This window comes from Curtobacterium sp. RM9, assembly GCF_054956955.1.
Window position 1 is genome coordinate 2,948,704 of the sequence record NZ_CM143271.1, and the last position, 55,191, is coordinate 3,003,894.

The 55,191-nt window shown below is 72.0% G+C and carries 53 protein-coding genes and 2 tRNA genes; 25 read left to right on the forward strand and 30 right to left on the reverse strand.

Annotation, left to right across the window (positions count from 1 at the left end):
- Positions 1–28 precede the first annotated feature (28 nt).
- A complete protein-coding gene (locus ACY3FI_RS13940; RefSeq protein ID WP_462548156.1) occupies positions 29–1,243 on the forward strand; it encodes a mannosyltransferase family protein in 1,215 nt (404 codons plus the stop codon).
- 34 nt (positions 1,244–1,277) lie between these two features.
- Here the strand turns inward: ACY3FI_RS13940 and ACY3FI_RS13945 are convergent, their stop codons facing one another.
- Positions 1,278–2,324 carry an amidase domain-containing protein gene (locus ACY3FI_RS13945; protein WP_462548157.1) on the reverse strand — a complete coding sequence of 349 codons (1,047 nt, stop codon included), beginning with the start codon at positions 2,322–2,324 and terminating at the stop codon, positions 1,278–1,280.
- Positions 2,325–2,409: 85 nt separating this feature from the next.
- Between ACY3FI_RS13945 and ACY3FI_RS13950 the strand changes: the two genes are divergently transcribed.
- Positions 2,410–2,793, forward strand: coding sequence for a hypothetical protein (locus ACY3FI_RS13950; RefSeq protein WP_462548158.1), 384 nt, complete (start codon positions 2,410–2,412; stop codon positions 2,791–2,793).
- 87 nt (positions 2,794–2,880) lie between these two features.
- Here ACY3FI_RS13950 and ACY3FI_RS13955 read toward each other — a convergent pair.
- The 4 genes from ACY3FI_RS13955 to galU form a co-directional block, all read right to left on the reverse strand.
- Positions 2,881–2,956, reverse strand: a tRNA-Ala gene (locus ACY3FI_RS13955).
- Between the two features lie 73 nt (positions 2,957–3,029).
- Complete coding sequence (locus ACY3FI_RS13960; RefSeq protein ID WP_462548159.1) at positions 3,030–4,148, reverse strand: hypothetical protein; 1,119 nt, start codon at positions 4,146–4,148, stop codon at positions 3,030–3,032.
- Between the two features lie 132 nt (positions 4,149–4,280).
- Complete coding sequence (locus ACY3FI_RS13965; RefSeq protein WP_462548160.1) at positions 4,281–4,940, reverse strand: GNAT family N-acetyltransferase; 660 nt, start codon at positions 4,938–4,940, stop codon at positions 4,281–4,283.
- A 90-nt stretch (positions 4,941–5,030) separates the two neighbouring features.
- Positions 5,031–5,921 carry a UTP--glucose-1-phosphate uridylyltransferase GalU gene (gene galU / locus ACY3FI_RS13970; protein ID WP_462548161.1) on the reverse strand — a complete coding sequence of 297 codons (891 nt, stop codon included), beginning with the start codon at positions 5,919–5,921 and terminating at the stop codon, positions 5,031–5,033.
- A gap of 129 nt (positions 5,922–6,050) precedes the next feature.
- On the opposite strand from galU, the gene ACY3FI_RS13975 reads away from it, so the two are divergent.
- The 3 genes from ACY3FI_RS13975 to mscL are packed head-to-tail and all read left to right on the forward strand — an operon-like array spanning position 6,051 to position 7,463.
- Positions 6,051–6,635 (forward strand): 5-formyltetrahydrofolate cyclo-ligase, encoded by a 585-nt coding sequence (locus ACY3FI_RS13975; protein WP_462548162.1) that lies wholly within the window; start codon positions 6,051–6,053, stop codon positions 6,633–6,635.
- A 1-nt stretch (position 6,636) separates the two neighbouring features.
- Positions 6,637–6,906: an FmdB family zinc ribbon protein gene (locus ACY3FI_RS13980; RefSeq protein ID WP_462548163.1), complete on the forward strand. Its 270-nt coding sequence runs from the start codon at positions 6,637–6,639 to the stop codon at positions 6,904–6,906.
- A gap of 56 nt (positions 6,907–6,962) precedes the next feature.
- A complete protein-coding gene (gene mscL, locus ACY3FI_RS13985) occupies positions 6,963–7,463 on the forward strand; it encodes a large conductance mechanosensitive channel protein MscL (RefSeq protein ID WP_462548164.1) in 501 nt (166 codons plus the stop codon).
- 105 nt (positions 7,464–7,568) lie between these two features.
- Here mscL and ACY3FI_RS13990 read toward each other — a convergent pair whose 3' ends face one another.
- Together ACY3FI_RS13990 and ACY3FI_RS13995 are read right to left on the reverse strand one after the other, a co-directional pair.
- On the reverse strand, positions 7,569–8,156 hold the full coding sequence (locus ACY3FI_RS13990) for a CDP-alcohol phosphatidyltransferase family protein (protein ID WP_462548165.1): 588 nt from the start codon (positions 8,154–8,156) through the stop codon (positions 7,569–7,571).
- A gap of 408 nt (positions 8,157–8,564) precedes the next feature.
- On the reverse strand, positions 8,565–12,398 hold the full coding sequence (locus ACY3FI_RS13995; RefSeq protein ID WP_462548166.1) for an AAA family ATPase: 3,834 nt from the start codon (positions 12,396–12,398) through the stop codon (positions 8,565–8,567).
- A 131-nt stretch (positions 12,399–12,529) separates the two neighbouring features.
- Between ACY3FI_RS13995 and ACY3FI_RS14000 the strand changes: the two genes are divergently transcribed.
- From ACY3FI_RS14000 to ACY3FI_RS14015, 4 genes are all read left to right on the forward strand, one after another.
- On the forward strand, positions 12,530–13,417 hold the full coding sequence (locus ACY3FI_RS14000) for an HpcH/HpaI aldolase/citrate lyase family protein (protein ID WP_462548167.1): 888 nt from the start codon (positions 12,530–12,532) through the stop codon (positions 13,415–13,417).
- 9 nt (positions 13,418–13,426) lie between these two features.
- Entirely contained in the window at positions 13,427–13,897 is a 471-nt protein-coding gene (locus tag ACY3FI_RS14005) for a DUF6264 family protein (protein ID WP_462548168.1), read from the forward strand.
- Positions 13,898–14,012: 115 nt separating this feature from the next.
- On the forward strand, positions 14,013–15,332 hold the full coding sequence (locus ACY3FI_RS14010) for an FAD-dependent oxidoreductase (protein WP_462548169.1): 1,320 nt from the start codon (positions 14,013–14,015) through the stop codon (positions 15,330–15,332).
- A 32-nt stretch (positions 15,333–15,364) separates the two neighbouring features.
- Complete coding sequence (locus tag ACY3FI_RS14015; RefSeq protein ID WP_462548170.1) at positions 15,365–16,234, forward strand: aldo/keto reductase; 870 nt, start codon at positions 15,365–15,367, stop codon at positions 16,232–16,234.
- Between the two features lie 72 nt (positions 16,235–16,306).
- On the opposite strand, the gene ACY3FI_RS14020 is transcribed toward ACY3FI_RS14015, so the two are convergent.
- Positions 16,307–16,810, reverse strand: coding sequence for a hypothetical protein (locus tag ACY3FI_RS14020; RefSeq protein WP_462548171.1), 504 nt, complete (start codon positions 16,808–16,810; stop codon positions 16,307–16,309).
- An 84-nt stretch (positions 16,811–16,894) separates the two neighbouring features.
- On the opposite strand from ACY3FI_RS14020, the gene ACY3FI_RS14025 reads away from it, so the two are divergent.
- Positions 16,895–17,860: an NAD(P)H-quinone oxidoreductase gene (locus ACY3FI_RS14025; protein WP_462548172.1), complete on the forward strand. Its 966-nt coding sequence runs from the start codon at positions 16,895–16,897 to the stop codon at positions 17,858–17,860.
- A 19-nt stretch (positions 17,861–17,879) separates the two neighbouring features.
- Here the strand turns inward: ACY3FI_RS14025 and ACY3FI_RS14030 are convergent, their stop codons facing one another.
- From ACY3FI_RS14030 to ACY3FI_RS14055, 6 genes are all read right to left on the reverse strand, one after another.
- Positions 17,880–18,641 carry an amino acid ABC transporter ATP-binding protein gene (locus ACY3FI_RS14030; protein WP_462550370.1) on the reverse strand — a complete coding sequence of 254 codons (762 nt, stop codon included), beginning with the start codon at positions 18,639–18,641 and terminating at the stop codon, positions 17,880–17,882.
- Between the two features lie 38 nt (positions 18,642–18,679).
- The gene (locus ACY3FI_RS14035) at positions 18,680–19,558 is read right to left on the reverse strand and encodes an amino acid ABC transporter permease (protein WP_462548173.1); all 879 of its coding nucleotides are present in this window, start codon (positions 19,556–19,558) and stop codon (positions 18,680–18,682) included.
- Positions 19,559–19,568: 10 nt separating this feature from the next.
- A complete protein-coding gene (locus tag ACY3FI_RS14040; RefSeq protein WP_462548174.1) occupies positions 19,569–20,399 on the reverse strand; it encodes an ABC transporter substrate-binding protein in 831 nt (276 codons plus the stop codon).
- Between the two features lie 82 nt (positions 20,400–20,481).
- On the reverse strand, positions 20,482–21,000 hold the full coding sequence (locus ACY3FI_RS14045; RefSeq protein ID WP_462548175.1) for a cupin domain-containing protein: 519 nt from the start codon (positions 20,998–21,000) through the stop codon (positions 20,482–20,484).
- Positions 20,997–22,472, reverse strand: coding sequence for an amidohydrolase family protein (locus tag ACY3FI_RS14050; RefSeq protein ID WP_462548176.1), 1,476 nt, complete (start codon positions 22,470–22,472; stop codon positions 20,997–20,999). Before ACY3FI_RS14050 ends, ACY3FI_RS14045 begins: the two co-directional genes overlap by 4 nt.
- Complete coding sequence (locus ACY3FI_RS14055) at positions 22,469–24,154, reverse strand: adenosylhomocysteinase (protein WP_462548177.1); 1,686 nt, start codon at positions 24,152–24,154, stop codon at positions 22,469–22,471. Before ACY3FI_RS14055 ends, ACY3FI_RS14050 begins: the two co-directional genes overlap by 4 nt.
- Before the next feature lie 282 nt (positions 24,155–24,436).
- On the opposite strand from ACY3FI_RS14055, the gene ACY3FI_RS14060 reads away from it, so the two are divergent.
- Both ACY3FI_RS14060 and ACY3FI_RS14065 read left to right on the forward strand, forming a co-directional pair.
- Complete coding sequence (locus ACY3FI_RS14060) at positions 24,437–24,793, forward strand: hypothetical protein (protein WP_462548178.1); 357 nt, start codon at positions 24,437–24,439, stop codon at positions 24,791–24,793.
- A 138-nt stretch (positions 24,794–24,931) separates the two neighbouring features.
- Positions 24,932–25,159 carry a hypothetical protein gene (locus ACY3FI_RS14065; RefSeq protein WP_462548179.1) on the forward strand — a complete coding sequence of 76 codons (228 nt, stop codon included), beginning with the start codon at positions 24,932–24,934 and terminating at the stop codon, positions 25,157–25,159.
- A gap of 19 nt (positions 25,160–25,178) precedes the next feature.
- Here ACY3FI_RS14065 and ACY3FI_RS14070 read toward each other — a convergent pair whose 3' ends face one another.
- Positions 25,179–26,186, reverse strand: coding sequence for a PrsW family intramembrane metalloprotease (locus ACY3FI_RS14070; protein ID WP_462548180.1), 1,008 nt, complete (start codon positions 26,184–26,186; stop codon positions 25,179–25,181).
- Between the two features lie 74 nt (positions 26,187–26,260).
- Here ACY3FI_RS14070 and ACY3FI_RS14075 point away from each other — a divergent pair, with 74 nt between their 5' ends.
- Both ACY3FI_RS14075 and ACY3FI_RS14080 read left to right on the forward strand, forming a co-directional pair.
- A complete protein-coding gene (locus ACY3FI_RS14075) occupies positions 26,261–26,524 on the forward strand; it encodes a glutaredoxin family protein (RefSeq protein ID WP_462548181.1) in 264 nt (87 codons plus the stop codon).
- A gap of 104 nt (positions 26,525–26,628) precedes the next feature.
- Positions 26,629–26,907: a GlsB/YeaQ/YmgE family stress response membrane protein gene (locus tag ACY3FI_RS14080; RefSeq protein ID WP_462548182.1), complete on the forward strand. Its 279-nt coding sequence runs from the start codon at positions 26,629–26,631 to the stop codon at positions 26,905–26,907.
- A gap of 84 nt (positions 26,908–26,991) precedes the next feature.
- Here ACY3FI_RS14080 and ACY3FI_RS14085 read toward each other — a convergent pair whose 3' ends face one another.
- A complete protein-coding gene (locus ACY3FI_RS14085; RefSeq protein ID WP_462548183.1) occupies positions 26,992–27,564 on the reverse strand; it encodes a TetR/AcrR family transcriptional regulator in 573 nt (190 codons plus the stop codon).
- Positions 27,565–27,568: 4 nt separating this feature from the next.
- Positions 27,569–29,629, reverse strand: coding sequence for an MDR family MFS transporter (locus ACY3FI_RS14090; RefSeq protein WP_462548184.1), 2,061 nt, complete (start codon positions 29,627–29,629; stop codon positions 27,569–27,571).
- Positions 29,630–29,837: 208 nt separating this feature from the next.
- On the opposite strand from ACY3FI_RS14090, the gene ACY3FI_RS14095 reads away from it, so the two are divergent.
- Positions 29,838–30,209, forward strand: coding sequence for a hypothetical protein (locus ACY3FI_RS14095; RefSeq protein ID WP_462548185.1), 372 nt, complete (start codon positions 29,838–29,840; stop codon positions 30,207–30,209).
- A gap of 71 nt (positions 30,210–30,280) precedes the next feature.
- Here the strand turns inward: ACY3FI_RS14095 and nadE are convergent, their stop codons facing one another.
- Complete coding sequence (gene nadE, locus ACY3FI_RS14100; protein WP_462548186.1) at positions 30,281–31,108, reverse strand: NAD(+) synthase; 828 nt, start codon at positions 31,106–31,108, stop codon at positions 30,281–30,283.
- 91 nt (positions 31,109–31,199) lie between these two features.
- On the opposite strand from nadE, the gene ACY3FI_RS14105 reads away from it, so the two are divergent.
- The 3 genes from ACY3FI_RS14105 to ACY3FI_RS14115 all read left to right on the forward strand — a co-directional run bounded on the left by ACY3FI_RS14105 (position 31,200) and on the right by ACY3FI_RS14115 (position 34,894).
- Positions 31,200–31,643, forward strand: a complete 444-nt coding sequence (locus ACY3FI_RS14105) for a MarR family winged helix-turn-helix transcriptional regulator (protein WP_462548187.1) — start codon at positions 31,200–31,202, stop codon at positions 31,641–31,643.
- Positions 31,644–31,910: 267 nt separating this feature from the next.
- A complete protein-coding gene (locus ACY3FI_RS14110; RefSeq protein WP_462548189.1) occupies positions 31,911–33,338 on the forward strand; it encodes an MATE family efflux transporter in 1,428 nt (475 codons plus the stop codon).
- Between the two features lie 413 nt (positions 33,339–33,751).
- Positions 33,752–34,894 (forward strand): AI-2E family transporter, encoded by a 1,143-nt coding sequence (locus tag ACY3FI_RS14115; RefSeq protein WP_462548190.1) that lies wholly within the window; start codon positions 33,752–33,754, stop codon positions 34,892–34,894.
- A 152-nt stretch (positions 34,895–35,046) separates the two neighbouring features.
- Here the strand turns inward: ACY3FI_RS14115 and argG are convergent, their stop codons facing one another.
- The 4 genes from argG to ACY3FI_RS14135 form a co-directional block, all read right to left on the reverse strand.
- On the reverse strand, positions 35,047–36,486 hold the full coding sequence (gene argG, locus ACY3FI_RS14120; RefSeq protein WP_462548191.1) for an argininosuccinate synthase: 1,440 nt from the start codon (positions 36,484–36,486) through the stop codon (positions 35,047–35,049).
- Between the two features lie 277 nt (positions 36,487–36,763).
- Positions 36,764–36,835 (reverse strand) — tRNA-Arg (locus ACY3FI_RS14125).
- 13 nt (positions 36,836–36,848) lie between these two features.
- Positions 36,849–37,952: an epoxide hydrolase family protein gene (locus ACY3FI_RS14130; protein ID WP_462548192.1), complete on the reverse strand. Its 1,104-nt coding sequence runs from the start codon at positions 37,950–37,952 to the stop codon at positions 36,849–36,851.
- 166 nt (positions 37,953–38,118) lie between these two features.
- On the reverse strand, positions 38,119–38,664 hold the full coding sequence (locus tag ACY3FI_RS14135) for a L,D-transpeptidase family protein (RefSeq protein ID WP_462548194.1): 546 nt from the start codon (positions 38,662–38,664) through the stop codon (positions 38,119–38,121).
- A gap of 16 nt (positions 38,665–38,680) precedes the next feature.
- Between ACY3FI_RS14135 and ACY3FI_RS14140 the strand changes: the two genes are divergently transcribed.
- Positions 38,681–38,953, forward strand: a complete 273-nt coding sequence (locus tag ACY3FI_RS14140) for a hypothetical protein (RefSeq protein ID WP_462548196.1) — start codon at positions 38,681–38,683, stop codon at positions 38,951–38,953.
- Here the strand turns inward: ACY3FI_RS14140 and ACY3FI_RS14145 are convergent.
- The 4 genes from ACY3FI_RS14145 to ACY3FI_RS14160 form a co-directional block, all read right to left on the reverse strand.
- A complete protein-coding gene (locus ACY3FI_RS14145; protein ID WP_462548198.1) occupies positions 38,943–40,178 on the reverse strand; it encodes a hypothetical protein in 1,236 nt (411 codons plus the stop codon). The genes ACY3FI_RS14140 and ACY3FI_RS14145 overlap by 11 nt on opposite strands.
- Before the next feature lie 204 nt (positions 40,179–40,382).
- On the reverse strand, positions 40,383–40,877 hold the full coding sequence (locus tag ACY3FI_RS14150) for an HNH endonuclease (RefSeq protein ID WP_462548200.1): 495 nt from the start codon (positions 40,875–40,877) through the stop codon (positions 40,383–40,385).
- A gap of 378 nt (positions 40,878–41,255) precedes the next feature.
- Complete coding sequence (locus tag ACY3FI_RS14155) at positions 41,256–42,221, reverse strand: C40 family peptidase (protein ID WP_462548202.1); 966 nt, start codon at positions 42,219–42,221, stop codon at positions 41,256–41,258.
- 245 nt (positions 42,222–42,466) lie between these two features.
- Positions 42,467–43,162 (reverse strand): iron-dependent transcriptional repressor DtxR, encoded by a 696-nt coding sequence (locus ACY3FI_RS14160; RefSeq protein ID WP_462548204.1) that lies wholly within the window; start codon positions 43,160–43,162, stop codon positions 42,467–42,469.
- Positions 43,163–43,264: 102 nt separating this feature from the next.
- Here ACY3FI_RS14160 and serC point away from each other — a divergent pair, with 102 nt between their 5' ends.
- A complete protein-coding gene (serC, locus tag ACY3FI_RS14165) occupies positions 43,265–44,380 on the forward strand; it encodes a phosphoserine transaminase (protein WP_462548206.1) in 1,116 nt (371 codons plus the stop codon).
- A 97-nt stretch (positions 44,381–44,477) separates the two neighbouring features.
- Here the strand turns inward: serC and ACY3FI_RS14170 are convergent, their stop codons facing one another.
- Together ACY3FI_RS14170 and ACY3FI_RS14175 are read right to left on the reverse strand one after the other, a co-directional pair.
- Positions 44,478–45,212, reverse strand: a complete 735-nt coding sequence (locus tag ACY3FI_RS14170) for a DUF3027 domain-containing protein (protein ID WP_462548208.1) — start codon at positions 45,210–45,212, stop codon at positions 44,478–44,480.
- Complete coding sequence (locus ACY3FI_RS14175) at positions 45,212–45,589, reverse strand: cold-shock protein (protein WP_462548210.1); 378 nt, start codon at positions 45,587–45,589, stop codon at positions 45,212–45,214. The genes ACY3FI_RS14170 and ACY3FI_RS14175 overlap by 1 nt, the downstream gene beginning before the upstream one ends.
- 76 nt (positions 45,590–45,665) lie before the next feature.
- Between ACY3FI_RS14175 and ACY3FI_RS14180 the strand changes: the two genes are divergently transcribed.
- The 5 genes from ACY3FI_RS14180 (at position 45,666) to ACY3FI_RS14200 (ending at position 52,051) form a co-directional block, all read left to right on the forward strand.
- A complete protein-coding gene (locus ACY3FI_RS14180) occupies positions 45,666–45,965 on the forward strand; it encodes a hypothetical protein (protein WP_462548212.1) in 300 nt (99 codons plus the stop codon).
- A 28-nt stretch (positions 45,966–45,993) separates the two neighbouring features.
- Positions 45,994–47,754 carry a helicase-associated domain-containing protein gene (locus ACY3FI_RS14185; RefSeq protein ID WP_462548214.1) on the forward strand — a complete coding sequence of 587 codons (1,761 nt, stop codon included), beginning with the start codon at positions 45,994–45,996 and terminating at the stop codon, positions 47,752–47,754.
- A 57-nt stretch (positions 47,755–47,811) separates the two neighbouring features.
- Positions 47,812–49,509: a DNA repair helicase XPB gene (locus ACY3FI_RS14190; RefSeq protein ID WP_462548215.1), complete on the forward strand. Its 1,698-nt coding sequence runs from the start codon at positions 47,812–47,814 to the stop codon at positions 49,507–49,509.
- 51 nt (positions 49,510–49,560) lie between these two features.
- Entirely contained in the window at positions 49,561–50,256 is a 696-nt protein-coding gene (locus ACY3FI_RS14195; RefSeq protein ID WP_017888045.1) for a response regulator transcription factor, read from the forward strand.
- Between the two features lie 88 nt (positions 50,257–50,344).
- Complete coding sequence (locus tag ACY3FI_RS14200; RefSeq protein ID WP_462548219.1) at positions 50,345–52,051, forward strand: sensor histidine kinase; 1,707 nt, start codon at positions 50,345–50,347, stop codon at positions 52,049–52,051.
- A gap of 115 nt (positions 52,052–52,166) precedes the next feature.
- Here the strand turns inward: ACY3FI_RS14200 and ACY3FI_RS14205 are convergent, their stop codons facing one another.
- Both ACY3FI_RS14205 and groL read right to left on the reverse strand, forming a co-directional pair.
- Entirely contained in the window at positions 52,167–53,003 is an 837-nt protein-coding gene (locus ACY3FI_RS14205; protein ID WP_462548221.1) for a putative endonuclease domain-containing protein, read from the reverse strand.
- Positions 53,004–53,336: 333 nt separating this feature from the next.
- Positions 53,337–54,959: a chaperonin GroEL gene (groL, locus tag ACY3FI_RS14210; protein ID WP_462548223.1), complete on the reverse strand. Its 1,623-nt coding sequence runs from the start codon at positions 54,957–54,959 to the stop codon at positions 53,337–53,339.
- Positions 54,960–55,191 lie beyond the last annotated feature (232 nt).

Here is a 55,191-nt window from a genome sequence, read left to right on the forward strand (position 1 = left end):
GAGGCGGTGGTCTGGAAGGATCGACCGGGTGACGGACGTGGCGGAGACGACCCGGGCCTCCAGGCCGACCCGCCTGCGCGCGCTGCTCGACGGGCGACGGAGCAGGTGGACGGTGCCGCTGCTCGTCTGGGCCGCATCGCGCCTGGTGAGCACCCTCGTGCTCGCGACGGTCTACGTGGTGGCGACCGCGAACGGCTGGGACTTCGCGTCGTCCCGACGGGACCCGTCGTTCTTCACCTTCTCCGGGTCGTGGGACGCATCGTTCTACCGGACCATCGCCGAGCACGGGTACCCGGCGGAGCTGCCGACCGACAACGCCGGGCACGTCCTGCCGAACCCGTGGGCGTTCCTGCCGGTCTTCCCGGGGATCGTGCGCGCCGTGACGGGTGTGACCGGCGGGTCCTTCTGGGTCGTCGCGACGCTCGTCGCCACGGTCGCGGGCGCGGGCGCGTGCGTCGTGCTGTACCGGCTCGTGCTCGCGGTCGGGTGCTCGCACCGGGCGCGGTGGGCCACGGTGCTGTTCGCCTTCGCGCCCACCGGCTTCCTGTTGCAGGTCGCCTACGCGGAGTCGACGTTCCTGCTGCTCGTGTTCGGCGGGCTGCTCGCACTCGTGCGCCGGCGGTACTGGCTCGTCGGGGTGCTCGGCGTCGTCGCGGCGTTCACCAAGCCGGGCGTCCTCGCCCTGGCCGTCGCGCTCGCCGTGCACCTCGTCGCGCGCTGGGCGCGGGAGCGTCGGGCGCTGCCGGTGCGCGACGCGGTGGCGATCGTGGTCGCCGGGCTGGCGGTCGCGGCGGCCGGGCTCGCGTGGCCGGTCGTGGCGTCGGCGGTGACCGGGCGTCCGGGCGCGTACCTCGACACCGAGCTGTCGTGGTGGGTCGGCTTCGTCGGGCGGCAGCACTTCGTCCCGCTGACGCCGTGGTTCACGATGGCGTCGACGTGGCTCGGGCCGGCCGGCATCGTGCTCGTGGTGGCGGTGCTCGCGGGCGCGCTGTGGTTCTTCACCCGCCGCGGTGTGCGGGCACTCGGCGTGGACGTCGTGGCGTTCACGGGCGCGTACGTGCTGTACCTCGTGGCGGTGTTCCTGCCGCAGCAGAGCCTGCCGCGGCTGCTCATGCCGGTGGCGCCCCTGCTCGGGTCGGACGTGTTCGTGCGGACACGACGGCGGGCGGTGGCGTGGGCGGTCGTCGGGGTGTGCCTGCAGCCGGTCGCGGTCGTCCTGCTGTGGTTCCTGGGCTACCCCTGACCGACGCCGGACCGGTGTCCGGCGGGCGGCGCGGCTACGCGTCGAACGTGTGGAACCAGGCCGTGCCGCCGGGGTGCTGCACGGTGATCATCTCGTCGAGGTCGCGGTACGGCCCGTCCTGGTTGTGGCTCGCCGACTTGATGCGGATCGTGCCGTCCTGCTCGGTGAACACCTCGGACACGATCGTCGTGTGGTCCGGTGAGCCGTTGTCGTTCCAGTCGTAGAACACGACGTCACCGACCTTGACCTCCGCCCGCTCGTCGAGGGAGCGACGGGTGAGCCCGAACTCGGCGGCGTTCGCGGACAGCCACGGGTCCATCGTCGGGCAGTAGGTCCACGTGGCGCTGTGCTCCGCGCCACCGGCCCGGTTGTACCAGTCCGACCGCTGCTGCCACCCGCGGGCGATCAGCGTCTGGCTGACGTAGTTCGCGCAGTCGCCGCCGATCGGGTTCATGGTGCCGTACTCGGCGGTGTTGTAGTCCTTCCAGTGCGCCATCGCGTACTCGAGCTGCCGGTCGACGGCGGTGAGCGCCGCGTACGCCAGGGTCGTCGTGGCGACCGCGGCCGAGACGTCCGGCACCGATGGGGCGGTCGGCGTCGGCGTCGCGGCCGAGGAGTCCTGCGTGGTGCCGGACTGCCCGTCGTTCGCGGCGCTGCCGTTGCCGTCCGACGTCTGGTTCGCCGAGGGCGACGGAGCGATCGCGGTGGTGAACAACGCGACGTCGGCGGACCCGGCGGTGTACATGGCCTGGTGCGGCGCGGTGAACGTCACCTTCGTCGCACTCGCCTGCACGTCACGCGCGGCGACACCCCCGACGGTGACGCCCTCGACCGCGGCGAGCCCGGTGCCCGCGACGGTGACGGTGACGCCACCCGCGAGCGGGACCTGGGCGGGCGTGAGCGACGCCGCGACGGGCTTCGCGCTCGGCGACGATCCGCCGGCGCTGCCGCCGGCCTTCCCGCCGGTGCCCCCGTCCCCGGAGCCGGCACCGTCGCCCGAGGAGCACGCGGCGACGGCGAGCCCGATCCCGGCGACGCCGGCGAGGGAGAGCAGGGACCGGCGCGTCAACGAAGCAGTCATGGTGCTTCCAGGGTAGGCGACGACCGGGCAGGATCGCTGGAGGCGGCAGGACGCCGCACCGCCCACCGAGAGGACCAGGACCGACATGCCCGAGAGCCACGACTTCTTCGTCGCCGCCGACCCCGAGACCGTCCGCACCCGCGTCCGCGAAGCGCTCGTCCACGAGGGCTACGCCGTGCAGGACGGACCGCAGGGCGCGCTCCTCGCCACCCGCGGCAGCCTCGGCATGACCCTGCTGATCGGCGGTCTCGCGAACGACCGGACCTTCCACACCCGGCTGGACGTGCAGGTCATGGTCACGCCCGACGGTCGGACGGTCGCCCGACTGGTCCGCGCCGCCGGGAAGTCGGCGCTGAAGGGCGGTGCGATCGGCATCGCGCGCGGCAACCGGGCGTTCGAGCAGGCCGCGAACGCGATCCACACGGCGCTCGCGCAGACCGGCGCCCTGACGGACAGCATCCCGGGCTGACGGGCACACGGCCCGGCATGCCCCGGAACGAGCGAAGGCCACCCGGTCGGGGTGGCCTTCGCTGTGCTCTTCGGAGAGCGTGCTGCTTGGTGGAGCTAAGGGGATTCGAACCCCTGACCTTCTCATTGCGAACGAGACGCGCTACCAACTGCGCCATAGCCCCAAGTGCTCGACAACATTAGCACCAGGACGGCCGCGAACCGAAATCCGCCGCCCGCGTCCGGGCGTGCCGCGGGTCAGACCGCGCGACGGCGGCGGAGGATCGCGTCGAGGTCCGCCTGCTGGTAGGCGTCGTCGTCGAGGACCCCCATGCCGGCCCACTTGCTCGGCGGTGCGGGCGGCGCAGGCGGCGATCCCGGCGCGGCGGGCGCGGTCCGCGACGCCGTGGTGGCCCCGGCCGCAGCCGCTCCACCCGGCGCGCGCAGCCCCAGCCGCTCGGCGAGCCGACCCTGGTCGTGCGACGACAGCGCCGCAGCGGCTTCCTCGACGTCAGGGCGCAGCTGCGCGACGCGGGCGATCGACGGGTCGGACTCCCCCGCGCGGATGGCGGCCGCCTCGGCCTCAGCGGCGGCCTTGGCCTCGGCCACGCGCTCCTTCAGCCGGGCAGCGAGCTCGGCGGAGGACTCCGGCGCGGGCGTCGGTGCCGCCGGACGCTCGACGTACAGCGGCTTCGGCACGCGCGCGGGCGTCCAGGAGCGGTCCCGCACCGGTTCGGCAGGCTGCTCCGTGGACAGCGGGGGCGCCGGGTCCGTCCAGGTGGTCGTCGGTCGGGAGGCGCGGCTCGCGCCCGCCACGGCCCCTGCGGCCCGGGCCTTCCGCGCCTTCGCCACCTGGTGCAGCTGCGCGAGGACCGCTGCGGACCCACCCGCGGCGACCAACCCCGCGACGGCGACGAGCCAGGCACCGGGAGCGGCGACGAGGACGACCACGGCGAGCACGAGCCCCGCGGTCCCGAGCAGGGTAGCGCCGAGCCGCGACCGGCGCATGCGCATCGCGGTGAGCGCGGGCACCGACGACGCGCGTTCGAGCACGGGGGCCTGCTCGGCGAGCCGACGGGTGATCTCCCGCTGACGGGCGGCCTCGTGCGCGCGGACGATCGCGGTCCGCTTCGCCTCTTCCGAGCGGGCGACGCGCTGCGCCTCGGCGAGGGACTTCGCGTTCATCTCGACGCGGACCTCCTCCGGCAGCTCGGCGGTCTGCGCGAGGATCCGGAGGGTCTGCTGCAGGCGGATCGCGTTCTTCTCGGTGGCGAGGTACTGCCGCCGGGCAGCCCATGACGGCATGAGGTAGACCACCCAGAGCACGGCCGCGATGAGCAGGACGATGCCGCCGCCCCAGGAGCCGATACCTGCCATGGGGACACGGTAGGGGCGGGACCATCCCCGCCCGGTGATTGCCGGACGCGTGTTGCGCGTGTCGTGGGCAGATCCACCGGGGGTGCGCCGCGCCTCCAGACCGGGTCGGACGACCCGACGGCGGGCCGGACCCTAGAGGCGGGGCGTGGTGTGCAGGGGCATCGCCGCTTCGTCGCGGGCGGCGAGCGGCACGCTGCCTGCCCCGGGTGGGACGCGGCCCTGGACCCAACGGTCGAGGACGCCCTCGCGGACCTCCTCGGCGACGAGGGCGAAGCAGAAGTGGTCGCGCCAGTCGCCGTTGATGTGGATGTAGCGGCGGCGGAGGCCCTCGAAGCGGAAACCGAGCTTCTCGACGACCCGCAGGCTCGGCGCGTTCTCCGGCCGGATGCAGATCTCGATGCGGTGGATGCCGACGACGCGGAAGCAGTGGTCGACGGCCAGCGCGACCGAGATCGGCGTCACGTCGTGCCCGGCGGCGTCCTCGACGACCCAGTAGCCGATCGAGGCACTCGCGAGCGAGCCGTAGGTGATGCCGGAGACGTTGAGCTGGCCGACGAAGCGGCCGTCCAGCTCCATCGCGAACGGCAGACCGAGGCCGGCGCGGGCGTTCGCCTGCAGGGCGCGGATGCTGCCGCGGACGTCCGTCGAGACGTGCCCGGAGGGGTTCGTGGCCTCCCACGTCCGCAGCCAGCCGCGGTTCGAGGCGAGGGCGACGTCGAGGTCACGGGTGTCCCGGAGCCGGAGCGGGCGGATGGTGACCCGCCCGTGGGACAGGGTCGGGATCGTCGTCATCGCTGTGGTTCCTCCGGTACCCGGTGGTCGGCCGGGTGGATGCACGAACGGGCCCGAGGGACTCCCCCGGACCCGTTCGCACGGGGTCGGCTATTCGCCCGCGTTGAACTCCTTGAGCCACGACTTGAGGTCGGGGCCGAGGTCCTCGCGGTCCGAGGCGAGCTGCACGATCGCCTTGATGTAGTCCAGCTTGTCACCGGTGTCGTACCGGCGTCCACGGAACACGACGCCGTACACGCCTCCGGTCCATTCCTCGGCGCCCGCCATCTTCATGAGCGCGTCGGTGAGCTGGATCTCGCCGCCCTTGCCGGGCTCCTGCTTCTCGAGGACGTCGAAGACCTCGGGGCGGATGACGTAGCGGCCGATGATGGCGAGGTTCGAGGGGGCTTCGCCCTGCGGGGGCTTCTCGACGAGGCCGGTGATCTTCACGACGTCGTCGGTGTCGGTCTCCTCGACCGTGGCGATGCCGTACATGTGCGTCTGCGACTCCGGGACCTCGAGGAGCGCGACGATCGTCGCGTTCTTCTGGCCCTGGACCTCGATCATGCGCTTGAGCAGCGGGTCGCGGGCATCGATGATGTCGTCGCCGAGGAGCACGGCGAACGGCTCGCGGCCGACGTGCATCTTCGCGCGGAGCACCGCGTGGCCGAGGCCGAGCGGGTCGCCCTGGCGCACGTAGTGCATGTCGGCGAGGTCCGTCGACTGGTTGACCTTCTGCAGCTTCTCGTGGTCGCCCTTCTTCTTCAGGGTCTCCTCGAGCTCAGCGACGTGGTCGAAGTGGTTCTCGAGGGCGTTCTTGTTGCGCCCGGTGATCATCAGCACGTCGGTGAGCCCGGCACCGACGGCCTCTTCCACCACGTACTGGATGGCCGGCTTGTCGACGACGGGGAGCATCTCCTTCGGCATCGCCTTGGTGGCGGGGAGGAAGCGCGTGCCCAGGCCGGCAGCCGGGATCACCGCCTTGGAAATCTGGAAGCCCATGCGGACGAAGGTATCGGATGACCCCTGGACAGGGCATGTCGTCACTGCTGGGGACACGGCTTCCCGCGCCCCGCGGCGGGAAGCCGCAAGCGGGAGCGCTGGCGGGGCGTGCTGGCTAGACTCCTCGCCATGATCGCCGATCTCGGGAACGAGAAGCGCGCCCTGCGAGCCGAACTCCGGCAGCGGCGGCGCACCCGGACCACGACCGAGCGGGACACCGACACGGCGGCGCTCACCGCCACGCTGCAGCGCTTCGTCGAGGAGCGCCAGCTCCGGTCGCTCGCCCTGTACCTCTCGTCCCCCGACGAGCCGGACGTGCGGCCGTTCCTCGACTGGGCGATCGCGCACGACATTCGCGTCCTGCTGCCGATCACCCGTGAGGACGGGTTGCTCGACTGGGCCGTCGGCGACGGGGTCTCCGAGCAGGAGGGCCTGACCGGGATGCCCGAGGTCGTGGGCGAAGTGCTCTCCCCCCTCGCGCTGAGCGACGTCGACGCCATCCTCGCGCCGGCCGCTGCGGTCGGGCACGACGGGTGCCGCATGGGCTGGGGCCGCGGCTACTACGACAAGACCCTCGGGTCGATGGCGAAGCGGCCGCCCGTCTATGCTGTGATCTTCGACGCGGAGTACCTCGACGAGGTCCCGCGCGAGACCCACGACGAACCCGTCGACGGCATCATCACGCCGTCGCGCATCATCACCTTCCGGAGCTAGGGTGCCCACCTACTCGTACCGCTGCACCGAGTGCGGCAACGCCTTCGACGTCAAGCAGTCCTTCTCGGACGCCACGCTCACCGAGTGCCCGGTGTGCGGGGGCGTCCTGCGCAAGGTCTTCTCGCCCGTCGGCGTGACGTTCAACGGCGGTGGCTTCTACCGGACGGACTCCCGGACGGGTTCCGACTCGTCGAGCACGCCGAAGAGCGACGCCACGAAGCCCGCTCCGGCGAAGACCGAGTCGAAGCCGGCCGCGCCCAGCGCTTCCTGACGGGCGCTCGCCCCCGTCGGTACGGTGGGGTCTCCTCGACACGGAAGGGGGCCCGCGTGAAGGGCTTCAGGGAGTTCCTGCTCCGCGGCAACGTCATCGACCTGGCCGTCGCGGTCGTCATCGGTGCCGCGTTCACCGCCATCGTGACCACGATCGTGAACGCGCTCATCAACCCCGCCATCGGTGCGGTGTTCAACGCGTCGAGTCTCGACAAGGCGCTGGTCGTCTCGATCCCGACGATCTCCGGCGGGTCGGCGAAGCTGCTCTTCGGCGCGATCATCGGCGCCGTGCTCAACTTCGTCATCGTCGCGGCGGTCGTGTACTTCGCCCTCGTCGTACCGGTGAACCACCTCAAGAAGGTCGCGTTCGAGCGCGTGAAGAACGACGAGCAGCAGACGCCGCAGGACGTCCCGCCGACGGACGTCGAGGTGCTGCTCGAGATCCGCGACCTGCTCCGGGCGCAGAACGGCGTGCCCACGAACCCGGGCGGCGGCGCACACGTGGCGCCGTCGAACGCTCCCGAGGGCCCGGGGATCGCCGGCACGACGAAGCTCTAGGGCCTCCCGCACCAGGAACCAGGTTCCGGACACGACATCGCGCATCAGCACGGTGCTGTGTCAGGAACCTGGTTCCGTGCGGCCTGGGGTTCCGTGCGGGCGGCGTCAGCGCGCGGCAGCGCCCACGGCGCGGTGCTTCGCCGCCAGTGCGCGGGCGTACTGCACGCCGGCGACCAGGTGGCCGACCGTGCCGGCCCAGACGAACACGAGCGCGAGCACGCGGATCCAGTCGTGCTGCGAGGCCCACGATGTCGACGAGAAGAGCAGCAGCGGCAGCCCGACGAAGAGCAGGGCGGAGCGGACCTTGCCGGTCCAGGTCACGTCGAGGTCGGGGTCGCCGCGGAACCAGAGCCCGGAGAGCACGACGAGCACCAGGTCGACCAGGACGATGATCGCGACGCTCGGCCACGGCAGCAGTCCGACGAGCACGAGGGACAGCACGATCGCGATGATCGCGAGCCGGTCCGCGACGGGGTCGAGGGCCTTACCGAGCTTGGAGCCCTGGTCGAACCGTCGGGCGATGAAGCCGTCCGCCCAGTCGCTCACCCCGAGCACGACGAGGGTGACGAGCGCCCACCCCGGGTGCCCGGACACCACGAAGCCGATGAACACGGGGATGAGCAGGAAGCGCACCAGCGTGATCAGGTTCGGCCACGTCTGCCAGTCGGGTCGCTGCCGCGTGGTGTCAGTCATCGGACTCAGGCTACCCGTCACCAGTGGGGAGGCACGTCGCGCAGGAGCTGGGCGTCGTTCTCGCCGTCGCGGTGGCGGGCCGGTTCCGGTGCGGGGGCCGGGTCGGAGCCCGGTGCCGGCTGGGTGGTGACGCGCCTGCGGCGGCGCACGGTGCCTCCCGGACGGTCCTGGGACGCGTCAGCGTCGACGGGCTGCGGGACGGGAGGCGCGGAACCGGTCGCCTCGTCGGCTCGCGTCCACGACCCCACCAGCTGGTCCGTCTCCGGCGTCACCGGCCCGGCGGCGCGGGACGCGCGCCGCCTCACCGGCGTGCGGGGCCCGGAGCGGGCACGCGGGGGTGGGTCTCCGACCCACTCATCGGCGTGCGGGGCCCCGGAGCGGGCACGCGGGGATGCATCTCCGACCCGCTCATCGGCGTGCGGGGATCGGGGGGATCGAGATCTCCTGCGTGGCACCGCGGTCGACGCCGAGCACCGCCGCGACCGTGTTCGCCACCCGGTCCGGGTCGGAGAACAGCTGGAACGCGTGCACGCGCACGTAGTGCCAGCCGAGTCGGCGGAGCACCTCGGGCCGGAGCCGCAGCGACTCACGCAGCGAACCCTTCACGAGCGACGCGTCGGTCTCGATGGTGACGCAGACGCCGCCGTGCGCGGCGACGAGCCCGAGCTTGCCGCGGTGCCCGAGGGCCACCGGGATGCCGCGCATCTCGAGGCGTCGCGCGAGGTCGACGAGCAGCGGGTCGGAGTCGTCCGGCACGTACTCGGCGGTGGTGCGGGCCCGGACCTCCGCGAGGATCTCGGCGAGGGCGACGGTGCCGTGGCCCATGCGCTCGGCCTCGATGTCGGACGGCTGGAAGCAGGTGACGATCACCATCGAGCGGCGTGCCCGGGTCATCGCGACCGCGAGCAGGCGCTCCCCGCCGGGCTTGCCGAGCGGACCGAAGTCGCGCAGGACCCGGCCGTGCGGGGTGCGGCCGTACCCGATCGAGAAGACGACGCGGTCGCGGCTCTGGGCCACGGACTGCTCGAGCGTGGCGACGATGAACGGCTCGGCGCGGTCGCCGATGACGAACTCGGTGAGGTCCTTGTGTCCCTGCGCCGCGGTGAGCACGGCCTGCTCGACCCGCACGGCGTGCTTGGCCGACGCGGTGATGACCATGAGCGACTCGGTGGGTCGGGTGCGGGCGTGGTCGAGCACGAGGCGGACGACCCGGTCGACCTCGGCGTCGACGCTCTCGACGGCGCCGGACTCGGGGTCCGGCACGGCCTTGCCGTCACTGACGTAGTCGAGCGCGATCGACCCGTGCCCGAGGAACGACCCGGCCCACGGCAGCGACTCGATGCGGCCGCCGTAGAAGCGCCGGTTGACGAGCTCGGCGAGGTCCTCGCCGCCGGCTCGATACGACCGGGTGAGCGACAGGGTCGGCAGCAGCGTGGACAGCTTGGCGAGCGCGGAGTCGGCGTGGAAGGCGTCCAGCGTCGCCTCGTCGACCTGCAGCGCACGGTGCGCGGGGTCGACGGCGATGCGGAACGGCGACGGCGTCTGCGTCACCGGGTCGCCGAACACGACGGTCTGGCGGGCACGGCGGACGGCACCGACGGTCTCGGCGATCGTGACGGCGCCGGCGTCGACGAGGATCACGGTGTCGAACGGCATCGTGTCGGCGATCTGCGACACCTCGTACGGGCTCGCGAGCCAGACCGGCGCGATCGAGCGCGACAGGTGCGGCGCGGAGTCCTGCAGGAGGCGCGAGGTGATCGCGCCCTCCTTCAGCTGCGTCTTGAGCGCGGTGGCCTCTTCCGGCCAGTCGACGAGGCCGACCTTCCAGTTCTCGGCGAGCTGCCACGCGAGGCCCTGCGACACCCCGGCCGCGTGCGCGTCGTCGACGAGTCGGAAGTCGGCCTCGACCCGGTCGAGCATGTCGGTGTTCGCGCCGAGCAGTGCCCGGTCGGACTCGAGCATCGTCTCGAGCGCGGACTGCCACCACGCGAGCTCGAGCTCGGCGGGCACGTTCGTGTCCGGCACGTGGCGGTTGGCGAGGTCGGTGATGAGCGGCTCGAGCTGCAGGTCGCGGAGCGTCTGCATGAGCTCGGTGCGCTCCTGCAGGTTGTGCAGGACGTCGGACTCGGCCGCGAGGGACGCGACGAACGACACGAGCTCGTCGATCGGCATGTTCGCGAGCTGGCGGTCGCGGTCGGTGCGCCCGAGCGGCTCGTCGAGGCGTGCGAGGTCCTCGGCCACGTTCGAGAACAGCACCTGGACGTCGGCGATGCCGGTGGGCACCTCGGGGTTCACGCCGGCGGCGACGTAGCGCTGCCAGAGCACCCGCTGCTGCTGCACGCGGGTCAGCGCCTCGTGCAGGTCGGACACGTGCACGCCGGGGCGGACGTACTCGCGGGCGAGCTTCTTCAGCCGGCGACGGTTCGTGGCGGACATCGGCGCACCCTCGCCGCGCGGGGCGGTGGCGGCCACGAGCTCGGACACCGACCGGTCGAACACGACCGGCAGGAAGCGGTCGAGGGTGTCCCGGATCTCGGTGAGCAGCCGGAGGTAGATGCCGAGCTCGTTGATCGTCGTGAACTGCCGCATGTGCGTCGTGCTCACGAGGTCGTGCGCCCGGCGGAGCAGCGTCGGCAGCCCGTCGGTGTCGAGGTCCTTCGCGGTCCGGTGCGCCCGCTGCGCCCCGTCGCTGGAGCCGAACTTCGCGCCGTACCACGGCGAGTCGTCGGGGCCGTAGCGGAACTCGCCCAGGTTCGCGGCGCTGACCATCGTCTCGGCGACGCGCGAACGGCCCTCGACCATGCTCGTCACCGAGGTCCCCGACAGGCGCGCGGTGGTCGACGGCGGCACGGGCAGCAGCGAGAGGCGGGACAGCTCGACGAGGCAGTCGAGCACCGACACGCGGAAGTCCGGGTCGACGCGGGTCAGCGAACCGCGGTAGTCGGTGAGGACCTTGCGGAGCCGGACGAGAGCGTCGTCCACCTCACGGAGGTTCGGCCGCGAGGCCTTCTCGTTCCGGGCGATGGCGCGCACGACGTCGCGGCGGAGGGTCCCGGGCGTGACGGCGACACCGGGCAGCTGCACCTCGGCGAAGCGGGCGGCGATCCCACGCAGCGTCGCACGGCGCGGGCTCACCACGAGCACACGCTTGTTCGCCGCGACGAGGCCGCCGAGCGCGTTCACGATGGTCTGCGTGCCGCCGGTGCCGGGGAGGGTCTTGACGACGATCGAGTTGCCGGCCGTGATCTGCGCGATCACGTTCTCCTGCTCGTCGTCGGCGTCGAGCAGGAGCGTGTCGGTCTCGGGGCTGCGCTCGTCCGACGGGGTCTGCTCGACCGGGTGGTACGACTGCTCGACCTGCCACTTGGCGCTCGGGTTGCCGGCGAGGGCGTCGAGCACCGGGTGCGCGAGGTCCTCGGTGTCCAGGGCCATGCCCGTGGCCACCTCGGCGAAGGTGGAGACGACCAGACGTGCGTGCACCGAGAAGCCCGGGATGTGCGCGGTGAGACCGCGGAGCCGGTCGATCACCGGGTTCGGCGTGAACGAGCCGTCCTGCTGCGCGAGCGCGACGAAGGACTGCGCGTCGAGGATGACGCCGAACTGCTCGTGCAGCGCGTCGGCGAGCCCCGGGTTGAGCACGGGCTCGCCGAGGAGCTTGACCTCGAAGTCACGCCCGTGTCGGCGGATCGCGAGCGGTCGGAGGAGCACCGGGCCGCGGAACTGCTCGTCGCCGTGCTGCCAGTCCGCCATGCCGATGCCGAGCTTCACGGCGTCGATGCCGCGGACGGTCGCGAGCTCGGTGCCCTTCGCCTCGACGTGTCCGGCGGCGATCCGGGCCGCGCGGAGCGCGACCTCGTCGCGGATGAGGCTGGAGAGCAGCGTGGTCTTGCCGGTGATGAACTGCGCGAGTCCGCCCGGGTGGGTCGTGGAGAGTTCGATCCGCGCGCGCGGGTGGTCGCTGAAGTGGGTGAGCGGGCTCGTGCCGCCGACGCCGGTCAGCTGCTTCCGCCAGGCGTCCCACACCGGCTCGGCTGCGTTGCCGGCCTGGAGGCGCGGATCGCCCAGGCTGATCGCCTGCGGACTCGTGAGCTGCAGCTCCGGTCGCAGGGTGCGGTCGGGTTCGTCGGTCACGACGGCCTCTTCCTGCTTCCCCCGCTGATCGTCCTCGGGCGCGCGCTCCCCGGGCGCGTCGGCAGCGTCGACCGGGACGTCGCCGTCCACGTCGTCCGGTCCACCGGTCACCCTGTCCGCTCGCCACACATCGGACACTGTAGGCGGAAGCGCGCCACCTCTCTGACAATGAACCGAGGTTTCGCGGGATTCCGGAGCGCCCCGGTCGCGTCCCCGTCGGGCCGATGTGGTACCAACGGGGCATGGCCATCGACGACCGCACCACCCCGTCCACCACTGCGCCCTCGCCGGACCGGCCGGACCGGCGTCGATCGGTCCCCGCCGAGATCTCCCGCTCGTGGCTCCTCGTCCCCGGCACCGCGGCCGACCGTTTCGAGCGGGCGCAGCGGTCGCGGGCCGACCAGATCATCCTCGACGTCGAGGACGCCGTCGACCCGGCTGCCAAGCCCGGCGCGCGCAGCACCGTCGCGTCGTGGCTCGCCGGCGGCGGCGAGGCCTGGGTCCGCATCAACGACGTGACGACCGACTTCTGGGCCGACGACGTCGAGGAGCTCCGCGGCCTGCCCGGGCTGCGTGGCGTGATGCTCGCGAAGACGGAGTCACCCGCGCAGGTCACCGACACGTGGCACCGTCTCGGCGGCCAGACCCCGGTGATCGCCCTCGTCGAGTCAGCCCTCGGCATCGAGGAGGCGACCGCGATCGCGAAGGCGCAGGGTGCGTTCCGGCTGGCGTTCGGGTCCGGCGACTACCGCCGCGACACGGGCACGTCGGCGGACACGCTCGCGATGGCGTACCCGCGCTCCCGGCTCGTCGTCGCCTCGCGCGTCGGTGACCTGCCCGGCCCGATCGACGGCCCGACGGTCGGTTCGTCGCACCCCATCCTCCGCGAGCAGTCGCAGGTCGCGGTGTCGCTCGGACTGACCGGCAAGCTCTGCCTCGACACCGAGCAGCTGCCCGTCATCAACGAGGTGATCTCCCCCACCCCCACCGACGTCGCGTGGGCCCAGGACTTCCTCGACGACTTCGAGGCCCGCGGGCGCGTCATCCGCGACGGCTCGGACCTGCCGCGACTCGGGCGTGCGCAGAAGATCCAGCGCCTCGCCCGGGCGTTCGGCGTCGAACCGCGGTAGGACTGCCCCATGACCTGGTCGAACGTCCCCGGCGGTCCGCCGCACTCCGCGCCCTCCGACCCCCGGGCGCAGGAACGCGCCGAGTGGGAGCGGGGCGGCTCGACGCTCTTCCCCGCCGGCAAGCTCGCCGACCGCATCTCGACGGTGCTGCTGCTCGCCTTCGGACTCGGCCTCACCGTGTTGGCCGCGGTGGCCGCGGTCATCGCCGTGGCGTCGGCCACCGCGAACTGCGACGCCCGCTCGGGCTGCACGCCCGGCGGCTTCATCGGCGGTGGTGCGATCGCCGGGTTCGGCGCCTTCGTGGTGTGGGCGGTGACGGTCGTCCTGGCCGTCGCGGCCTGGCTCCGCCGCCGGACGTCGTGGTGGATCGCCGCGGTCGGCTTCGTGCTCGTCGTCGGGTGCGTCGTCTGGGGCAGCGCCGTCTTCGCCGGTGCCGCCGACGGCGGCGCGGTGTCGTCGAGCGTGAGCGGCACGGCCTGACCGTTCCCGGTCGCGCCTGACCGGTGACGGTCGGTGGACGCGACCGTGCGCGGACGGGAGGCGCGGGGCGGTCCCGCACCGCGCCTCCCGTCCGGATCGGCGTAGCGTCCCGGGCATGGTGACGGTCTCGCGGACGACGGTCGCGGTGGTCGGCGGCGGCCCCGCCGGTGTCGTGCTCGGGCTGCTGCTCGCACGCGCCGGGGTCGCGGTGCGCGTCGTCGAGCGGCACGAGGACTTCAACCGCGACTTCCGCGGCGACACCGTGCACGCCTCCACCATCCGGCTGCTCGACGAACTCGGTCTCGGCGACCGGTTCCGGGCGCTCCCGCAGTCGCGGCTCGACGACCTGTCGCTGCCGATGCCAGACGGCTCGCACCTGCGGCTCGGCGACTTCTCGCGGCTGCGACCGCCGTACGACCACGTCGCGATGGTGCCGCAGTGGGACCTCCTCGACCTGCTCGTGACCGCGGCGCGCGCGGAGCCGTCGTTCGACATCACGATGGGGTGGTCCGTGTCCGCACCGATCGTGGAGGACGGCTTCGTCACCGGGGTGCACCTCCGGCCGACCCGCGGCGACGGAGACCACGAGGAGCTGCGCGCAGACGTCGTGATCGCCTGCGACGGGCGGAACTCCGTGCTGCGCGCCGCGGCGGGGCTCCGTCCGCGGCGGTTCCGGGTGCCCTTCGACACGTGGTGGTTCCGGCTGCCCCGGCGTCCGGGCGACGCGGAGACCGCCCTCGTCCCCGCGTTCGCCGGGACGGACGTCCTGCTCGCCTTCCCGCGGCCGGGGTACCACCAGGTGGCGTACTTCGCGCCGAAGGGGGCGGACGCCGCGCTCCGGGCCGAGGGGGTGGAGGCGTTCCGGGCGAGGATCGCGCGGCTGCGGCCGGACTTCGCGGACCGGGTCGACGCGATCGCCTCGATGGACGACGTGCACGTGCTCGACGTCCGGATGAACCGACTGCGGCGGTGGTGGCGCCCCGGCCTGCTCTGCATCGGGGACGCGGCGCACGCGATGTCGCCGGCGGGCGGGGTCGGCATCAACCTCGCGGTGCAGGACGCCGTGGCGGCGGCGACCCTCCTCGCGCCCGCGCTGCGGCGAGGGCTGCGCGGACGGGGACTCGACCGCGTGCTCGCGGCGGTCCAGCGTCGTCGGGCGTGGCCTGCGGTGCTCGTGCAGGGCGCCCAAGGGGTGCTGCACCGGGTGGTGTTCGAACGGGCGTTCTCGGGGGCGCTCGCCTCGGGGCCGCCGCTGCTCCCGGTGCTGCTCGCACGGTGGGTGCCGCCGGTGCGGGGTTGGTACGCGCGAGCGGTGGCGTTCGGGCCGCGGCCGGAGCACGCGCCGGGGTGGGCTCGGCGGCCGTCGGCGGGGGCGGGGCGCCGTCGCTCGTCGTCGGCGGCGAGCGCCGGGACCGGCGGTGGACACCCCCTGTGACCGGCGCGCACCGCCCGGCGCATGCTGGGCGCATGAAGCAACGAGTCATCGGAGACGTGTCGGTCAGCGCCATCGGACTGGGCGGGATGCCCATGTCCATCGAGGGCCGACCCGACGAGCGACAGTCCATCGCCACCATCCACGCGGCCCTCGAGGCCGGCGTCACCCTCATCGACACCGCGGACGCCTACCACCTGGCCGCGAAGGACGAGGTCGGTCACAACGAGGAGCTCATCGCGAAGGCGGTGCGCGCGTTCCACGGCGACACCACCGACGTCCTCATCGCCACGAAGGGCGGTCACCTCCGGCCCGAGGCCGGGGCGTGGGCGCAGAACGGCCGGCCGGAGTACCTCAAGGAGGCCGCGAAGGCGTCGGCGAAGCGCCTGGGCGTCGAGGCGATCGGGCTGTACCAGTTCCACCGGCCGGACCCGGCGGTGCCCTACGCCGAGTCGATCGGGGCGCTCGTCGAGCTCCTCGACGAGGGCGTCATCCGGATGGCCGGCATCTCGAACGCCGACCCCGACCAGATCCGCGAGGCGAACGAGGTGCTCGACGGTCGTCTGGCCTCGGTGCAGAACCAGTACTCGCCGTCGTTCCGGTCGAGCGAGCCCGAGCTGCGACTGTGCGACGAGCTGGGCATCGCCTTCCTGCCGTGGAGCCCGCTCGGCGGCATCGCCAAGGCCGCCGAACTGGGTTCGACGGCGGAGGAGTTCGCCGTCGTCGCCCGCGAGCACGACGTCACCCCGCAGGTCGTCGCACTCGCGTGGGAGCTGCAGCAGAGCGACGTCGTGATCCCCATCCCGGGTGCATCGCGCGCGCAGTCGATCCTCGACTCGGTCACCGCGGCGAGCGTGAAGCTCCGCCCCGAGGACGTGGCCCGGCTCGACGCAGCCCAGGCCTAGGCCGGCGACGACGACGCCCGCCTCGACTCCGCACGGGAGTCGGGGCGGGCGTCGTGCTGTCCGCCTGGCCGGTCAGGGCTTGCAGGCCGCCTGGAACTCCTGCCCCGTGGTCTGGAGCTTCTGCAGGGCCTCGGTGAAGCCGCTGTCGGACATCGCCGACGGGTCCTTCGAGTCGGCGAGGGTCTTCGTCTTCGCGGTGAAGTCCGCGAACGCCTGCGCGAACGCGTCGGTCGTCGGCTTGACCTCGGTGTTCGTCACCTTCGCGGCACTGTCCGCCATGGTGCCGCTCAGCTCGTCCAGCTTGGCGACGGCTGCCTTCGGGTCCGACTGCAGCTCGGTGACCTGCGACTGCAGCCCCTGCGTGGCGTTCGAGACCTCCTTGGCGAAGGTCTGGCACGCCTCGGTCTTCGACTGCGCAGCCGCTGCCTTCGTCGGCGTCGAGGACGCCTTCGGCGCGCTGGACGCACCCGAGCCGGAGCCGCTGTCCGAGCCGGCGTTCGAGCCACCGCCCGAACAGCCGGCGAGGAGTGCGACGGCGATGGCGGCCGTGGCGAGCGCGATGGTCTTCCTGGGCATGTGGATCCCCCCGATGAGCGCGTCCCCCGGGCGGGGACACGTGCGGCCCCAACGTACCCGCGCGGCGGGCGTAGCGTCGTCGGCATGCGTGCCATCACCCAGGACTCCCCCGACCTGTCCGTCGTCGAGCTGCCCGACCCGGTGCCCGGTGCCGGCGAGGTGCTGATCGCGGTCGCCGCCTCCGGCGTCAACAACGCGGACCTGCAGCAGGTCGCGGGCAACTACCCGCCGCCACCCGGCGCCTCGGACGTGCTCGGGCTCGAGGTCTCCGGCACGGTGCGGGCGCTCGGTGACGGCGTGACCGACCTCGCCGCGGGCGACCGGGTCTGCGCGCTGCTCTCCGGCGGCGGGTACGCCTCGCTCGTCGTCGCGCCGGCGGCCCAGGTGCTGCCCGTGCCCGACGGCGTCGACCTCGTCCAGGCGGCCGGGCTCCCCGAGGCCGCGTGCACGGTGTACTCGAACGTCGGCATGCTCGCCGGGCTCCGACCCGGGCAGACGCTCCTGGTGCACGGCGGCACCGGCGGCATGGGCTCGCACGCGGTCCTCTGGGCCAAGGCACTCGGGGCGACGGTGATCGCGACGTCCGGCGGCGACCGGAAGGTCCGCGCCTCCCGCGAGCTCGGAGCCGACCTCGTGATCGACCACCGCAGCGAGGACTTCGTCGCCCGCACGCTCGAGTTCACCGACGGCCGTGGGGTCGACGTGGTGCTCGACGTCGTCGGCCCGGACTACCTGGGCCGCAACCTCGAGGTCCTCGCACCGAACGGGCACATCGCCGTGATCGCCTCCGGCAGCGGCCGCGAGGGCACGCTCGACTACGGCGTGATGATGCGGAAGCGCGCGACCATCAGCGCGACGACGCTCCGTGCCCGTCCCCTCGACGAGAAGGCCGCGATCGTCGCCGCCGTCCGTGACGACGTGTGGCCGTTCGTCGCCGACGGCCGGGTCCGGCCCGTCGTGGACAGCGTGCTCCCGCTCGACCACGCCACCGAGGCGCACCGGCGCGTCCGTGACGGCGAGGTCGTCGGCAAGGTCCTGCTCACGCCGTAGGCGTGGACGCGTCCCGGGATCAGCCCCGGACGCGGGCGAGGAACTCCACGAGGGCAGGGTGCTCCGGCGCGTCGAGGACCGCCGCGGGAGCGCCCTGCTCGACGACCTCGCCCCGGTGCAGGAACACGATCCGGTCCGCGACGTGCCGCGCGAAGTGCATCTCGTGCGTCGTCATCAGGATCGTCGACCCCTGCTCCTTGAGCTCCGTGACGAGGTCGAGGACCTCACCCACCAGCATCGGGTCGAGCGCACTCGTCACCTCGTCGAGCAGGAGCAGCTCGGGGTCCGAGGCGATCGCCCGCACGATGGCCACACGCTGCTGCTGCCCGCCGGACAGCCGGTCCGGGTAGGCGTCCGCGAAGTCCCCGAGGCCGATCCGGTCGAGCAGACGACGCGCGGTCGCCTCCGCCTCGACCCGACCCACGCCGTGCACCTGACGCGACGCGAGCGTCACGTTGTCGAGCACGCGCATGTGCGGGAACAGGTTGAACTGCTGGAAGACGACGCCGATGCGCGCCCGCACCGCGTCGACCGCCGTGCGCGGGTCGGCGATGTCGGTCCCCTGCAGCAGGATCGCTCCGTCGTCGATGCCCTCGAGCAGGTTGACCGTCTTGAGGAGCGTCGACTTGCCGGAGCCGGACGCCCCGATGACGCAGATCACCTCGTGGCGGTGCACGGTCAGGTCGATCCCGCGCAGGACCTCGTGCTCGCCGAACGCCTTGCGGATGCCGCGCAGCTCGAGGACGGGAGCCGACGTCGGCGACGTGCCCCGTGCCTCCAGACCGGAGGCGCGGCTCGCGCCCGCCTGGGATGCCTCGCTCACACGGTCCCTCCGATCTGCTCGCGCTGCTGCTGTCGACGCGCGATCGCGTCCGTCACGCGGATCAGCGGGAGGCTGATCAGGACGAACAGCAGCCCCGCGACGAAGTACGGCGTGAAGTTGTAGGTCTCCGCCTGGGCGATCTGCGCACTCCGCACGGCATCGACCGCACCGAGGATCGACACGAGGCCGACGTCCTTCTGCATCGACACGAAGTCGTTCATCAGCGCGGGCGTCACCTTCCGGATCGCCTGCGGCAGCACCACGAGGCGCAGCGTCTTGGTGTGCGACAGGCCGAGGGACCGGGCGGCGAGCCGCTGCGAGGGGTGCACGGCCTCCATGCCGGCGCGGAGCACCTCGGCGACGTACGACGAGTACGTGAGGACGATCGCGATGGTGCCCCAGACCTCCGGGGGCTGCCGCGGGAAGACGCCGAGCCCGGGCAGGCCGAAGCCGACCAGGTACAGCACGATGATGAGCGGCAGACCGCGGAACAGGTCCGTGTAGCCGGTCGCGAGCATCCGCAGCGGGAAGAACACCGGACTGCGCAGCCCCCGGACGACCGCGAGCAGCGTGCCGAGCACCGCGACGCCGATGCTCGCGAAGAACAGGATCCGGATGTTCAGCCAGAGGCCGAGCAGCACCGACGGGAAGGTGTCGATCGCCGTCTGCGGGTCGAAGAACGACTGCTGGACGGCCGCCCACCCGGGGGTGTTCACGACGCCGAACCAGACGACGGCGACGACGACGAGCGTCGACACCACCGAGACCACGGCGGACCGCCGGCCGCGCTGTCGCCGGTACAGCCGTCGCTCGAGCTCGACCTGGCTCGGTCCGGGGGCCGCGACCGGGGTGCCGGCGCCTGCGGGGAGGGTCATGCGGCGACGGCTACTTCAGGACGGGGGTGTTCGTCTCCGAGGAGAGCCACTTGGTCTGCAGGTCCGCGAGCGTGCCGTCGCTCTGCAGCGTGGCGAGGGCCTTGTCGACCTTGCTCGTCAGCGCCGAACCCTTCGGCAGCACGAACCCGAACTGGTCGCCCTTCCCGTCGGCCGGGAACTGCGCCGACACCGTGCCGTCCTTCACCTGAGCGGCGGCCATGGAGAAGGCCGTCGGCAGGTCGGTCACGATGGCGTCGATCTGGCCGGACTGGAGCGCGAGCACGGCGTCGTCGTTCGAGTTGAACACCTGGGGCGTGACACCGAGGACGTCCTTGACGCTGGCGATGCTCGTCGAGCCTGCAGCGACCCCGATGGTGTCCTGCTCGAGCGCGGCGACCGTGGTGGCGTCGGCGGCCTTCGAGTCCTTCGTCGTCACGACCGCCTGCGTGGTCGTGTAGTACGCCGTGGACATGTCGACGGCCTTCTTGCGCTTGGCGTCGATCGAGAACTGCTGGACGTTGAGGTCCCAGTCCTTCGGGCCGGGGGCGATCGCGCTGTCGAAGGTGCTGCGCTTCCACACCACGTCACCCTTGCTGTAGCCCAGCTCCTTCGCGACGGCGTAGGCCACGGCGGACTCGAACCCCTTGCCGGACTGCGGCTCGTCGTCCTCGACCCACGGGGAGTACGCGGGCTGCCCGGTCGCGATCGTGAGCTTGCCGTCGGTGACGGTGCCGTCGCCGTCGCCGCCGCTGCTGCTGCCCCCGGCGGAGCAGGCGGCGAGCGCGAGGGCAGCGACCGCTGCGGTGGCGGCGGCGAGGGTGCGGCGGAGGGGTCGGGTCACGATCGGGCCTTCGTCAGGAGGGTCGGGGGCAGTCGCAGTGTACTTCGCACTGGGATACCAGCGCGAAGTGGATGAAGCCTCGCTACGCGGCGGGATACGCGGTGCCGTCGGCCATGGTGAAGTCCTCGAACGAGAAGCCGGGCGACACGAGGCAGCTCAGCAGGACCTCCCCCTCGCCGGGCAGGGTGCGCTGCCACACGCCGCCGCGCACGAACGCCTGCGCGTCGTTGACCCGGTCGCGTCCGGCGTCCGGGCCGAGGGTGATCGTCGCACCGGGCTCGGGCTGGTCGCCGTCGCCGCCGAGCTGCAGGTCCACGCTGTCGGGACCGTGCCACATCCAGATCTCGTCGCTCGTGACCCGGTGCCATGCGGAGGCCTCGCCCGGGGGCAACAGGAAGTGGATGAGCGTCGCCGCCGGTCGCTCCCCGGCCGCCGTGTCGACCGTGGCGGGCGAGGTCCAGGTGCGGACGTACCAACCGCCCTCGGGGTGCGGCTCCATGCCGAGGGCGACGGCGCGCTTCGGTACGTCGAGCCACTCGATGAGCGTGCCGTCGACGGTGCGTCGTGCGGCCATGCCGGGGCGGGGTGCGGTGTCGGTCACGGGTCCTCCTGGGGACGGTGGTGGTCGGTGGTGTCCGCGCGCACGGCGCGGGGATCGTCCGTGGTGTCGGCGCGCACGGCGCGGGGATCGTCCGTGGTGTCCGCGCGCACGGCGCGGGGGTGGTCAGCGGCAGCAGCGGCAGCAGCAGCAGCAGCGGCGGTGTGCCGGACCACGCCGCGGATCACCGTCGCCGCAGCCCGCCCGGCGCCGTCCTCGACGAGCTCGGCGAGCGCGTCCGGCACGGTGCGGGCGTCCACGTCGAACACCGCGAGGTCCGCCCGGGCCCCCACGGCGAGGTGCCCGGTCCGGTCGGGGCCGACCGCCAGGCCCATCGCGTGCGCGCCGCCGAGCGTCGCCGCGGCGAGCAGCCGTTCGTGCAGGTCGCGGTGCCCGTACCCCTGCGCGCGGGCGATCCGGTGCAGCGCGGTGACGTCGGCCATCGGGTCGAGGGACGGCGACGACGACAGCGAGTCCGTCCCGATCGCGATCAGGCTGCCCTCGCGCAGGTAGTCGGCGACGGGCGGCGGGTCGAGCCCGATCACGGCGTTCGACCGCGGGCAGAGCGCGACGGCGGTCCCGCGCGCTCGGAGCAGGGCGCGGTCGGCGGCGGTCATGTAGACCCCGTGCGCGATGTGACAGTCCGGTCCGAGCACGCCGAGGCGGTCGACGAACGCGGTGGCGCTGGCCCCGAACCCGAGCGCGCGCATCGCCCGGAAGGACGGCACGTTCGCCAGGTGCCAGTCGGCGGTGTGCCCGACGCCGTCGACACCCTCGAGTCCGGGGACCGGGCCGAGTGCGATGCGCTCCCCCTCGAACGCGGCCTCGCCGAGGTGCAGGTGCAGTCGGAGTCCGCGCTGCCGGACGATGTCGGGCAGTTCGAGCAGCGGGGCGACGTCGAGGGAGTACGGCGCGTGGGGTGACAGGCCCGCGCCCGGGGTGGTCGGGATGCGCGCGAGCTCGTCGAGCACCTGCGCGCGGCCGTGCTCCTGCCACGCCTGGTTCTCCCAGTCCATGACCTCCCAGTAGGCGATGCCGCCGAGGCCGTTCGCCTCGAGCACGTCCGCCGCCTCGATGTCCGTCACGATGTCGGCGATGCTCGTCACCCCGGCGACGATCGAGGCGCGGGCACCGGCGTCGGCCTCGGCTCGCCAGTCGTGCGGGAGCGCGTAGTCGGCGTTGAACGCGGTCGCCCAGTCCTCGAAGCCGCCGTACTGTCGCTGCCCGACACCGGCCATGCCGGTGTACTGGAGGTGCGCGTGCGCGTTCACGAGACCCGGCAGCAGGGCACCCTTCCAGCGCCGCTCGGTGAACGGGCGGCCGTCGAGCTGGTCGACGACCCAGGACCGGTCGCCGACGTGCAGGATCCGGCCGTCACGCACCGCGACCGCCCCGTCGGCGATCGGCGGTGCGGTCATCGGCACGACGATGCGGGCCGAGTGCACGACGGCGCGTCCGGTCTCCGCCACGCTCACGAGGGGTCTCCGAAGCGGTGCGTCCGGACGTCCGGCTCGCGGTCCATCGGGTGCTCGCCGAGCCGTCCGGGAGGCACGGGGCGCGATCCGGAGGCGGCGAGCGCCGTGCGGGCGGTCGCCTCGTCCACCGCGGGGTCGATCGGCACGACCGCCCGCTCCAGCTCGTCGCCGCGCTCGACGAGCATCCGGACGGCACCGAGCTGCGCCGCGAAGGACAGGTCCATGATCTCCACCGGGTTGCCCTCGGCAGCGGTGATGTTGATGCAGCCGCCGCGGTCGAGCACGACGACGTGGTGCCCGTCCGGCCACGTGAACCGTTCGACCGCCCGGGCCTCTGGTCGCGGTTCCGCGCCGTCCGCGAACGCCGCGGTGACGGCGACCTCCTGGTCGACACCGCCGGCCACGGCGACGACCGCCCCGGCGGCGCAGGCGCGCAGCGCAGCGAGGTCGATCGTGTCGGCGACGCCGGTGGCGCTCATGACCAGGTCGGCATCGCGGACGGCGTCGTGCAACGGAGCGACCGCGTACCCGGCGAACAGCGCCTGCAGGGCGCGCACCGGGTCGGCCTCGGCGACGGTCACGTGGAAGCCGAGCGCGCGGAGCACCTGGGCGACCCCTTCGCCGACGGGCCCGAACCCGGCGACGACCGCCGCGCCTGGCGACCGGACCCGGTGGGCGCCGGACGCGAGCCGGTCGACCAGGTCGAGCGTCGCGAACACCGTCGACTGCCCGGTGCCGTACCGGTTGTCGAAGAGCGTCTTCACGCGGGCGTCGTTGACGGCCACCACGGGGATGCCGAGCGCCCCGCGCGCCGCCATCGTGCGCAGGGGCCGGAGACCGCTCGTGGTCTCCTCCGCCGCGCCGAGCATCGTCGGGAGCAGGTCGGGTCGCTCCTGGTGCGCGAGCCGGATCAGGTGCGCCCCGTCGTCGAGGAGCACGTGCGGGCGGGAGTCGAGCATCGCGAGCGCGAGGTCCTTCTGTTCCGCGACCGTGGCGGTGCTGCTCGCGTGCACCGGGAGTCCGGCCCGGCGCAGCACGTCGGCCACGGCGTCGTCGGTCTCGTCGGCGTGCGCGTACACGACGACCTCGGCGCCAGCGTCCCGGAGCAGCAGGCTGAGCACCGCGGTCTTCGGTTCCAGGAACATCGCGACCCCGATCCGCGTCCCCCGGAGGAGCCCGCTCTCCCGCAGTTCGGCCGCGACCGCGCGGGAGACCGGCATCGCACGCCGGGCCCAGCGCAGGCGCGCCTCGGCGGCCGGGTCGTCCTCGGGGTCGCGCCCCGTCGAGACGAAGAACACGTCGTCGGACAGCGTCGGCGCCGTGAGCACCCCGGGCCGGGCGACCGTCAGCGGGCCGAAGGCGTCCTCGTCCACAGCGGGGCCGTGCCGTCCGGCGTCCACCACGACCAGGATGGCACCACGGGGACGGTCGGCCTCACGCTCGACGACCGGGGTCGACGCGTCCGGATCGCCCGTGCACCAGAGCTGGTCGACGGGTTCGTGCGCGGCGGCCTCGCGCGCGCCGAGTCCGGTGAGCAGCGCGCGGAGGGCGTCCGCGTCGCGGGGGTCGGCACCGACGATGCGGAAGCGGCGTGCGGCGACCAGCAGGTTCGTGGTGGCGGCGAAGCGTCGGACGGCGGCCGAGGCCCACGCGGCCCGGTCGGGGTCGGGACGCGGCGGCATGGGGACATCGTAGGGCGCGGGCAACACGCTGATCCGACAGGGGTTGTCAATATTCAACATCTCATGTTTGACAAGGTGCTCTGAGGTCGCGACGATTCCGGCAGGAGGAACGATGCGCGAAGACAACCGGAAGAGATGGACCCTCGTGGCGCTGCTCATGCTCACAGCCGCCACGGCAGCGCTCACAGCGTCTGCCGCTCTCCCAGCTGCGCTGGGCTGGATGGTCATGGGGGGACTCGCCCTCGCCGCCGGAGTCACGACTCTCGTCATCAAGGACAAGCGATGAAGATCACGATCGGCCGGGAACGCCTTCCGGGCATGTTGACCATGGCAGTCGCCCTGGTCATGTCGACATCCCTGCTCAGCCCGGTACGTGCCGAAGCCGCGGAGACCCGCGGGGACGTTGCGAACGTTGTGGAATTCCAGCAACGCATGGTCGACCACGCGCCGGTTCCCCTTCCGCCGTCTCCTGAAGTCGATGCCCTCCGGCACGCTGCGCTTGGGCAGCCCGCCACCTTCAGTGGAGCGAGGCTCGACGAGAGCGATGTGTCGGTGCTCGCCCAGGGTGACGGCGCGGTGGTGCGAGTCGGCCTGACCGGGGCCGGCGTGGAACCGATCTCCAGCCGTTCGTCCTTCTAGGACGCAACCGGCCGCCTGACGGCCACGGTCGAGTTCGCATTCCACGCCGACGGCCGAGGTGGGGGCAGCCTGCACGTCTGGCAGGACGGACAGACTCGTTTCTCGAAGTCCATCACTGCAGCTGAAACAGACGCCACGATGCGGCTCGCCGCGCAGGACTCCAGGGCGTCGAAGGGCTTCTGGGCAAAGCTCACCGAGTGTCTCGGCAAGCAGAACGTCAACGCTTGGGCACTCGCCATCCTCGCCGGTGTGTGTGGCGCAGCGTGCGTCGTCACGGTCGGGGCAGCGTGCGCTTTCTGCGTCGGCGCGACGATCGGCTTCCCGTCGGGCGTCGTGACGGCCTGCATCATCCGCGCAACACAGTGACGCCGACGAGGAGGCGACGTCAGCGGCCGTGGTGCCGGGGTGTCGCCTCCCAGTCGCGCTCGCCCTCGGCGTCCGACGCGGCCCACCACGACGGCACCGCCGCTGCCTGCGCCAGCGCCTGCGCCTGCGCTTCCGCCGCCAGCGCCCGGTCGCGCTTCCGGTGGCGCAGGAGCACCCCGACGAGCACGACCACGCCGACGAGCGTCACGACGAGCAGCCCGACCACGTAGATCGTCGTCGCCACCTCGGCGAGCGACGGCGGCACCTGCCCCGACTGCGCGGCGGAGAACGGCGTGCCGGTGAACACGAACGCGAGCACGGTCGACAGCGTCGAGTTGCTGTCCCACAGCCCGTGCAGCACCGACACCACGACGTAGGCGACCGGGATCGACCACGACCACCGGAGCCGCGCACCACCGCGCGCCGCACCGAACAGCACCGCGCCGAGGATCGCCGTCCACAGCACGTGCCCGACCGGGCTGAGCACCGCACGGACGACCTCGGTCTGCAGCAGCGACACGAGGTCGATGCCCCGCTCGGTGATCGCGGCGTTGAAGGCGTACCCGGCGGACTCGAACGCCGCGAACCCGGCACCGACGGTCGCACCGAGGAGCGCCCCCTGCCGAGCGGTCTTGGGGCGGACCCGCCACCCGACGAACAGGAGCAGGACGCCCTTCACGAACTCCTCGACGAACCCGACGACGACGTAGACGAACGCGTCCTGGCGCAGGTCGGCCTCGAGCAGCGAGGCGCCGAGCACGCCGAGGATCCCGCCGACGAAGAACGCCGTGACGAGCTGCATCGTGCTGACGGTCCCGGTGACCCGCTCGATGACGAAGAGCACGACGGTGAAGGGCACGAGGAAGCTGCCGAGCAGGATGATCGTCGGCACGAGGTTCGTGTTGAGGGTCAGGACGGTCACGACGATCGTCACGGCCCAGAGCAGGAACCCGGCGAGCAGCGTCTTCCACCACCAGCCGTGCCGGTGGTGCGGGTGTGCGGTGGGGACGTCGGCGCTCACGCTCATGCGGTCATCGTGCTCCCCGGCGCTCAGGGTCGTCATCGGGAATGCCGGAACGCGCACGGACGTACTGTGTGGACATGACTGACGCGACGTTCGACAAGGTGACGATGTTCGGTGCGGACTGGTGCCGCGACTGCCGACGGTCCAAGGCGCTGCTCGACACCCTCGGCGTGGACTACACGTACGTGGACGTCGAGGCGGACCTGACGGCAGCCGACCGGGCCGAAGCGATCAGCGGCCGGAAGAACATCCCGGTCGTCGTCCTGCCGAACGGCAAGCACTTCGTCGAGCCGTCCGACGCCGAGCTGCGCAGCGAACTCGAGGCCTCCGGCGTCGTCTGAGCCCTGAGGCTGGGAACGCGCTGAGCGCCACCGGAGTTCAATCTGGGTCGAACGACCGCGGAACCCGTCCCGCGGCGCGACTGACCCCGCTCCTGGAGGACACCATGCTCGGTCTCATCATCAGCCTCATCATCGTCGGCCTCATCGCCGGTGCGCTCGCCCGCCTGATCATCCCGGGCAAGCAGCACATGTCGATCCTCATGACGATCGTCCTCGGCATCGTCGGGTCGTTCGTCGGCGGCTTCCTCGGCTTCCTGATCTTCCAGCACGACCCGATGGACGGCTTCTTCCAGCCCGCCGGCATCATCGGCTCGATCATCGGTGCCGTCATCGTGCTGTTCCTCTACACCCGCTTCGCGGGCCGAGGCGCCGCGCGCCGCTGACGCGGGCGCAGCACCAGAACGCACACCGGCCGGGAGGCGCGGTGCGGGGCCGACCCGCACCGCGCCTCCCGGCCGTCTCGCGTCTCAGGCCGTGGCGAGCCGGGCCATGTCGGTCACGGTCGCACGCAACCGGTCCGCCAGCTCCGCGGGCGACCCGACGGCCACGCGGTGCGCGGTCTCGATCACCGCAGCCATCACGAGGGTGACGGCCGTGCGCGCGGTGTCGGCGTCGGTGCGCTCGCAGGCGACCTCGAACACCGCCAGTCGGGCGTCCGCCATCCACTGCAGCATCGTCGGGACCATCTCGGGCCGGGCCCGCACGAGCTCCTTCATCCGGGGTCGATCGGTCGGCAGGTCGACGGTCCATGCGACGAGTCCGCACAGGTCCGCGACGAGCTGTCCGTCGCCGGCGGCGAACCGGGCGCGAGCGTCCTCCGGCACCGCGATCGCCGGGAGGCCGAGTGCCGCGTGCCCCTTCGACGGGAAGTAGTTGAAGAACGTCCGCGGCGAGACCCGTGCGACCTCGCAGATCTCCTCGACGGTGGCCCCGACGAGCCCGCGGTCCGTCACGAGGGCCAGCGCGGCACGGTGGATCGCCTGCCGCGTCTGTTCCTTCTTGCGTTCCCGCAGGCCCGTCGGGGCCGTCGTCGTGTGCACGGCGCTACCGGTCGGTCCGGCCCTGCTGGACGGGCACCGAGCCCGTGTTCGGCGCGGTGAGCGAGCCCATCGTGTCCGCGGCGGCGACCGCCTGGACCTCGAGGTCGTCCGCCGTGCCCTCCGAGTCCGCCTGCTCCTGGAGCGCGGAGCTCTTGCGCAGCGGCGGTGCCTTGAAGAACCAGCTCAGGACGAACGCGAGCAGGATCACCGCGAAGCCGACCCAGTAGACCGTGACGGCCGAGGCGTTGAAGCCGGTCATGAAGGGCTTCGTCAGGGCCTCGTCCGCACCGTTGAGGAACGACGTGTCGCTCGTCTCGGCGGTGGACCCGCTGCCGTCACCAGCACCCTTGTCGATGCGCTCCGCGAGCGCCGGGGTGAGTTCGCCCACCCAGTACGAGCGCTGGCTGGCGTCGGACCAGTCGACGGCGAGCTTGCCGTCTCGCACGCTTGCGTGCGCCTGGTCGGCCGCGGCGGCGAGGGCCTGGTCGCGCACGGCGGCCGGAGCACCCGTCGTGGCCTGGTCGACCTTCGCCGTGGCGGCGTCGAGCCCGGACTGCACCTGGCGCTCGATCGGGGTGACGATCGGGTTCCAGATCTGGTCCATCACGCCCTGGTTCGCCTTCGCCGACGCGACGGTCGGGTTCAGCGCGGCGTCGAGGCCCTCGGACAGGTTCGACCGGTCGGCGGTCGCGTGCAGGATGTTCGCCGGCATGATCGAGAACAGCACGGACAGCAGCACGGCGGTGCCGAGCGTGCCGCCGATCTGGCGGAAGAACGTCGCCGACGAGGTGGCCACGCCCATGTCGCGCGGCTGCACCGAGTTCTGCGAGGCGAGGGTGATGCTCTGCATGAGCTGGCCGAGGCCGAGACCGATGAGGAACATGCCGATCATCAGGAACCAGAGCGGCTTGTCGATCGTCATGAACGTCAGCACGACGTAGCCGAGCGAGACCAGCGCCGTGCCGATCACCGGGAAGATCCGGTAGCGACCGGTGCGGGCGACGATCTGCCCGGACGCGATCGAGGCGATCATGAGCCCGCCGATCATCGGCAGGGTGGCGAAGCCGGACTCGGTCGGGGTGAGACCCGTGACGATCTGCAGGTAGAGCGGGATCGTCAGCATCGCACCGAACATCGCGAAGCCCACCAGGAACCCGAGCACCGTCGCCATGGTGAAGACGCCCGAGCGGAAGAGCTTGAGCGGGATGATCGCGTCGTCCCGCATGGCGGTCTCGACGACCAGGAAGGCGACGAGACCGAGCGCGCCGACGACGTAGCAGGCGATCGCGCCCGGCGAGGCCCAGCCCCAGGTGCGGCCCTGCTCGGCGACGAGCAGCAGCGGGACGAGGGTCACGATGACGCTCGTCGCACCCCACCAGTCGATGCGCGGCTTCTTCGTGGCGTCGCCGAACGTGGGCAGGTGCAGGAAGGCGATGACCATGATGAGCGCGCCGACGCCGATCGGGACGTTGACGAGGAAGACCCAGCGCCAGCCGGTGATCCAGAGGATCTGGTCAGCACCGGAGAACAGACCGCCGATGAGCGGGCCGATGACGCTCGAGATGCCGAAGACGGCGAGGAAGTAGCCCTGGTACTTGGCACGTTCACGCGGGGCGAGGATGTCACCCATGATGGCGAGCGGCAGCGACATCAGCGCACCGGCGCCGATGCCCTGGAACGCACGGAACGCGGCGAGCATGATCATCGACGTCGACAGTGTCGACAGCAGCGAGCCGAGGATGAACACCGCGATGCCGAAGATGTACAGCGGCCGGCGACCGAAGACGTCGGAGAGCTTGCCGTAGATCGGCGTGGTGATGGTCGACGCGATGAGGTACGCGGTGGTGACCCAGGCCTGCTGGTCGAGGCCGTGCAGGTCGTCGCCGATGGTGCGGATCGCGGTGCCGACGATGGTCTGGTCGAGCGAGGACAGGAACATCCCGGCCATGAGGCCGTAGATGACGAGGAGGATCTGGCGGTGCGACATGATCGGCTTCGCCGGGGTGGCGGCTGATCCGGGCTGTCCGCCGCGCTGCACCTCGACGGGTGCGGTTGCTGTTGACATGGCGGTCCTTCGAGAGCGAGGTGGGAGGCAGGTCGGCGACGGCGACAACCTTGCATATGGTGCAAGTTTACGCACACCGCAGCTTTGCCGACAACGCAAGCTTGCCAGACCTGCACGTTCTTGTACGCCTTCTCAGTGGCGCTCGAGGGCAGAGCGCGTCCCCCGACGGCTCCGTCCGGCCCAGGGGCCGCGGCGTACGGTCTGCCGCATGACTGACGAGCACAGCACGCGACCGGAAGACGATGCCGCGCGACTCGGCCTCGTCGTGGTCGGGGAGGCGGCAGCGCTGCACTCCGGCGACGAGTCCGCTCTCGACGCGAGCGAGGAGAACATCCGCGACGTCATCGACGAACTCGTCGACGAGCCGTTGACCCCGCGGCAGGAGGAGGTCGTCGAGCGCCTCGCCGCCGCCGGCGGCACGCTCACCGCCGGGTTGAGCGGCGCGCTCGCCGCGCAGACCGGCCGCGACGTGGGCGAGGTGCTCGAGGGCGCGGCGCGCAGCGTCGTCTGGCAGCAGCGGCTCGCCGCTGAGCGGGACGACGCGGTGCAGCAGCAGCGCCGGACCGGCGACGAGGACTAGCCGAGACGAACGGGAGGCGCGGTGCAGGTCGGACCTGCACCGCGCCTCCCGTCATGCGGCAGCGTGGACGCCTAGGCGCCGGCGCGCCACCAGTCGTCGAAGGGCGTCGCGGGGACCTGGCGCTTGTGCTCCGTGGCGCGGTACCGGGTCTCGATGGCCTCGGCCACCTCGACCGGCACGTCGTGGCCCTGCAGGTACGCGTCGATCTCCGCGTAGCTGAGGCCGAGGTTCGCCTCGTCGGTCTGGCCGGGCAGGTCGTCGAGCAGGTCGGCCGTCGGCGCCTTCTCGTACAGTCGAGCCGGGGCGCCGAGGTGCTCGAGGAGCTGGCGCCCCTGGCTCTTCGTGAGCCCGGTGAGCGGGGTGAGGTCGACACCGCCGTCGCCGTACTTCGTGAAGAAGCCGGTCACGGCCTCGGCCGCGTGGTCGGTGCCGACGACGAGGAGTCCCCGCTGCCCGGCGATCGCGTACTGCGCGACCATCCGCATCCGGGCCTTGACGTTGCCCTTCACGAAGTCACTCAGGGCGACACCGGAGTCCGCGGTGTCCTGCACGACGCCGTCGACACCGTGCTCGATGTTCACCGTGAGACCGGGGTCGGCCGCGATGAAGCGGAGGGCCAGCTGCGCGTCGTCCTCGTCGGCCTGCACCCGGTAGGGCATCCGGACGGTGACGAACTCGGCGGGGTGCCCCTCGGAGCGGAGGGACTCGACCGCGAGCTGCGTGAGCCGGCCTGCGAGCGTCGAGTCCTGCCCGCCGGAGATCGCGAGGAGGAAGCCCTTCGCGCCCGTGGTCAGGAGGTAGTCGCGGAGGAACCCGACGCGGCGGGCGACCTCCTGCTCCGGTTCGATGGTCGGTTGGACGTTGAGGTCCGCTGCGATGGCGGTCTGGAGTTCGCGCACCACCCCAGTATCCCGCGCCGTGGCAGACGTGCACAGGATGGATCCGCGGATCGCGTTGACAGTTAGGGGCCAAACAGTTAGAGTCCTGATCATGAGCGAACAGGCACCGCGACTCGACTCCCCGCTCCAGCAGACGCGCTGGATCGGGTGGGCGCAGCGGAAGGCCGCCGAGGAGTGGGTGCGGGAACGTGACCTCACCCAGGAGCAGAGCTTCGTGCTCGGGTACCTGCAGCGCTCCCCCGGGGCGATCCAACGCGACATCGCCGAGGTGACCCGGACCAGCGCGGCCAGCGTGTCGAGCCTCCTGCAGGGACTCGAGCGCCGCGGCCTCGTGGAGCGGCGCACCGACGCGACGAACGGTCGCACCAAGACCGTGTACGCCACCGACGAGGGGATCGCCCTCATCGCCGGGTTCGAGGACGCCATGATCGCCCTCGACGACACCTTCCTCGCCCCGCTCACCGCCGACGAGCGGACCACCCTGCAGGAACTCCTGCGGAAGGTGACCGCAGCGCTGCCGGAACCCACCCGGTAACGCACCCCGCGCCTCCCGGCCCGCGTCCTGGGCCCGCCGGGGTCGCACCGAACCCACGTGACGGTACCCGCCGTCCGCGCCATGCCCCCGCCCCGCCGCCGTCCGGCGTCCCCGTGGCGTGCTCCGTCGCGCCTGCCCGCACCGCCGTCATGGGCATGCAGCCGTGCTGCCGTCATGCCGTCATGCCGTCATGCCGTCATGCCGTCGTGCCGTCGTGCCGTCGTGCCGTCGTGCCGCCGTGCCGTCACATCCAGAAGGAGAGTCACCATGAGCACCACCGCAACCACCACTGCAGCCACGAGGAACCGCTGGTACCTCTCCGCCGCCCCGATCGCCCTCGCCCTCCTCCACCTCTGCGTGCCGATGGCCGCCGCGATGGTCGTCAGCGCGGTCTACAACGTCGTCAACGCCGGCTTCATCGGCGCACAGCACGACACCTCGCTGCTCGCCGCGATCACCTTCGGCACCCCGCTCCTCGGATTGGTGATGGCCGTCGGCGGCGTGTTCGGCGTCGGCGGCAGCTCGCTGATGTCCCGGCTGCTCGGCGCCTCGGAGCACGATCCCGCCCGGGCCGGGGACATCGAGCGAGTCGCCGCGACCGCACTCTGGGGCGCGGTCGGCACGGGCGTCGTGCTCGGCGCAGTCGGCCTCCTGCTGCTCCGCCCCCTCGTCGCCGTGCTCGGGGCCGACGCCGCGGCGGTCCCCGCCACGAGTGCCTACGTCGGGGTGCTGCTCGCGTTCGTGCCCGTCCTCGCCGCGTCGTTCACGCTCGAACAGATCGTCCGCTCGGAGGGCGCCGCACGCCAGGCGATGGTCGGACTCGTCCTCTCCACGGTCGGCAACCTCGTGTTCGACGTGCTCTTCATCCTCGTGCTGCACTGGGGCGTCGCCGGTGCCGCGCTCGCCGTCGGTCTCGGGAACCTGGTGGCGATCGGCTACTGGGTGGTGTGGCTGCACCGGAACAGCGAGCACGTCGGGTTCGCCCCCCGCTGGATCACGCTCCGCCGCAGTGTCCTCGGGCCGGTGCTCGGCATCGGGTCGAGCGAGCTGCTGCAGGCCGGGTTCCTCATCGTGACGACGCTCGTGCTCAACAACCTCGCGGCCGCGTACGGTGACGACCCGCTCGCCGCCATGGGGGTCGCGGTCCGCATCGCGCAGGTGCCCGAGTTCCTCGTGATGGGGGTGACGATCGGTGTGCTGCCGCTGCTGGCGTACGCCTACGGCAAGGGCGACGCCGCACGGCTCCGTGCCGGCCTGCGCGGCGCAGCGATCGCCGTCGGAACGATCGTGCTGGTGTTCTCGGGCACGGTGTTCGTCTTCCGCGAGCAGGTCTTCACGATCTTCTCCGGCGACCACGCGGTCCTCGCGATCGGGTTGACGATCCTCACCGCGCAGCTCGTCGCGGCCGTCGTGAACGGGTTCACCGGCCTCGTCACCTCGCTCTTCCAGGCGACCGGCATGATCGTGCCCGCGATGGTGCTCTCGATGGCTCAGGGCGTGCTGTTCGTGCCGATCGTGCTCGCCGGCAACGCGTGGTTCGGCCTCGCCGGGATCGTCTGGGCGCTGACCGTCACCGAGGTGCTCGTGTTCGTCGCGGCGCTCGTGCTCTGGGCGGTGTCCCGGGGCAGGATCGCGCGGGGACTCGCCGAGGGGTCGGCGGAACGGGCGGAGGAGGCGCTCGTCACGGCCGGGTGACGGGGCAGCGGGAGACGAGCGCTGGGCGGCACCGCCGTCCAGCGCCTACCCGAGGGCGAGTTCGAGAGCGGTGCCGCCCATCGGCTTGCGCGGGGTACGGGTCGAGGCGGCGAACGGGTCGGTCTGGTGGAAGCACGGACGAGTGGTGGCGGTCACGGTGACCAGCCCTTCATCGGAGTGATGCAGCACTCCGGATCCGACCGGGCCGTCCCGCTGCGCCAGACCCCGCAGAACGCGAGGAGCATCAAGAACGCGGGACCCTGAGGAGCAGCCCGGTCGTTCCAGGGTAGAACGACCCGGGCGCTTCCGCGAGGAAGGTCCGCAGACCGCAACGACCGCGTTCCGACCGGCTCCGACCCCGCCCGTCGCCCGCCGACTACCGTGGGAATCTGCACACCACCACGAGGAGCCACATGCCCCTGTTCGGCAGACCCCCCGCACACCCCGGCCACGACGCACCGCCGTCCGCCTTCGCCAGGAAGTGGTCCGACTCGTTCGGCGGTCTCGCCACCCGGTGCCTCCAGACGATCATCGTCCTGGTCATCGCGAGCGCGATCATCTACGCCGCCGCGACGCTCAGCGTCGTCACCATCCCGGTCCTCCTGGCGCTCATCATCGCGAGCGCCATGCACCCCGTCGTGTCCTGGCTGCGCCGACACAAGGTGCCGTCGGTGCTCGCGACCCTGGCCGTCCTGCTCGGCGTCCTCGTCGTGCTCGGCCTCGTCGGCTGGCTCATCGTCGTCGCCGTCATCTCGCAGTGGCCCGACCTGCAGAAGTCCGCACTGAGCGGCTTCGACCAGCTGCAGGACTGGGCGGCGCACCTGCCCTTCGCGATCTCCGACAAGCAGGTCGACGAGGCGGTCAAGGGCGTCCAGGACTTCCTGACGAGCTCGCAGTTCGGCTCCGGCGCGCTCGCCGGCGCATCGGCCACGGCGAACTTCCTCACCGGCCTGGTGCTGATGATCGTCGTCCTGTTCTTCTTCCTCAAGGACGGCCCCGCGATCTGGGAGTTCCTCCTCCGCCCCTTCACCGGCGAGCGCTACCAGCGTGCACGACGCGTCGGTGACCGCGTGGTGCACACCCTCGGCGGGTACGTCCGTGGAACCGCGAGCGTCGCCGCGGTCGACGCGATCGGCATCGGCGTCGGACTCGCCATCATCGGGGTGCCGCTCGCGCTCCCCCTCGCCGTGGTCGTGTTCATCACGGCGTTCATCCCCATCGTCGGTGCGACCGCGGCCGGGATCCTCGCCGCGCTCGTCGCCCTCGTCGCGAACGGCCCGGTCGCGGCCCTCTTCGTGGTCGGCGTCGTCGTGCTCGTGAACCAGCTCGAGGGCAACCTGCTCCAGCCCGTCCTGATGGGCAAGACGCTCAAGCTGCACGGGCTGGTCATCCTCATCGGCCTGACCGCCGGCACCGTCCTCGCCGGCATCACGGGCGCCATCATCTCGGTGCCGCTGCTCGCCGCCGCGTGGGGAGCGGTGCAGGTCTGGAACGGGCCGAACGACCCCGCGACGCCCTGGCGGCAGAAGCGTCCGGAGACGGCCGAGCGGCGGTAGACGCGGCCGTCCACGGACGGGAGGCGCGGTGCCAGCTGGCACCGCGCCTCCCGTCCGTCCGGGGGTCGCGACACTGCTCGCGCCGCCACGTACGACGAAGGGGAGCGCCCGCGGATCGCGGGCACTCCCCTTCAGTGCTGTCTGGACCCGGGTCAGTCCGTACCGGAGTCGAAGGCGGCACCCTCGGAGACGGCGTCCGTCGCCCGGCCGAGTGCGTCGGCAGCGTCGGTCACCGGTGCGCCGCCGAGGATCTCCTCGGCCTCGCCCGACTCGAGCTCCCCGACGAGCTCGCCGGTCGCCCCGCCGATGAGGCCGGCGGCGGCGTACTGCTCGAGCCGCGAGCGCGAGTCCGCGATGTCGAGGTTGCGCATCGTCAGCTGGCCGATACGGTCGTCCGGGCCGAACGCTGCGTCGCCGACGCGCTCCATCGAGAGCTTGTCTGGGTGGTACGACAGCGCGGGCCCCGTGGTGTCGAGGATCGTGTAGTCGTCGCCGCGGCGGAGGCGCAGCGTGACCTCGCCCGTGACGGCCGAGGCGACCCAGCGCTGCAGCGACTCGCGGAGCATGAGGGACTGCGGGTCGAGCCAGCGACCCTCGTACATCAGGCGCCCGAGCCGGCGACCCTCGTTGTGGTACGACGCGACGGTGTCCTCGTTGTGGATCGCGTTGAGCAGGCGCTCGTAGGCGACGTGCAGCAGCGCCATGCCCGGCGCCTCGTAGATGCCGCGGCTCTTCGCCTCGATGATGCGGTTCTCGATCTGGTCGCTCGCGCCGAGGCCGTGGCGGCCGCCGATCGCGTTCGCCTCGTACACGAGGGCCACGGCGTCGGCGTACTCGACCCCGTTGATCGCGACGGGGCGGCCGGCCTCGAAGCGGATGCTGACGACCTCGGTCGCGACCTCGACGTCGTCACGCCAGGCGGCGACACCCATGATCGGCTCGACGATGTCCAGGCCGCTCGAGAGCTCTTCGAGGCTCTTCGCCTCGTGCGTGGCGCCCCAGATGTTGGCGTCGGTCGAGTACGCCTTCTCGGTGGAGTCGCGGTAGGGGAAGCCCCGGGCGACGAGCCACTCGCTCATCTCCTTGCGGCCGCCGAGCTCCGCGACGAAGTCGGAGTCGAGCCACGGCTTGTAGACGCGGAGGCGCGGGTTGGCCATCAGGCCGTAGCGGTAGAACCGCTCGATGTCGTTGCCCTTGTAGGTGGAGCCGTCGCCCCAGATGTCGACGCCGTCCTCCTTCATGGCGCGCACGAGCATGGTGCCCGTCACCGCGCGACCGAGCGGCGTCGTGTTGAAGTAGGTCTTGCCACCGGAGCGGATGTGGAACGCGCCGGTCTGCAGGGCGACGAGGCCCTCTTCCACCAGGGCGCTCTTCGCGTCGACCAGGCGGGCGATCTCCGCACCGTACTCGTGTGCGCGGCCCGGGACGGCGTCGATGTCCGGCTCGTCGTACTGGCCGATGTCGGCCGTGTACGTGCAGGGCACCGCTCCCTTCTCGCGCATCCAGGCGACCGCGCAGGAGGTGTCGAGACCTCCGGAGAACGCGATGCCGACTCGTTCGCCGACGGGGAGACTGCTCAGGACCTTGGACACGGGGTCAATCGTACGGGGCACTCGCGCCGCACTACCGTCCGGGCCGACGGTTGGGGAGAACTCCGTCCGCCGCGTGTGTCCCCGGGCACAGATCAGCCTGCCGGGGGATGCGACTGGCCGACCGGCTGAGGAGACTGGTCGTCGTGTGGGGAATCCGGTCGGTCGCGACCGCGGTCGTGGGGGCCGCGGTCGCGATCACCGCCAGCTGACGGACCGCGGAGCGCTGAGGACCGGCACGAGGCGGCGACGCGCGGGCCACCGGCACGAGAACCGAGGGTGCCCCTGGAGGGACTCGAACCCCCAACCGTTTCCTTAGGACGGAACTGCTCTTCCATTGAGCTACAGAGGCTGGCCCGTCCACTCTAGCGGCGGAACGGCTCCAGGAAGGCCCGGAGCTCCCCCACGTACAGCTCCGGCTGCTCGAACGGCGCGAAGTGTCCGCCGTGGTCGAGCTCCCGGTGGTACACGAGGTTCGTGGTCCGCTCGAGCCACTCCCGCGGCGCCCGCACGATGTCACCCGGGAAGACCGAGAACCCCGACGGCACCTCCACCCGGCGAGCCATCTGCTCAGCCGGGATCGCCGCGTTGGCGTGGTACATCCGCATCGAGGACCCGATCGTCGCCGTCGCCCAGTACTCGGTCAGCAGCGCCAGCACCTCGTCCCGCGTGTACACCGACCAGAGGTCCCCGCCGCAGTCGCTCCACGACCGGAGCTTCTCGACGATCCACGCCGCGAGGCCGGCGGGCGAGTCGGTGAGCCCCACGGCCGCGGTCTGCGGCTTCGTGCGGTGCATCATCGCGTAGGCGCCCTCGGCGGTCCGCCACCGGTCGGTCGCTGCGACGAACGCCTGCTCCGCGGGCGACAGCGACGAGGCGTCGAGCCCCGGCCACGCCAGGCCGCCGTCGATCCGGTGCACGGCGACGACCCGGTCCGGGTGGTCGAGCGCGAGGTACCGGACGACGTGCGTGCCGATGTCCCCGCCGGACGCGGCGAAGCGCTCGTACCCGAGGTCGGTCATCAGCGTCGCCCACATGCCGGCGACCTGCCGGGCGTCGAGGACCTGGGGCGGCGCCTCGGAGAACCCGTACCCGGGCATGTCCGGCACGACGACGTCGAACCCAGCGGCGACGAGCATCGGCAGCACCTTCCGGTACCGCCACCCGGAGTCCGGCCAGCCGTGCGCGAGCAGCAGCGGGAGCGCATCGGTGCGGCCCGAGCGGGCGTGCACCACGTGGACCCCGATGCCGTCGACGACGTGCCGCTCCGAGGGCAGCGCCGCGAGCTCCGCGCGGTGTGCGTCGAAGTCGAACCCGTCGGCCCAGTACCGCACGAGCGCGCGGAGCTCGTCGACGTCGACCCCGAGCGACCACCCGGTGCCGGCGGGCGCGTCCGGCCAGCGGGTCGCGCGGAGCCGGGCACGGAGGTCTGCGATGGTCTCGTCGTCGATGCTCGGCGTCGCGCTCATGCGCCGCACGCTACGCGCTGTGGGCCGCCCGGTCCTTCCCAGGACGGCAGCGATGGGAAGCGGGAACGGGCGTACCTGGTCGTTCGCGACGACCAGGTACGCCCGGAACGACCGGGTACGCCCGGAACGACCAGGCCCACCCGGCACATCGCGCGAGCCGCTCGGCTCACCGCACCTGGAACGGCGTCCCGAGCGGCAGCATCTCCGCCAACGCGGTGATGTCCGCGTCGTGCATCCGGACGCACCCGTGGGACGCCGCCGTGCCGACGCTCGCCGCGTCGTCGGTGCCGTGCAGGCCGATCTGTCCGGGGCCGCCGCCGAAGGAGTTGAGCACCTCCGAGAACGCGGTCGTCCCGTAGGCGTACGGGCCGTAGCCGCTGTTCGTCGGCGCGAGGAGTTCGGTGAGCGCGAACCGGCCGAGGGGCGTCGGGGTCCCTCCGGTGCCGGTCGCGACCGGGTAGCTGTGCACGACCTCGCCGTGCTCGTACAGGTCGAGCGTGTTCGTGGCGACCGTGACGACGATCGCGTAGGGGTCGGTCGTCAGCGAGACCGCGGAGGTCGGGACCCACCCGGTGCTCCCGTTCGGTCGTTCCGCGAGCTGCACCTCGACCCAGTCCCCGTGCTGATGCATCACCCGGAAGACGAGCGGGGCGCCGGAGGTCTGCGGATTGGCGAGCCTGCTGGTCGCGGCGCCGCCCGGGGTGCTGCTCACCGGGACGCTGCTCCCCGTGGCGGCGGCGACCGTCGTGGCGGCGGGCGCGTCGACGGCGTCGGCGGGACGGGTCGGCGCGTCCGTCCCGGCCGACGGGGAGGACCCGGACGTCGGTCTGCCCGGAGCGGACGCGGTCTGCCCCGGGGCCGGAGCCGACGTCGCCGACCACGGCGCGAGCATGGCGACGGTGATCAGTGCCGCACAGACGACGGCCACGGCGACCGCGACGATCGTCGCGCGCCGCCGTGGCTCGACCGGCAGGAACGGCATCCGTCAGGTCAGCCGGTGAAGGTCGCCCGACCCGTGACCGGGACCGCCACCGGAGCCGGGGCCCGAGTCGGCGCCGGCGTCGCCACCGGGGTCGGTGCCGGAGTCGTGACCGGGCCCGGAGCCGGAGCGGGTGCCACCGGGTCGGCGGTGATCGTGACGACCGCCTGCGCCGACTGCTGCGACGACGACCCGACCAGGACGAGTGCGTACCGGCCGGCGGCAGGCACCGAGGCGGACGGCACCACGAGCGTGCCGGACACCGCGCCGTCGGCATCGGCGAGGAACGAGTCCCCCAGCGCCGTCGAGGTGCCGATCGCGGCGGTGACGGCCTCGCCCGGGGCGAAGCCGGTCGCGGTGAACGGCACGCCCGCCGTCGTGGCGGCCGAGACCGTGGCGCTCGTCGTCGCGAGCGTCAGCGCAGCGGTCGGCCGGCGCGTGAAGTACGTGGTGGTGTCACCGACGGCGATGCTCGCGGCACCGTTCGCGGTCGGAGTGACAGCGGCCGGAGTGACGGCGGCCGCGCGCACCGCGGTGGTGTCGGCGGCCGGACGCACCGTCGCGGTGGCGCGGGGACGTTCCGTGGCCGCGGGCGCGGTGCCGAGCTGCTCGGTGCCGTCGGGCACGTCCTGCTGCTCGTCGTCGAGGACCACCGTCGAGGAGTTGAGCACGACGTAGTAGCCGCTGACGACCTCGTCCTCCGCGCGCAGTTCTGCGGCGAGGTCGGCGGTCGACCGGCCCGACCCGGTGTTCCCCGACCACGTGGTCGCCGCACCGACGAAGCCGTCCGGGGCGTCGACGGTGTTGTCGAGCACGGTCGGGGCGGCGGCCTTGCTGAGGAGGAGTCCGACCCGGGTGGTCGACCCCACGTTCGCGGTCGCCGTGGCGACGAGGGCCGGCAGGCCGTCCGGGCTGACGGGCGCGGACAGACGGCGCAGGAGCGGGACGAACTGCCCCTGCTTCGCGCTGATGCCGTTCGCGTCGAAGGTGACGGCGTCGGAGATGTCGGAGGAACCGTTCGCGCCCGCGGCGTCCGGCACGAAGCTCCACCCGGCGGGCAGCGGCGTGGCACCGAAGGAGAGGGAGACCGCGGTGAAGTCCGACGACGAGTCCGCCCAGGTCACGACGGGGGTCGCGGTCGGCGTGGCGACGGGGTCGGCGGCGTTCGAGACCGCCGGGACGAGAGCGGCGGTCAGACCGAGCACGGTGGCACCGACGGCGAGCGCGGCGGGACGGGAGCGAAGCACGGGTGGCATTCCATTCGGGTCGGGACACCGGGAACGTCGACGTCGAGCCCCCGCGCCGAGGAGGGCTCAGCGGGACGAACCTAGCAGGCGCGCGCGCCGACGAGACCGGCGTGACGGTCCCCGGACGACACCACCACACGACGGACGGGAGGCGCGGTGCGGGCCCGCCCCGCGCCTCCCGTCCCTCCCGGCGCCAGCCGGCCGCTACGCGGCCACCAGGTACTCGTCCCACTCCGACAACGGACGCTCGATCCCCCGGACGACCCACGAGGTGCCGTGCGGCGCCTTCGGCCGGAAGCGCAGCCGCCAGCCCATCTCCTGCGGGGTCCGGTCGCCCTTCGTGTTGTTGCACGCCAGGCAGCAGGCGACGAGGTTCTCCCACGAGTCCTGCCCGCCGCGGGACCGCGGCTGCACGTGGTCGATCGTGGTGGCGTGCCGGTCGCAGTACGCGCACCGGTTGCCGTCGCGGCGGAGCACCCCGCGTCGCGACACCGGGACGAGCCGCGAGTGCGGGATGCGGACGTACCGGGTGAGGATGATGACGGACGGACGGTCGAAGCTCGACGTCGACCCGGTGACCGGGTGCTCGGCGTCTGCTGCGACGATGGCGGCCTTCTGGTTCATGACCAGCACGAGGGCCCGCCGGTCCGAGATCACCGCGAGGGGCTCGTAGCCGGCGTTGAGGACGAGAGTACGCATGGGTTCCCTTCCGACGGTGCCTGGACGGCTTCCAGGCGCTGCGGGTGCGTCGGGCCGAGCGACGCCGACAGGGGACCGCGGCCTGCGACCACGCCCTGAACCACGAAGAGCACCACCCGGATGGGCAGTGCTCTGGTCATGCAGGGACGTGATGGTGCACGCAGGGAGCGGTCGACCGTATGCCCACGAGCGCGCGCCGACCCGTGGTGCGGGTCGTGCGGAACGCTGACATGAGGTCTCCCGTGTTCGGGCCGGTGCGGACCGGTGCAGCGTCAGGCTACGTCAGAAACCGGCCCGGCACGAGGGTGTGCGGGCCGGTTTCCGGGAGTGTTCACGGGAACGACACTGCGGTCGGGCCCGTGGTGGTGCGCGCTGGCGTCAGATGCCGAAGCGGACGATGTGGTAGTCGCTGGTCCAGATCGGGCGGATCGAGACGGAGCCGCCGGGCTTCGGGGCGTCCATGATCATGCCGTTGCCCATGTAGAAGCCGTCGTGCGCCTCGTTGTTGAAGATGACGACGTCGCCGGGCTGGGCCTCGGACTCGGGGATCGTGGTGCCGGCCTGGTCCTGCAGCGGGACGGAGTGCGCGAGGTTGATGCCGTACTGGGCGTAGACGAACATGACGTAGCCGGAGCAGTCGAAGCCCGACGGGTCGGCGCCGCCGAAGACGTACGGGGTGCCGATGTACTGCTTGGCGGTGGCGACCACGGCCGGCAGCGAGAACGGGGTGTTCGCAGCGGTGGCGGTCGCGACGTAGTCGGAGGCGCTCGGGCCGGTGTACGAGGCGTACTGCGACGCGGTCTTCGCGCGGGCGGCCTCGGTCGCGGACGCCTGCGCGGCGCGCTCTGCGGCGACCTTCGCGGCCTGGGCGGCGTCGCGCTGGGCCTTCTCGGCGTTCAGCGTGGCGGTCGAGGTGGCGCCGTACCCGTCGCGGGAGGTGCCGGCGAGTGCAACGGCGTCCGACACGGAGAAGTCCTGCGCCTGGGTGGTGCGGACCTGGCGCTCGGCGTTCGCGGCGACCGAGCCGGTCTGCTGCGGACTCGCGAAGGCCGGCGCGACCGCGACGGTGCCGAACATGCCGGCGGCGACGGTCAGCACGACCGGCGCGAGGAAGCGACGCTTGCGTGCCGAGGCGCTGGCCTTGCTCGCCTCGGCGGCTCGGGCGGCCTGTGCGGCGCGACGGCCGCCGGGGAGCGGGGCGTCCCGGACGGGCGTGACCTTGCGGACGCCGCCGGTGTCACGCGCGGCACGGCGGGTGAGGGGGGCGTCGGCTGCGGTGGCGTTCGCGGTGTTCGTCGGGTTCGCGGGCGTGGTGTCGTCCGCGGCGGAACCGGTCTGCGTCAAGGGTGTCTCCGGCGTCTCGTCACTGACCGCTCGCGAGGGGTGGTCGCGGGCAGTCGACCCCATCCGTTCGTCATCGTTTCCGATCCAGGCAGGAGACGGGTTCGAGACGTCCTGCCACGGGTCCTGGGCCTCGTGGGCGGCCCGGGGACTCGACGAGCGTACGTGATCGTCGTTACCTTGTCGAGATGAAAACGCCGCTTTGTAACGAAACGGTCAAGATCCCCTGGTCAGCGGGGGTGTGAGCGTCAGGCTCGCTCGATGTAGACGTGCTGCGCGACCTCGGTCGGCAGTTCGATCCCGGCGTCCTCGCCGTCGACCCGGACGGCCACGTACGCGCCGGCGCGCTGCACGCTCGCGAGCCGGCCTGGCATCACACCGGCCGACCGGAGCTGGTGCAGGAGCTCCGGCTCGAACTGCACGGGCTCGCCCAGGCGCCGGATGACACCGGTCGCCACGGCGTCGGTGCCCTCGGTCGCGGCGACGATGTTGTGCACGCCGTCGAGGAACCCGTCCGCCGTCGGACCGCCGATCTCGGCGAGCCCGGGGATCGGGTTGCCGTACGGCGACTCGGTCGGGTTGCCGAGCATCTCGAGCAGTCGGACCTCGACCTGCTCGCTCATCACGTGCTCCCACCGGCAGGCCTCGTCGTGGACGAACGCCCAGTCGAGACCGATGACGTCGGCGAGCAGCCGCTCCGCGAGCCGGTGCTTGCGCATGACGTGGGTCGCGCGGGAGCGTCCCTCGCCGGTGAGCTCGAGGTGACGGTCACCGCTCACGACGACCAGGCCGTCGCGCTCCATGCGGGCGATGGTCTGCGAGACCGTCGGACCGGAGTGCCCGAGGCGCTCCGAGATGCGTGCGCGCAGCGGGACGATGCCCTCTTCCTCGAGGTCGAGGATCGTGCGCAGGTACATCTCCGTGGTGTCGACGAGATCGGTCACGCCTCCGCCTCCCATGTCTCGGCCCAGCGCGCCCCACCCTACTTGTTCACACCGACGGCCAGGGACGCCGAGGGTGGGATACCGCCTCGGTAGGATCGGCGCATGGCAGACATCGTCATCCCCGCTGACCTCCTCCCCACCGACGGCCGTTTCGGCTGCGGCCCGTCCAAGATCCGCGGAGCGCAGCTCGAGTCCCTGGTGACCCGCGGGGCGACGATCCTCGGCACCTCCCACCGGCAGAAGCCCGTCAAGGACCTCGTCGGCAGCGTCCGCCAGGGCCTCGCCGACCTCTTCGACCTGCCGGACGGCTACGAGGTCGTCCTCGGCAACGGCGGCTCGACCGCGTTCTGGGACGCCGCGGCCTTCGGACTCGTCGAGCGTCGCGCCGAGAACCTGTCGTTCGGCGAGTTCGGGTCGAAGTTCGCCAAGGCCGTCGCCGCGCCGTGGCTCGAGGCCCCGCACGTGATCGAGGCGCCGGGTGGCTCCCTCGCCGCACTCGAGCCGGTCGAGGGCGTGGACGTCTACGCCTACCCGCACAACGAGACCTCGACCGGCGTCATGGCGCCGGTCGTCCGCGCGGCCGGCGACGACGGGGCCCTCACGGTCGTCGACGCGACGAGCGCCGCCGGCGGTGCCGCGTTCGACGTCTCCGCGACCGACGTCTACTACTTCGCGCCGCAGAAGAACTTCGCGTCGGACGGCGGCCTCTGGCTCGCCCTGTTCTCCCCCGCCGCCATCGAGCGTGTCGAGCGGATCGCCGCGTCCGGCCGCTACGTCCCCGAGTTCCTGTCGCTCAAGAACGCGGTCGACAACTCGCGGCTGAACCAGACGCTGAACACCCCGGCGCTCGCCACGCTCCTGCTCCTCGACGACCAGGTGCAGTGGATCAACCAGTCGGGCGGCCTCGCCTGGGCGGACACCCGCACGAAGACCTCGTCGTCGACCATCTACGACTGGGCGGCCTCGTCCGACCACGCGACGCCGTTCGTCAGCGTGCCCGAGGAGCGGTCGCAGGTCGTCGCGACGATCGACCTCGACGACTCGATCGACGCCGCCGCCGTGGCAGCGACGCTCCGCCGGAACGGCATCGTCGACACGGAGCCGTACCGCAAGCTCGGCCGCAACCAGCTCCGCGTCGCGACCTTCACGTCCATCGACCCGGACGACGTGGCGAAGCTCGTGCGCGCGATCGACTTCACGATCGACGCGTCGCGCTGACCAGACGCGACCGTCGCACACACGGGAGGCGCGGTGCCAGCTGGCACCGCGCCTCCCGTGTGTGACGGATCGCGTCGGTCCTGTGAGACCGTCGCGGTCAGGACCGGTGGTGGTCCGGGTCGACCTCGGTCGCGTCGAGCCGGTCGAGTTCCAGGTCGCCGTCCGGGTCGACCGGGCGGACGCGCTGCGCGCGTCGGCGGCCGCCGCGGGAGCGCGTCGGCTCCGCGACGGGCTCGTCGTCCTCGTCGTCCTCGTCCGATTCGTCCGATTCGTCGGTGTCGTCCTCGGAGCCCTCGGCGGGTGCGTCCGCGAGCCCGTCGACGTCCACGCCGTCGAGGTCGTCGTCGTCCGACTCGTCGAGGTCGTCCTCGTCGACGTCGAAGTCGTCGTCCTCGTCGTCGGACTCGTCGTCGTACTCCGCGTCCTCGTCGTCGGACTCGTCGTCGTCCTCGTCGTCGTCCTCGTCGTCGTCCTCGTCATCGGACTCGTCGTCGTCCTCGTCGGACTCGGCGCCGTCCTCGTCCTGCCCGGCGCGGTACTCCGCGAGCCGGTCGGACCACGGCACCCACTCCGGTGCCACGAGGGAGCCGTCGCCGGGCATGAGCTCGACCTCGAGCACGGTCGGCTCGTCACCGTCCACCTGCGCGATCGAGACGGTCCAGCGCCAGCCGGGGTAGCCGGGCATCCGGTTCGCGAAGAGCAGCGAGACGACGCCGTCGCCCTCGTCGGTCGAGCCGGCGGGGGCACCGACGGTGGACTCCTCGGTGACCTCGAGCAGGGCCTGACGAGCGAGCGCGACGATCTCGGGCGCGGTGGGGTCGACGGTGGCCATCAGGCGTCCAGCTGGTCTGCGACGTGGCGCAGGATCGCGGCGATCTTGTCGCCGTTGCGCGGGTACCGACCGTGGCGGAAGTCACCGCTGATCCGGTCGAGCTCCTTCACGAGGTCCTCGACGATCACGGCCATGTCGTCCGCCGAGCGACGGGACATCTTGGACAGGGAGGGCGCCGGTTCGAGGAGCCGCACGGAGAGCGCCTGGGAACCGCGCTTGCCCTGCACGACGCCGTACTCGAGCCGCGTGCCGGCCTTCACACTCGTCACGCCGTCGGGCAGCGAGGACGCGTGCAGGAAGACGGCCTCACCGTCGTCGCCGGTGATGAACCCGAACCCCTTCTGGTCGTCGTAGAACTTGACCTTGCCGGTGGGCATGCGTGGACTCCTCGTGGTCGTGGAACGGCCGTGGTGCGTCGGACATCCTGGGCTGATGCCAAGCTATCCTGGGCCGATGGCCAAGCCGACCCGATCCACCGGGAACACGCAGGACTCTGCAGAACCCCCGGTGACGTTCAATCGTACCGAACGTGCACTCGCCTTCATGGTCGGCGGGATCTTCATCGCCGCGTTCCTCTGCATGGCGGCGATGATCGTGATGTGGCTGACGGCGCCGAGCGCCTCCGGATCGATGCCCTGGCCGGTGGTCATGGCGATCCCGCTGATCGGCTTCCCGATCGGGATGGTGCTCGTCTTCGTCCTCCTCGGTCTCACCTGGACCCGGCGTGCCCGCGAGAACCGGACGGCGCGCTGAGGACCGCGGGAACGACGAGCGGCGGACGATGACGACCACCGCTGACCTGGCCGCCCGGTTGCGGGCGATGCCGGACGACGCCCTCGAACGGCTCGTCGTCGCCCGGCGGCTGCCCGCTGCCACGCTGGCCGAGAGCGGGCCCCAGCACATCGCCGACTTCTTCGACCTCGCCGAGGCGCTGCGCGCCGACGACGCGGTGGACGCCGCGATCGAGCACCTGCCGCGCGCGACGCTGCTCGCCCTGCGGGACGGCGGTGGCGACCCGGACGCGCTCGGACCGGCGGTCGCGCTCGGCCTGGCGGACGAGGAGGGCGGGGTGGACGACGCGGTGACGGCCCGTCTGGCCGCGCACCCGGACGTCGCGGCACTGCCGGGAGGCGCGACTCACCGCCGCCCCGCGGCCAGCGTCCGCGAGGGGGCCGACGACGAGCGCGCGCGCACCACCGGTGCGGAGCGCGGCTTCGCCACGATGACGGTCCTCGCCGAGCTCCTCCGCGCGGTGCGCGAGGGCGCGGTGCGTGAACTGGTCAAGGGCGGCATCGGCACCCCGCTCGCCCGGACCCTCGGCGAGCGCGCCGGCGCCGAGGCCGAGGTCGTGCCCGGTCGCCTCGCCCTGCTCGACCGCGTGGGCTTCACCGTCGCGGGCGAGGGCACCTGGCGGACGACCCCCGCCGGAGCGACCTGGCTCGTCGCGAGCTGGCCGGACCGGTGGGCGACGCTCGTGACGGCGTGGCAGGACTCGCTCGATCCCGCCGTGCCCGCGGTGCTGTCCGCAGCAGGCGACGACCTGCACGACCTGGTGGCCGTGGGTCGCGATGCCTACCCGGCCGGTGCCCGGTGGCTCGACGCGGTGCTGCTCGACGTCGCCGGGACGGCCGAGGCACTCGGCCTGACGGTGGACGGGGTCCTGACCTCGACGGGGCGTGCGTTGCTCGACGGCGACGCCGGACCCGCCGCGGCGGACCTCCCGCAGACGGTCGACTCCGTCTACCTGCAGCACGACCTGACGGTGATCGCGCCGGGCCCGCTGACCCCGGCGGACGACGACGCCCTCCGCGGCGTGGCGGTGCTCGAGGCGCCCGGGCTCGCCGCGCGGTACCGCGTGTCCGAGGACTCGCTGCGCCGGGCGATGCGCGACGGGATGACCCGCGACGGCGTGCTCGCGCTGCTCGACCGTCTGTCGGCGACCGGCGTCCCGCAGCCACTGTCGTACCTCGTCGACCAGGTGGCCTCGCGCGACGGCAGCGTCGTGGTCGACGTCGGGCCGGACGGCATCGGTGCGACCGTGCACGGTTCGGCCGACCAGCTCGACCTCGTCGGCGTCGACGCCGAGCTCCGGCAGTTCGCGTGGGAGCGCAGCGACCTCGCGACCCTGGTGACCCGGCACCCGCCGCAGGCGGTCCACGCGGCGCTGGAGGAGCAGCGGTACCCGGCGGTGCTGGCGACCGCCGCCCGCCCGCTCGAGGGCGCCGCGCCTCCCGTCCGGCGCCGTGGCGGCGGCCGCTCACCGGACCAGGCCGCGCACGCGCTCGTGGAGCGGCTCAGACTGACCACCGAGCGCGGCGAGGCGGAGCCGGAGCAGGAGTGGCTGGGTCGGCAGATCGACCTCGCCGTCCGTGGCAAGACGCCGATCCGGCTGACGGTGCGGATGCCGGACGGCTCGGAGCGGCCGTTCTCCATCGTCCCGACGTCGGTCGCGGCCGGCCGCGTGCGTGGGCGGGACACGGGCGTCGACGTCGAGCGCACCCTGCCGCTCTCCCTCGTCGTGGCCGTGGAGAGCGACGCCTAGTCCACAGGCGCACCCGGACGCACCGTCGTCCAGCCGCGCGGCATAGGCTCATCCGTCATGAACGGACCGCTGATCGTGCAGAGCGACCGCACGGTGCTCCTCGAGGTGGCACACCCCGACGCCGAGGACGCGCGCCACGAGCTCGCGGCCTTCGCCGAGCTCGAACGCGCCCCCGAGCACGTGCACACGTACCGGATCACGCGGCTCGGCCTGTGGAACGCCCGGGCCGCCGGCCACGACGCCGAGGGCATGATCGGCACGCTCGAACGCTTCGCCAAGTTCCCGGTCCCGCAGAGCGTGACGGTGGACATCCGCGACACGGTGTCCCGCTACGGACGCCTCGTGATCCGGCGCGAGGAGCGCCCCGACGCCCCGGCGATCGCGAACTCACCGAGCGAGGAGCTCGAGCGGCAGCCCGTGCTCCTGCTCACGTCGACCGAGCCGTCGATCCTGGCCGAGGTCGTCCGGTCGAAGCGCATCAAGCCGCTGCTCGGCGACCAACGTTCGCCCGAGGAGATCGAGCTGCTGCCGTGGGCGCGCGGGCAGGTCAAGCAGGAGCTCGTGAAGCTCGGCTGGCCGGCGGAGGACCTGGCGGGCTACACCCCGGGGCAGCCGCACGCGATCGACCTCGAGACCGCCGACTGGCACCTCCGGCCCTACCAGGAGCAGGCGGTGGACACCTTCTTCGCGCAGGGCTCCGGCGTCGTCGTGCTCCCCTGCGGTGCGGGCAAGACCCTCGTCGGCGCCGGCGCGATGGCCACCGTGAAGGCGACCACGCTCATCCTCGTGACGAACACCGTCTCGGCACGGCAGTGGCGGAACGAGCTGCTCCGCCGGACCACCCTCACCGAGGACGAGATCGGCGAGTACTCGGGCAGCGTCAAGGAGATCAAGCCGGTCACCATCGCGACGTACCAGATCCTCACCGCGCGGCGGAAGGGCGAGTACACGCACCTGTCGCTGCTCGACGCGCTCGACTGGGGCCTCGTCGTCTACGACGAGGTGCACCTGCTCCCGGCCCCGGTGTTCAAGCTCACCGCCGACCTGCAGGCCCGTCGGCGGCTCGGGCTCACCGCGACCCTGGTGCGCGAGGACGGGCGCGAGGGCGACGTCTTCTCGCTCATCGGGCCGAAGCGCTACGACGCCCCGTGGAAGGAGATCGAGGCACAGGGCTACATCTCCCCGGCCTCCTGCTACGAGGTCCGGATCGACCTCGAGCACCAGGACCGCCTCGAGTACGCGGCGTCGAGCGACGACGAGCGGTACCGCCTGGCCGCGACCTCGCCGGCGAAGATCCCGGTCGTGCGCGAGCTCATCGAGAAGCACCGCGGCGAGCAGATCCTCGTCATCGGCCAGTACATCGACCAGCTCGACGAGTTGGCGGAGTCGCTGGACGCGGCCGAGATCACGGGCTCGACCCCGGTCGACGAGCGCGAACGGCTCTACCAGGCCTTCCGCGAGGGGACGATCGACGTGCTCGTGGTGTCCAAGGTCGCGAACTTCTCGGTCGACCTGCCGGACGCCACGGTCGCGATCCAGGTGTCCGGGTCGTTCGGGTCGCGGCAGGAAGAGGCCCAGCGTCTCGGCCGACTCCTGCGCCCGAACAAGGACGGCCTGCCGGCGTCGTTCTACACGCTCGTGACCCGCGACACCGTCGACCAGGACTTCGCGCAGAACCGGCAGCGGTTCCTCGCCGAGCAGGGCTACTCGTACACGATCCTCGACGCCGACCAGATCCAGACCCCCGTCGGCTGACGTTCGCGGGGCTCTCAGGAAACCACGAGGGAACGGTCAGAAGATAGGGGCATGAGCGATGGCCCCAAGATCCTGATCGTCGACGACGAACCGAACATCCGAGACCTCCTGACGACCTCGCTGCGGTTCGCCGGCTTCGCCGTGCGCGCGGTGGGCAACGGGGCGCAGGCGATCTCCGCCGTGCTCGAGGAGGAGCCCGACCTGATCATCCTCGACGTCATGCTGCCGGACATGAACGGGTTCGGCGTCACCAAGCGCCTCCGGTCCTCCGGGTACACCTCGCCGATCCTGTTCCTCACGGCGAAGGACGACACCGAGGACAAGATCACCGGCCTCACCGTCGGCGGCGACGACTACGTCACCAAGCCCTTCTCGCTCGACGAGATCGTCGCCCGTATCAAGGCCATCCTCCGTCGCACCATGAACGACGAAGAAGACGCGATCATCCGCGCTGGCGAGCTCACGATGGACCAGGACACGCACGAGGTCACCATCGGCGACGCGCAGATCGAGCTCTCCCCGACCGAGTTCAAGCTGCTCCGCTACCTCATGCTCAACCCGAACCGCGTGCTGTCGAAGGCGCAGATCCTCGACCACGTGTGGGAGTACGACTTCAACGGCGACGCGGGCATCGTCGAGTCGTACATCTCGTACCTGCGCCGCAAGCTCGACCAGTACTCGGCCGAGCCGATCATCCAGACCAAGCGCGGCTTCGGCTACATGCTCAAGGCGTCCAAGGCGTCCTGACCCTCGGCTCGAGGGGATCACGCTCTCGGCGGTCGTCCGGTTTCGCCGGGCGGCCGCCGCTTACTGTTGGGACAGCATGCACACGCGAATGAGCCGCTGGTGGGACGGGATCTCCCTGCGCACCAAGATCACCGGGATCACGGTGCTCCTGGTCGCGCTCGGGCTCCTCGTCGCGGGGCTCGGCACGATGACCGTGCTGTCGACCTACCTCATGGCGCAGCTCGACAAGAGCGTGACCCAGACCACCGAGCAGCTCGAGGGTCAGAACATCAGCGACGGGCAGCAGTACTGCCGGCTCTCCGTCGTCCTGTCGCAGAGCGCCTACGTCGCCGCGTACGACGCCAAGGGCGACAAGATCTGCGCGACGAAGGCCTCCAGCCGGCCGGACATCCGTCAGCTCGACTTCTCCGCCGCCGCGCAGAGCACACAGCGGTTCTCGCTCTACGACAGCCAGCACAACCACGAGTGGCGTGCACAGGTGATCCCGGCGGCGCTGCAGAACCAGTCGAGCGGCACCACCGAGACCGGGTTCGTCCTCGTCGCGGTGTCGAGCGCCGACACCGACCAGACCATCGCGCGTTTCACGGTCATCTTCCTCGGGTTCGGCATCTCGGTGATCCTGCTCGGTGCGATGCTCACCCGGCTCCTCGTCACGGCCACGTTCGACCCGCTGCGCGACGTCGAGGACACCGCTGCCCGGTTCGCCGCCGGCGACTTCAACCAGCGTCTCGAAGAGGACACCCCGAACACCGAGGTCGGGCGGCTGAACCGCTCCCTCAACTCGATGCTCGAACGGATCGACTCCGCGTTCGAGGACCGGCAGCGCACCATCGACCAGATGCGCCGCTTCGTCGGGGACGCCTCGCACGAACTCCGGACGCCGCTCGTGTCGCTCCGGGGGTACGCCGAGCTCTACCGGATGGGCGCGCTCCGCAAGGACGAGGACGTCGCCCAGGCGATGGAGCGCATCGAGAAGGAAGCCCAGCGCATGGGCCTGCTCGTGCAGGACCTGCTGCAGCTCGCCCGCATCGACGAGTCGAAGCCGCTCGAGCTCGGCCCGGTCGACCTCGTGGCGATCGCCCGCGACTCCGCGCTCGACACCATGGCGTCGAACCCCGACCGCGAGATCCAGGTGTTGGTCGAGGACGCGAACACCGGCGAGAGCGTGCCGCAGGCCGTCCGCCCGCGCGGGTCGGTCGACGGTGGCCTCGACCTCGGCAAGGTCTCGAGCCCTGGCGCCCCCTCGTCCCCGATGTCGGCGAACACCACGGGCCCGATCGCGTTCTCCCGCCAGACCATCGCCCGCCTCCGTGCCCGCCGCAACCGCGCGATGGACCTCGACGGCACCGTGGCCCCGACCGACGAGACCACCCCGCTGCCCACCGTCGTGCTGCCGCAGCGACCGCCGATCGTCCTGGCCGAGGAGAACAAGATCCGCCAGGTCATCACCAACCTGATGGGGAACGCGATGCGCTTCACGGCGCAGGACGACCCGATCGAGATCGGCATCGGCGTGGACGACGACCGCGGCATGGCGCACATCGACGTCATCGACCACGGCGAGGGCATCCCGCCGCAGCTGCGCGACAAGATCTTCCAGCGCTTCTGGCGTGCCGACACCTCGCGCGCGCGGGACACCGGTGGGTCCGGCCTCGGGCTCGCGATCGTCTCGGGCATCGTGCAGGCGCACAACGGCTCGGTCGAGGTCTTCGACACCGAGGGCGGCGGCGCGACCTTCCGCGTCTGGCTCCCCCTCCTCCCCCGCGACTACACCCCCACCCCCGTCAAGCCCTGACCCCCGGGGCCTCCCCCTCTTCCCCTTCCCCTTCCCCTTCCCCTTCCCCTTCCCGAGCGTGCAACATCTGTCACCCTCGGCGTCCCTCGGCGACGACTTCTGTCCGCGAGACAACTCACGTGCGGCGTGTCCTGCCCGCTCGTTCGGCGAAGGACTGTCGAAGACGCTCGAAGAGCACGGCCGGACGAGCTGCGTCGACCGCCGTCGCATGGATCACGAGCCAGCCGTTGACGACGAACCCGTTCCGACGGCGCTGATCACGGCGGAACGCATCTCGATCGCGGTGGTGGTCGCCGTCGTACTCCAACGCGATGCGGTAGTCGGGCCAGGCCATGTCCACCCTGCCGAGGAACTCCCCCGCGGCACCACGCACGTCGATGTTGAGCTGCGGCTCGGGGAAGCCCGCGTCGACGACCGCGAGGCGGAGATGTGTCTCCATCGCTGACTCCGAGCCCACGCGGATGCGCCCGAGCGCCGCCCGAGCAGTGCGGACTCCCCTGCCACCAGGGCGGATCGTGGCGACGAGGTCCTCGACGGTCGCGAGCCCGGCGCGTCCGACCATGTGGTCGCCGAGCGCCACGAGGTCGTTCGGTGCGAGCATGCCCGCGCATTCGAACCAGGTCTGGGCCGGGCTGCTCACCGGCCCGACCGTGGCCTCGACCTGCGGACCGGGCAGGCGGTGTCCGACGACCCCGGTCCGTCGCATCGCCGTGTCGCCCTCGGAGGAGACGTGCACGGTGTCGTCGTGCCGGAACACCGCCGGGAGCGGGCCGCCCCAGATGCGCGCGGCAGTGACGTGGCTGAACCGCTGGCCGGGTCGGAGCACTGCCGCGACCGCCTCGATCGGTCCGACGACCGCCCCCACCGGAGCGCGGACGCCGTGGATCGGGGCGAAGAGGTCGGCCCGACGCAGCCGTTCGGGCGGGATCCCCGCACGCAGGGCGGTACTCACACGGAAGGTGCTCTGGCCGAACGGAACGGGTAGCGGCGACGGCTTCGACATGCCGGACATCGTCGGTGGCCATCGTGCTGAAGCGACCACGAGCCGGACGGGCTGTGGAGAACGACGGTGGTCGCGCCTCCTGTGCGGGACGGCCCGCGGTCTCGACCGTGCAGGACATGCCGCGTGCGTTCCGGGGTGCGGGCAGAAGTCGTCGCCGACCGACGCCGAGCGTGACGGAAAGTGCCCGCTCGCGGGGCAGGCGGGGCAGGCGGGCCCGCCGACCCCCGGCACGCGGAAGGGCCCCGCACGCGCAGCGTGCGGGGCCCTTCCGGCTAGCGGGACCTAGAAGTCCATGCCACCCGTCGGGTCGCCGGCCGGCATGGCCGGGGACTTCTCGGGCTTGTCGGCGACGACGGCCTCGGTCGTGAGGAACAGACCGGCGATCGACGCAGCGTTCTGCAGCGCCGAGCGCGTGACCTTGGCCGGGTCGATGATGCCGGCGGCGACCAGGTCGACGTACTCACCGGTGGCGGCGTTGAGGCCCCAACCGGACTCGAGCTCGCGGACCTTCGCGGCGACGACGCCGGGCTCCATGCCGGCGTTCAGCGCGATCTGCTTGAGCGGCGCGTCGATCGCGACGCGGACGATGTTCGCACCGGTCGCCTCGTCACCCTCGAGCTGCAGACCGTCGAGCGCGACGGCACCGGCCTGGATGAGCGCGACGCCACCACCGGCGACGATGCCCTCCTCGACGGCAGCCTTGGCGTTGCGGACGGCGTCCTCGATGCGGTGCTTGCGCTCCTTGAGCTCGACCTCGGTCGCGGCACCCGCCTTGATGACGGCGACGCCACCGGCGAGCTTCGCGAGGCGCTCCTGGAGCTTCTCGCGGTCGTAGTCGGAGTCGGTCGCCTCGATCTCGGAGCGGATCTGGCGGACACGGCCGGCGATCTGCTCGGCGTCGCCGGCACCCTCGACGATCGTGGTCTCGTCCTTGGTGATGACGACCTTGCGGGCACGACCGAGGAGGTCGAGCGTCGCGTTCTCGAGCTTGAGGCCGACCTCTTCCGAGATGACCTGGCCGCCGGTGAGGATCGCGATGTCCTGCAGCATGGCCTTGCGGCGGTCGCCGAAGCCCGGGGCCTTGACGGCGACGGACTTGAAGATGCCGCGGATCTTGTTCACGACGAGCGTGGCCAGGGCCTCGCCGTCGACGTCCTCGGCGATGATGAGGAGCTGCTTGCCCGCCTGGATCACCTTGTCGACGACCGGCAGCAGGTCCTTGATGTTCGAGATCTTCGAGTTGACGATCAGGATGTAGGCGTCCTCGAAGACGGCTTCCTGACGCTCGGGGTCGGTCACGAAGTACTGCGACAGGTAGCCCTTGTCGAAGCGCATGCCCTCGGTGAGCTCGAGCTCGGTGCCGAAGGTGTTCGACTCCTCGACCGTGACGACGCCTTCCTTGCCGACCTTGTCGATCGCCTCGGCGATGAGCTCGCCGATGGTCGGGTCAGCGGCGGAGATCGACGCGGTGGCGGCGATCTGGTCCTTGGTCTCGATCTCCTTGGCGTTCTCGAGGAGCTGGTCCGAGACGGCCTTGACGGCCTTCTCGATGCCGCGCTTGAGCGACACGGGGTCGGCACCGGCGGCGACGTTGCGGAGGCCCTCGCGGACGAGCGCCTGGGCGAGCACGGTCGCGGTCGTCGTGCCGTCACCGGCGACGTCGTCGGTCTTCTTCGCGACCTCCTTGACGAGCTCCGCACCGATCTTCTCGTACGGGTCGTCGAGCTCGATCTCCTTGGCGATGGAGACACCGTCGTTCGTGATCGTGGGGGCGCCCCACTTCTTCTCGAGGACGACGTTGCGGCCGCGCGGGCCGAGCGTCACCTTCACGGCGTCGGCCAGCTGGTTGAGGCCGCGCTCGAGGCCGCGGCGGGCCTCCTCGTCGAAAGCAATGATCTTAGCCATGTGAGTTTCTCGTCCCTCCCGGACGTCGTCATGGGGGTCGTGCTGGCACTCAGCGTGAGCGAGTGCCAACGCCGATTCTGGCACTCGCCGGGTGCGAGTGCAACACAGCCGGGAGGCGCGGCGCGAGTTCCCAGCACACCCCGCGCCGGTGGGACGGTCGCCCCCACCGCACCGCACCCACCACCGAGCGAGCACATCCGGCACACGGCGAACGCGCCGCCCCCGACGGGGA

Excerpts from the sequence above, each read along its gene's own strand:
- ACY3FI_RS13945 (WP_462548157.1), bottom strand. The coding sequence starts at position 2,324 with ATGACTGCTTCGTTGACGCGCCGGTCCCTGCTCTCCCTCGCCGGCGTC.
- ACY3FI_RS13950 (WP_462548158.1), top strand. The coding sequence starts at position 2,410 with ATGCCCGAGAGCCACGACTTCTTCGTCGCCGCCGACCCCGAGACCGTC.
- ACY3FI_RS13960 (WP_462548159.1), bottom strand. The coding sequence starts at position 4,148 with ATGGCAGGTATCGGCTCCTGGGGCGGCGGCATCGTCCTGCTCATCGCG.
- ACY3FI_RS13965 (WP_462548160.1), bottom strand. The coding sequence starts at position 4,940 with ATGACGACGATCCCGACCCTGTCCCACGGGCGGGTCACCATCCGCCCG.
- galU (WP_462548161.1), bottom strand. The coding sequence starts at position 5,921 with ATGGGCTTCCAGATTTCCAAGGCGGTGATCCCGGCTGCCGGCCTGGGC.
- ACY3FI_RS13975 (WP_462548162.1), top strand. The coding sequence starts at position 6,051 with ATGATCGCCGATCTCGGGAACGAGAAGCGCGCCCTGCGAGCCGAACTC.
- ACY3FI_RS13990 (WP_462548165.1), bottom strand. The coding sequence starts at position 8,156 with ATGACTGACACCACGCGGCAGCGACCCGACTGGCAGACGTGGCCGAAC.
- ACY3FI_RS14000 (WP_462548167.1), top strand. The coding sequence starts at position 12,530 with ATGGCCATCGACGACCGCACCACCCCGTCCACCACTGCGCCCTCGCCG.
- ACY3FI_RS14005 (WP_462548168.1), top strand. The coding sequence starts at position 13,427 with ATGACCTGGTCGAACGTCCCCGGCGGTCCGCCGCACTCCGCGCCCTCC.
- ACY3FI_RS14010 (WP_462548169.1), top strand. The coding sequence starts at position 14,013 with ATGGTGACGGTCTCGCGGACGACGGTCGCGGTGGTCGGCGGCGGCCCC.
- ACY3FI_RS14015 (WP_462548170.1), top strand. The coding sequence starts at position 15,365 with ATGAAGCAACGAGTCATCGGAGACGTGTCGGTCAGCGCCATCGGACTG.
- ACY3FI_RS14020 (WP_462548171.1), bottom strand. The coding sequence starts at position 16,810 with ATGCCCAGGAAGACCATCGCGCTCGCCACGGCCGCCATCGCCGTCGCA.
- ACY3FI_RS14025 (WP_462548172.1), top strand. The coding sequence starts at position 16,895 with ATGCGTGCCATCACCCAGGACTCCCCCGACCTGTCCGTCGTCGAGCTG.
- ACY3FI_RS14035 (WP_462548173.1), bottom strand. The coding sequence starts at position 19,558 with ATGACCCTCCCCGCAGGCGCCGGCACCCCGGTCGCGGCCCCCGGACCG.
- ACY3FI_RS14055 (WP_462548177.1), bottom strand. The coding sequence starts at position 24,154 with ATGCCGCCGCGTCCCGACCCCGACCGGGCCGCGTGGGCCTCGGCCGCC.
- ACY3FI_RS14060 (WP_462548178.1), top strand. The coding sequence starts at position 24,437 with ATGAAGATCACGATCGGCCGGGAACGCCTTCCGGGCATGTTGACCATG.
- ACY3FI_RS14065 (WP_462548179.1), top strand. The coding sequence starts at position 24,932 with ATGCGGCTCGCCGCGCAGGACTCCAGGGCGTCGAAGGGCTTCTGGGCA.
- ACY3FI_RS14070 (WP_462548180.1), bottom strand. The coding sequence starts at position 26,186 with ATGAGCGTGAGCGCCGACGTCCCCACCGCACACCCGCACCACCGGCAC.
- ACY3FI_RS14075 (WP_462548181.1), top strand. The coding sequence starts at position 26,261 with ATGACTGACGCGACGTTCGACAAGGTGACGATGTTCGGTGCGGACTGG.
- ACY3FI_RS14080 (WP_462548182.1), top strand. The coding sequence starts at position 26,629 with ATGCTCGGTCTCATCATCAGCCTCATCATCGTCGGCCTCATCGCCGGT.
- ACY3FI_RS14090 (WP_462548184.1), bottom strand. The coding sequence starts at position 29,629 with ATGTCAACAGCAACCGCACCCGTCGAGGTGCAGCGCGGCGGACAGCCC.
- ACY3FI_RS14095 (WP_462548185.1), top strand. The coding sequence starts at position 29,838 with ATGACTGACGAGCACAGCACGCGACCGGAAGACGATGCCGCGCGACTC.
- ACY3FI_RS14105 (WP_462548187.1), top strand. The coding sequence starts at position 31,200 with ATGAGCGAACAGGCACCGCGACTCGACTCCCCGCTCCAGCAGACGCGC.
- ACY3FI_RS14110 (WP_462548189.1), top strand. The coding sequence starts at position 31,911 with ATGAGCACCACCGCAACCACCACTGCAGCCACGAGGAACCGCTGGTAC.
- ACY3FI_RS14115 (WP_462548190.1), top strand. The coding sequence starts at position 33,752 with ATGCCCCTGTTCGGCAGACCCCCCGCACACCCCGGCCACGACGCACCG.
- ACY3FI_RS14130 (WP_462548192.1), bottom strand. The coding sequence starts at position 37,952 with ATGAGCGCGACGCCGAGCATCGACGACGAGACCATCGCAGACCTCCGT.
- ACY3FI_RS14150 (WP_462548200.1), bottom strand. The coding sequence starts at position 40,877 with ATGCGTACTCTCGTCCTCAACGCCGGCTACGAGCCCCTCGCGGTGATC.
- serC (WP_462548206.1), top strand. The coding sequence starts at position 43,265 with ATGGCAGACATCGTCATCCCCGCTGACCTCCTCCCCACCGACGGCCGT.
- ACY3FI_RS14170 (WP_462548208.1), bottom strand. The coding sequence starts at position 45,212 with ATGGCCACCGTCGACCCCACCGCGCCCGAGATCGTCGCGCTCGCTCGT.
- ACY3FI_RS14175 (WP_462548210.1), bottom strand. The coding sequence starts at position 45,589 with ATGCCCACCGGCAAGGTCAAGTTCTACGACGACCAGAAGGGGTTCGGG.
- ACY3FI_RS14180 (WP_462548212.1), top strand. The coding sequence starts at position 45,666 with ATGGCCAAGCCGACCCGATCCACCGGGAACACGCAGGACTCTGCAGAA.
- ACY3FI_RS14185 (WP_462548214.1), top strand. The coding sequence starts at position 45,994 with ATGACGACCACCGCTGACCTGGCCGCCCGGTTGCGGGCGATGCCGGAC.
- ACY3FI_RS14190 (WP_462548215.1), top strand. The coding sequence starts at position 47,812 with ATGAACGGACCGCTGATCGTGCAGAGCGACCGCACGGTGCTCCTCGAG.
- ACY3FI_RS14195 (WP_017888045.1), top strand. The coding sequence starts at position 49,561 with ATGAGCGATGGCCCCAAGATCCTGATCGTCGACGACGAACCGAACATC.
- ACY3FI_RS14200 (WP_462548219.1), top strand. The coding sequence starts at position 50,345 with ATGAGCCGCTGGTGGGACGGGATCTCCCTGCGCACCAAGATCACCGGG.
- groL (WP_462548223.1), bottom strand. The coding sequence starts at position 54,959 with ATGGCTAAGATCATTGCTTTCGACGAGGAGGCCCGCCGCGGCCTCGAG.